This window comes from Staphylococcus sp. MB377, from assembly GCF_001922505.1.
Lineage (GTDB): Bacteria > Bacillota > Bacilli > Staphylococcales > Staphylococcaceae > Staphylococcus > Staphylococcus haemolyticus.
Window position 1 is genome coordinate 57,672 of record NZ_MAON01000060.1, and the last position, 50,664, is coordinate 108,335.

At 31.5% G+C, this 50,664-nt stretch carries 50 protein-coding genes, 1 rRNA gene and 2 pseudogenes (1 of these 53 cut by a window edge); 39 read left to right on the plus strand and 14 right to left on the minus strand.

What is annotated here, in order from left to right; genetic code table 11:
* From BB045_RS10135 to BB045_RS10170, 8 genes are all read left to right on the plus strand, one after another.
* Nucleotides 1–124 carry the final stretch of a DUF2179 domain-containing protein gene (locus BB045_RS10135; RefSeq protein ID WP_053025097.1) on the plus strand. 485 nt of this gene lie to the left of the window's left edge, so only the last 124 of its 609 coding nucleotides appear in the window; its start codon lies beyond the left edge, outside the window; it ends in the stop codon at nt 122–124.
* Nucleotides 105–275 (plus strand): NETI motif-containing protein, encoded by a 171-nt coding sequence (locus tag BB045_RS10140; protein WP_070861654.1) that lies wholly within the window; start codon nt 105–107, stop codon nt 273–275. The genes BB045_RS10135 and BB045_RS10140 overlap by 20 nt, the downstream gene beginning before the upstream one ends.
* Nucleotides 276–551: 276 nt before the next feature.
* Nucleotides 552–1,847 carry an adenylosuccinate lyase gene (purB, locus tag BB045_RS10145; protein WP_070441538.1) on the plus strand — a complete coding sequence of 432 codons (1,296 nt, stop codon included), beginning with the start codon at nt 552–554 and terminating at the stop codon, nt 1,845–1,847.
* A 94-nt stretch (nt 1,848–1,941) separates the two neighbouring features.
* Nucleotides 1,942–2,244 carry a YerC/YecD family TrpR-related protein gene (locus BB045_RS10150; RefSeq protein WP_011275350.1) on the plus strand — a complete coding sequence of 101 codons (303 nt, stop codon included), beginning with the start codon at nt 1,942–1,944 and terminating at the stop codon, nt 2,242–2,244.
* Between the two features lie 276 nt (nt 2,245–2,520).
* Nucleotides 2,521–3,216, plus strand: coding sequence for a heptaprenylglyceryl phosphate synthase (pcrB, locus tag BB045_RS10155; protein WP_037551162.1), 696 nt, complete (start codon nt 2,521–2,523; stop codon nt 3,214–3,216).
* Nucleotides 3,213–5,408 carry a DNA helicase PcrA gene (pcrA, locus tag BB045_RS10160; protein ID WP_053025094.1) on the plus strand — a complete coding sequence of 732 codons (2,196 nt, stop codon included), beginning with the start codon at nt 3,213–3,215 and terminating at the stop codon, nt 5,406–5,408. The genes pcrB and pcrA overlap by 4 nt, the downstream gene beginning before the upstream one ends.
* A gap of 3 nt (nt 5,409–5,411) precedes the next feature.
* Nucleotides 5,412–7,415, plus strand: a complete 2,004-nt coding sequence (gene ligA / locus BB045_RS10165; protein WP_070582078.1) for an NAD-dependent DNA ligase LigA — start codon at nt 5,412–5,414, stop codon at nt 7,413–7,415.
* Nucleotides 7,416–7,427: 12 nt separating this feature from the next.
* The gene (locus tag BB045_RS10170; protein WP_053025092.1) at nt 7,428–8,633 is read left to right on the plus strand and encodes a CamS family sex pheromone protein; all 1,206 of its coding nucleotides are present in this window, start codon (nt 7,428–7,430) and stop codon (nt 8,631–8,633) included.
* A 59-nt stretch (nt 8,634–8,692) separates the two neighbouring features.
* Here the strand turns inward: BB045_RS10170 and putP are convergent, their stop codons facing one another.
* Nucleotides 8,693–10,231 carry a sodium/proline symporter PutP gene (gene putP, locus BB045_RS10175; protein WP_053025091.1) on the minus strand — a complete coding sequence of 513 codons (1,539 nt, stop codon included), beginning with the start codon at nt 10,229–10,231 and terminating at the stop codon, nt 8,693–8,695.
* A 465-nt stretch (nt 10,232–10,696) separates the two neighbouring features.
* Between putP and gatC the strand changes: the two genes are divergently transcribed.
* From gatC to dinB, 7 genes are all read left to right on the plus strand, one after another.
* On the plus strand, nt 10,697–10,999 hold the full coding sequence (gene gatC, locus BB045_RS10180) for an Asp-tRNA(Asn)/Glu-tRNA(Gln) amidotransferase subunit GatC (protein ID WP_011275356.1): 303 nt from the start codon (nt 10,697–10,699) through the stop codon (nt 10,997–10,999).
* 1 nt (nt 11,000) lies between these two features.
* The gene (gatA, locus tag BB045_RS10185; RefSeq protein WP_070582079.1) at nt 11,001–12,458 is read left to right on the plus strand and encodes an Asp-tRNA(Asn)/Glu-tRNA(Gln) amidotransferase subunit GatA; all 1,458 of its coding nucleotides are present in this window, start codon (nt 11,001–11,003) and stop codon (nt 12,456–12,458) included.
* Nucleotides 12,459–12,470: 12 nt separating this feature from the next.
* A complete protein-coding gene (gene gatB, locus BB045_RS10190) occupies nt 12,471–13,898 on the plus strand; it encodes an Asp-tRNA(Asn)/Glu-tRNA(Gln) amidotransferase subunit GatB (RefSeq protein WP_053025090.1) in 1,428 nt (475 codons plus the stop codon).
* A gap of 248 nt (nt 13,899–14,146) precedes the next feature.
* Nucleotides 14,147–15,139 (plus strand): diacylglycerol kinase, encoded by a 993-nt coding sequence (locus tag BB045_RS10195; RefSeq protein ID WP_075140739.1) that lies wholly within the window; start codon nt 14,147–14,149, stop codon nt 15,137–15,139.
* A gap of 102 nt (nt 15,140–15,241) precedes the next feature.
* Nucleotides 15,242–16,606, plus strand: coding sequence for a 23S rRNA (uracil(1939)-C(5))-methyltransferase RlmD (gene rlmD / locus BB045_RS10200; RefSeq protein ID WP_053025089.1), 1,365 nt, complete (start codon nt 15,242–15,244; stop codon nt 16,604–16,606).
* Between the two features lie 127 nt (nt 16,607–16,733).
* The gene (locus BB045_RS10205) at nt 16,734–17,282 is read left to right on the plus strand and encodes a DUF3267 domain-containing protein (RefSeq protein ID WP_053025088.1); all 549 of its coding nucleotides are present in this window, start codon (nt 16,734–16,736) and stop codon (nt 17,280–17,282) included.
* A gap of 115 nt (nt 17,283–17,397) precedes the next feature.
* A complete protein-coding gene (gene dinB, locus BB045_RS10210; RefSeq protein ID WP_070441554.1) occupies nt 17,398–18,474 on the plus strand; it encodes a DNA polymerase IV in 1,077 nt (358 codons plus the stop codon).
* A gap of 55 nt (nt 18,475–18,529) precedes the next feature.
* Here dinB and BB045_RS10215 read toward each other — a convergent pair whose 3' ends face one another.
* Nucleotides 18,530–19,081 (minus strand): 3'-5' exonuclease, encoded by a 552-nt coding sequence (locus BB045_RS10215; protein WP_037551142.1) that lies wholly within the window; start codon nt 19,079–19,081, stop codon nt 18,530–18,532.
* A 255-nt stretch (nt 19,082–19,336) separates the two neighbouring features.
* A complete protein-coding gene (gene ftnA, locus BB045_RS10220; RefSeq protein ID WP_011275365.1) occupies nt 19,337–19,837 on the minus strand; it encodes an H-type ferritin FtnA in 501 nt (166 codons plus the stop codon).
* Between the two features lie 195 nt (nt 19,838–20,032).
* Between ftnA and murT the strand changes: the two genes are divergently transcribed.
* Nucleotides 20,033–21,343 (plus strand): lipid II isoglutaminyl synthase subunit MurT, encoded by a 1,311-nt coding sequence (gene murT / locus BB045_RS10225; protein ID WP_053025086.1) that lies wholly within the window; start codon nt 20,033–20,035, stop codon nt 21,341–21,343.
* A gap of 2 nt (nt 21,344–21,345) precedes the next feature.
* Nucleotides 21,346–22,065: a lipid II isoglutaminyl synthase subunit GatD gene (gene gatD / locus BB045_RS10230; protein WP_053025085.1), complete on the plus strand. Its 720-nt coding sequence runs from the start codon at nt 21,346–21,348 to the stop codon at nt 22,063–22,065.
* A gap of 64 nt (nt 22,066–22,129) precedes the next feature.
* Here the strand turns inward: gatD and BB045_RS10235 are convergent, their stop codons facing one another.
* Nucleotides 22,130–23,119: an FUSC family protein gene (locus tag BB045_RS10235; protein ID WP_070441561.1), complete on the minus strand. Its 990-nt coding sequence runs from the start codon at nt 23,117–23,119 to the stop codon at nt 22,130–22,132.
* Nucleotides 23,120–23,270: 151 nt separating this feature from the next.
* On the opposite strand from BB045_RS10235, the gene map reads away from it, so the two are divergent.
* Nucleotides 23,271–24,023 (plus strand): type I methionyl aminopeptidase, encoded by a 753-nt coding sequence (gene map / locus BB045_RS10240; protein ID WP_053025476.1) that lies wholly within the window; start codon nt 23,271–23,273, stop codon nt 24,021–24,023.
* Between the two features lie 251 nt (nt 24,024–24,274).
* On the opposite strand, the gene BB045_RS12460 is transcribed toward map, so the two are convergent.
* The 3 genes and pseudogenes from BB045_RS12460 to BB045_RS10250 form a co-directional block, all read right to left on the minus strand.
* Nucleotides 24,275–24,424, minus strand: coding sequence for a hypothetical protein (locus BB045_RS12460; RefSeq protein ID WP_245151289.1), 150 nt, complete (start codon nt 24,422–24,424; stop codon nt 24,275–24,277).
* A gap of 132 nt (nt 24,425–24,556) precedes the next feature.
* Nucleotides 24,557–24,994, minus strand: a pseudogene (locus tag BB045_RS12465) (SDR family NAD(P)-dependent oxidoreductase).
* A 71-nt stretch (nt 24,995–25,065) separates the two neighbouring features.
* A pseudogene (locus BB045_RS10250) lies at nt 25,066–26,070 on the minus strand (HoxN/HupN/NixA family nickel/cobalt transporter).
* 213 nt (nt 26,071–26,283) lie between these two features.
* Between BB045_RS10250 and BB045_RS10255 the strand changes: the two are divergent.
* The 4 genes from BB045_RS10255 to vraR are packed head-to-tail and all read left to right on the plus strand — an operon-like array spanning nt 26,284 to nt 29,058.
* Nucleotides 26,284–26,670 carry a hypothetical protein gene (locus BB045_RS10255; RefSeq protein ID WP_053025474.1) on the plus strand — a complete coding sequence of 129 codons (387 nt, stop codon included), beginning with the start codon at nt 26,284–26,286 and terminating at the stop codon, nt 26,668–26,670.
* A 24-nt stretch (nt 26,671–26,694) separates the two neighbouring features.
* Nucleotides 26,695–27,396 (plus strand): cell wall-active antibiotics response protein VraT, encoded by a 702-nt coding sequence (gene vraT / locus BB045_RS10260; RefSeq protein ID WP_053025472.1) that lies wholly within the window; start codon nt 26,695–26,697, stop codon nt 27,394–27,396.
* A complete protein-coding gene (gene vraS, locus BB045_RS10265; protein ID WP_053025471.1) occupies nt 27,393–28,439 on the plus strand; it encodes a sensor histidine kinase VraS in 1,047 nt (348 codons plus the stop codon). The genes vraT and vraS overlap by 4 nt, the downstream gene beginning before the upstream one ends.
* Nucleotides 28,429–29,058 (plus strand): response regulator transcription factor VraR, encoded by a 630-nt coding sequence (gene vraR / locus BB045_RS10270; protein ID WP_053025469.1) that lies wholly within the window; start codon nt 28,429–28,431, stop codon nt 29,056–29,058. Before vraS ends, vraR begins: the two co-directional genes overlap by 11 nt.
* A gap of 62 nt (nt 29,059–29,120) precedes the next feature.
* Here vraR and BB045_RS10275 read toward each other — a convergent pair whose 3' ends face one another.
* From BB045_RS10275 to BB045_RS10285, 3 genes are all read right to left on the minus strand, one after another.
* Entirely contained in the window at nt 29,121–30,332 is a 1,212-nt protein-coding gene (locus BB045_RS10275) for a YihY/virulence factor BrkB family protein (RefSeq protein ID WP_053025467.1), read from the minus strand.
* Between the two features lie 198 nt (nt 30,333–30,530).
* A complete protein-coding gene (locus BB045_RS10280) occupies nt 30,531–30,815 on the minus strand; it encodes a YtxH domain-containing protein (RefSeq protein ID WP_053025464.1) in 285 nt (94 codons plus the stop codon).
* A gap of 5 nt (nt 30,816–30,820) precedes the next feature.
* On the minus strand, nt 30,821–31,285 hold the full coding sequence (locus BB045_RS10285; protein WP_075140740.1) for a low molecular weight protein-tyrosine-phosphatase: 465 nt from the start codon (nt 31,283–31,285) through the stop codon (nt 30,821–30,823).
* Between the two features lie 141 nt (nt 31,286–31,426).
* On the opposite strand from BB045_RS10285, the gene BB045_RS10290 reads away from it, so the two are divergent.
* The 3 genes from BB045_RS10290 to BB045_RS10300 are packed head-to-tail and all read left to right on the plus strand — an operon-like array spanning nt 31,427 to nt 33,463.
* Nucleotides 31,427–31,636 carry a DUF1128 domain-containing protein gene (locus BB045_RS10290; RefSeq protein ID WP_011275380.1) on the plus strand — a complete coding sequence of 70 codons (210 nt, stop codon included), beginning with the start codon at nt 31,427–31,429 and terminating at the stop codon, nt 31,634–31,636.
* 13 nt (nt 31,637–31,649) lie between these two features.
* Entirely contained in the window at nt 31,650–32,897 is a 1,248-nt protein-coding gene (locus BB045_RS10295) for an aminopeptidase (protein WP_075140741.1), read from the plus strand.
* Between the two features lie 32 nt (nt 32,898–32,929).
* On the plus strand, nt 32,930–33,463 hold the full coding sequence (locus tag BB045_RS10300) for an acyl-CoA thioesterase (RefSeq protein WP_011275382.1): 534 nt from the start codon (nt 32,930–32,932) through the stop codon (nt 33,461–33,463).
* Nucleotides 33,464–33,595: 132 nt separating this feature from the next.
* On the opposite strand, the gene yfkAB is transcribed toward BB045_RS10300, so the two are convergent.
* Nucleotides 33,596–34,735 (minus strand): radical SAM/CxCxxxxC motif protein YfkAB, encoded by a 1,140-nt coding sequence (gene yfkAB / locus BB045_RS10305; protein WP_178377507.1) that lies wholly within the window; start codon nt 34,733–34,735, stop codon nt 33,596–33,598.
* 153 nt (nt 34,736–34,888) lie between these two features.
* Between yfkAB and BB045_RS12045 the strand changes: the two genes are divergently transcribed.
* From BB045_RS12045 to BB045_RS10335, 7 genes are all read left to right on the plus strand, one after another.
* A complete protein-coding gene (locus BB045_RS12045; protein WP_011275386.1) occupies nt 34,889–35,050 on the plus strand; it encodes an SE1561 family protein in 162 nt (53 codons plus the stop codon).
* An 89-nt stretch (nt 35,051–35,139) separates the two neighbouring features.
* The gene (locus BB045_RS10310; RefSeq protein ID WP_053025458.1) at nt 35,140–35,658 is read left to right on the plus strand and encodes a type 1 glutamine amidotransferase domain-containing protein; all 519 of its coding nucleotides are present in this window, start codon (nt 35,140–35,142) and stop codon (nt 35,656–35,658) included.
* A 288-nt stretch (nt 35,659–35,946) separates the two neighbouring features.
* Complete coding sequence (gene sgtB / locus BB045_RS10315; RefSeq protein ID WP_053025456.1) at nt 35,947–36,759, plus strand: monofunctional peptidoglycan glycosyltransferase SgtB; 813 nt, start codon at nt 35,947–35,949, stop codon at nt 36,757–36,759.
* Between the two features lie 206 nt (nt 36,760–36,965).
* Nucleotides 36,966–37,769, plus strand: coding sequence for a recombination regulator RecX (gene recX, locus BB045_RS10320; protein WP_053025454.1), 804 nt, complete (start codon nt 36,966–36,968; stop codon nt 37,767–37,769).
* Nucleotides 37,762–38,076, plus strand: a complete 315-nt coding sequence (locus tag BB045_RS10325) for a YfhH family protein (protein WP_053017412.1) — start codon at nt 37,762–37,764, stop codon at nt 38,074–38,076. The genes recX and BB045_RS10325 overlap by 8 nt, the downstream gene beginning before the upstream one ends.
* Nucleotides 38,077–38,091: 15 nt before the next feature.
* The gene (locus BB045_RS10330) at nt 38,092–39,603 is read left to right on the plus strand and encodes an ATP-binding cassette domain-containing protein (RefSeq protein WP_053025451.1); all 1,512 of its coding nucleotides are present in this window, start codon (nt 38,092–38,094) and stop codon (nt 39,601–39,603) included.
* Nucleotides 39,604–39,611: 8 nt separating this feature from the next.
* Nucleotides 39,612–40,403, plus strand: a complete 792-nt coding sequence (locus BB045_RS10335) for a hypothetical protein (protein ID WP_053025449.1) — start codon at nt 39,612–39,614, stop codon at nt 40,401–40,403.
* A gap of 56 nt (nt 40,404–40,459) precedes the next feature.
* Here BB045_RS10335 and BB045_RS10340 read toward each other — a convergent pair whose 3' ends face one another.
* Nucleotides 40,460–41,437, minus strand: coding sequence for a metal-dependent hydrolase (locus BB045_RS10340; RefSeq protein ID WP_053025447.1), 978 nt, complete (start codon nt 41,435–41,437; stop codon nt 40,460–40,462).
* Nucleotides 41,438–41,580: 143 nt separating this feature from the next.
* On the opposite strand from BB045_RS10340, the gene mutY reads away from it, so the two are divergent.
* From mutY to BB045_RS10355, 3 genes are all read left to right on the plus strand, one after another.
* Nucleotides 41,581–42,627 (plus strand): A/G-specific adenine glycosylase, encoded by a 1,047-nt coding sequence (mutY, locus tag BB045_RS10345; RefSeq protein WP_075140742.1) that lies wholly within the window; start codon nt 41,581–41,583, stop codon nt 42,625–42,627.
* Nucleotides 42,628–42,749: 122 nt separating this feature from the next.
* The gene (gene ntdP, locus BB045_RS10350) at nt 42,750–43,292 is read left to right on the plus strand and encodes a nucleoside tri-diphosphate phosphatase (RefSeq protein ID WP_075140743.1); all 543 of its coding nucleotides are present in this window, start codon (nt 42,750–42,752) and stop codon (nt 43,290–43,292) included.
* Nucleotides 43,293–43,456: 164 nt separating this feature from the next.
* The gene (locus tag BB045_RS10355) at nt 43,457–45,193 is read left to right on the plus strand and encodes an ABC transporter ATP-binding protein (protein ID WP_070485442.1); all 1,737 of its coding nucleotides are present in this window, start codon (nt 43,457–43,459) and stop codon (nt 45,191–45,193) included.
* A 186-nt stretch (nt 45,194–45,379) separates the two neighbouring features.
* On the opposite strand, the gene BB045_RS10360 is transcribed toward BB045_RS10355, so the two are convergent.
* Nucleotides 45,380–46,474 carry an FUSC family protein gene (locus BB045_RS10360; RefSeq protein ID WP_011275398.1) on the minus strand — a complete coding sequence of 365 codons (1,095 nt, stop codon included), beginning with the start codon at nt 46,472–46,474 and terminating at the stop codon, nt 45,380–45,382.
* A 155-nt stretch (nt 46,475–46,629) separates the two neighbouring features.
* A complete protein-coding gene (locus BB045_RS10365; RefSeq protein ID WP_053025441.1) occupies nt 46,630–47,919 on the minus strand; it encodes a glutamate-1-semialdehyde 2,1-aminomutase in 1,290 nt (429 codons plus the stop codon).
* An 81-nt stretch (nt 47,920–48,000) separates the two neighbouring features.
* Here BB045_RS10365 and bcp point away from each other — a divergent pair, with 81 nt between their 5' ends.
* The 4 genes from bcp to BB045_RS10385 all read left to right on the plus strand — a co-directional run.
* Nucleotides 48,001–48,456 carry a thioredoxin-dependent thiol peroxidase gene (gene bcp, locus BB045_RS10370; RefSeq protein WP_053025439.1) on the plus strand — a complete coding sequence of 152 codons (456 nt, stop codon included), beginning with the start codon at nt 48,001–48,003 and terminating at the stop codon, nt 48,454–48,456.
* Between the two features lie 5 nt (nt 48,457–48,461).
* Nucleotides 48,462–49,412 (plus strand): NAD(P)-dependent oxidoreductase, encoded by a 951-nt coding sequence (locus BB045_RS10375; RefSeq protein WP_053025436.1) that lies wholly within the window; start codon nt 48,462–48,464, stop codon nt 49,410–49,412.
* Between the two features lie 93 nt (nt 49,413–49,505).
* Complete coding sequence (gene perR, locus BB045_RS10380; RefSeq protein WP_053025435.1) at nt 49,506–49,958, plus strand: peroxide-responsive transcriptional repressor PerR; 453 nt, start codon at nt 49,506–49,508, stop codon at nt 49,956–49,958.
* Nucleotides 49,959–50,558: 600 nt separating this feature from the next.
* Nucleotides 50,559–50,664, plus strand: a 16S ribosomal RNA gene (locus BB045_RS10385); the annotation flags it as partial.

Here is a 50,664-nt window from a genome sequence, read left to right on the forward strand (position 1 = left end):
TGAGCCAAGAGCAATTCACGGCGGTTTCTGGACTAAAGGCGTTCGAACTCGAAAAGTAAAAGCATACGAAGTAGAAGAAATAGAAAGTGTTGTGGAGCATGATGATGAAGTTCAAAGTAAATGAAAATGAAACAATCTCAGAATGTTTATCACGTATGCGTGAAGAAGGCTATATGCCAGTTAAACGAATTGAAAAACCTATATACACTGAAGATGAAAAAGGTAATGTAGTAGTATTAAGACAGGATATTCAATTTGTTGGTAAAAAGCTTTGATTTAATAATGTGAATTACAACTTAAATTAATTTTATCAAGAGTGAAAAGAAGCTAAAGTACAACTTCTTTTTACTCTTTTTATTATCGGATTATTGTTAGATAAGTGTATTATTTAGATAAAATCCATTATACTAAGTTTGTAAAAAAAGATTTATACATTTGATTAATTATCTGTTAAAATAAAAATGAAGTTTTAAAAACGAACCTTTCTTGATAATTTACGTTTAATGTACAGTTTTGAATTATAAATTTATACATAGAATAGGAGTTTAGAAATGATTGATCGTTATTCAAGAGAAGAAATGGCAAATATTTGGACTGATCAAAATAGATATGAAGCTTGGTTAGAGGTTGAAATCTTGGCCTGTGAAGCTTGGAGTGAATTAGGCCACATTCCTAAAGAAGATGTAAAAAAAATTAGAAAGAATGCTAAAGTAGATGTGAAACGTGCGCAAGAAATAGAACAAGAAACAAGACACGATGTTGTGGCATTTACTAGACAAGTATCGGAAACGTTAGGTGACGAACGTAAATGGGTTCACTATGGTTTAACTTCTACAGATGTTGTTGATACAGCGCTAAGTTATGTTATAAAGCAGGCCAACGAAATTATTGAGAAAGATATTGAACGTTTCATAAAAGTTTTAGAAGAGAAAGCTAAAAATTATAAATACACATTGATGATGGGGCGTACACATGGTGTACATGCTGAACCGACTACATTTGGTGTTAAAATGGCATTATGGTATACAGAAATGAAACGTAATCTAAAGCGTTTCAAAGAGGTACGTAAAGAAATAGAAGTTGGTAAAATGAGTGGTGCAGTTGGTACATTTGCTAACATTCCTCCTGAAATAGAACAATATGTATGTGACCATTTAGGTATTGATACTGCACCCGTTTCTACTCAAACATTACAACGTGACCGTCATGCATACTATATCGCTACACTAGCCCTGGTAGCTACATCTCTTGAAAAATTTGCGGTAGAGATACGTAATTTACAAAAAACAGAAACACGTGAAGTTGAAGAAGCGTTTGCAAAAGGTCAAAAAGGGTCATCAGCTATGCCTCATAAAAGAAATCCTATTGGTTCAGAAAATATAACAGGTATTTCAAGAGTGATTCGAGGTTACATTACAACGGCTTATGAAAATGTGCCTTTATGGCACGAACGTGATATTTCTCACTCTTCAGCTGAACGTATCATGTTACCAGATGTTACAATTGCTTTAGATTATGCTTTAAATAGATTCACTAATATTGTTGATAGACTAACTGTTTTTGAAGACAACATGAGAAATAATATCGATAAAACATTTGGACTAATCTTCTCACAACGTGTATTACTAGCGTTAATTAATAAAGGCATGGTTCGTGAAGAAGCATATGATAGAGTGCAGCCTAAAGCAATGGAATCTTGGGAAACTAAAACACCATTCCGTCAATTAATAGAAAAGGATGAGTCTATCACTAATGTGCTTTCTAAAGAAGAATTAGATGAATGTTTCAACCCTGAACATCATTTAAATCAAGTTGATACAATCTTTAAACGTGCAGGTTTAGAGTAATAAGTTAACGGTTTTCAATAAAAATACTACACTTTAACTATTTAATGCGTTAAAATGAGATTATATTGAAAACGGATTATAGGGGTTGTTTGAGATGCAAATAGAGAAATTACGAGGACAAGCGTTAGATGAACTTTTTGATGCAATTCTTACACTTGAAAATAGAGAAGAATGTTATCAATTCTTTGATGATTTATGCACTGTCAATGAATTACAATCATTATCTCAAAGATTACAAGTTGCTAAGATGATTAAACAAGGGTATACTTACGCAACAATCGAAAAAGAATCTGGTGCTTCTACAGCAACAATATCTAGAGTAAAACGATCATTACAATGGGGTAATGACGCATATACAATGATATTAGAACGATTAAATATAGAAACAAAAAAATAATAATACGTTTAATATATATTTATAAATTGAAATGCTCCCTTCAAAATTGACAATAATTTGGATATTTTGATGGGAGCATTCTGTTTTATATTGAATTTATACAGGCTAATAGTAAGTAAACAACTTTTAATTTACTTAATTTTTAACAAATAAACTTATAAGATATTAGGTCTTTCGTTCTTTAAAAGACAGTATAGATTCTAATGATTCTGTTTAGAATTGGTACAACAAAAATGATATAATTTAGTGTATGTTAAAAAAAGGAGTTAAAGGAATATGTATGACATTAAAGCGTGGCAACATGTGTTTAAATTAGATCCCGCCAAAGAAATAAGTGATAATGATTTAGATTCACTATGTATGTCAGATACTGATGCTATCATGATTGGTGGCACAGATAATGTTACCGAAGATAATGTCATTCATTTGATGAGTAGAGTAAGAAGATATCCATTACCATTAGTCCTTGAAATATCTAATATTGAGAGTATTATTCCTGGTTTCGATTTTTATTTTGTACCAACAGTTCTAAATAGTAAGGATACTACATATCATAATGGAATGATGCATAAAGCTCTAAAGCAATTCGGATTCATGGTTAATTTTGATGAAGTCGTATTAGAAGGGTATTTGGTTTTAAATCCTGATAGTAAAGTAGCACAATTAACGCAATCAAATACTAATATAGATATTGAAGATGTAGAGGCATATGCGCAAATGGTTAATGAGATGTACAAACTACCGTTGATGTACATAGAATATAGTGGTCAGTATGGCGATATTGAAAAAGTGGAAGCCGCATCCAGATTATTAACGAATACACAATTGTTTTATGGCGGTGGCATTACATCTATAGAACAAGCCAGAGAGATGGCACAATATGCTGACACTATTATAGTAGGTAATATTATTTATGACGATATTAAAAAGGCTATTAAAACAGTAAAAATAAAAAAGGAGTCTAATAAATGAATTCATTAGTTAATAATATGAATAAAGAGCAAAGTGAAGCGGTAAGAACTACAGAAGGTCCATTACTAATTATGGCCGGCGCTGGTTCAGGTAAAACGAGAGTATTAACACATCGTATCGCCTATTTATTAGATGAAAAAGACGTTTCTCCTTACAATATATTAGCAATTACTTTTACAAATAAAGCAGCTAAAGAAATGAAAGAACGTGTTGAACAATTAGTAGGGGAAGAAGCACAAGTGATTTGGATGTCTACATTCCACTCTATGTGCGTAAGAATATTAAGACGTGATGCAGATAGAATAGGCATTGAACGTAATTTTACTATTATTGATCCTACTGACCAAAAATCCGTCATAAAAGACGTTCTAAAAAATGAAAATATTGACAGTAAACGCTTTGAACCAAGAATGTTTATTGGGGCGATTAGTAACTTAAAAAATGAACTTAAAACACCAGAAGATGCAATTAATGAGGCTAATGACTTCCATTCGCAAATGGTAGCTACTGTTTATAGTGGATACCAACGTCAATTGACTCGAAATGAAGCACTTGATTTTGACGATTTAATTATGAAAACAATTCAGTTGTTCGAACGCATTCCAGATGCACTTGAATATTATCAAAACAAATTCCAATATATTCACGTAGACGAATATCAAGATACAAATAAAGCACAATATACATTAGTAAAGTTGTTAGCTAGTAAATTTAAAAATCTTTGTGTAGTTGGTGACTCAGATCAGTCAATTTATGGTTGGAGGGGTGCAGACATTCAAAATATCCTATCTTTTGAAGAAGATTACCCTGATGCTAAAACGATATTTTTAGAACAAAATTATCGTTCTACAAAGACCATCCTGACTGCTGCAAATGAAGTCATTAAACATAACTCAGAAAGAAAGCCTAAAGGCCTGTGGACTGCAAATACAGGTGGCGAAAAAATTAAATATTATGAAGCAATGACTGAGCGTGATGAAGCTGAGTATGTGGTTAGAGAAATAATGAAACACCGTAAAGCTGGAAAAGATTATAGTGATATGGCAATACTTTATAGAACCAATGCACAATCACGTGTTTTAGAAGAAACATTTATGAAATCTAATCTTCCTTATACGATGGTTGGAGGCCAAAAATTCTATGACAGAAAAGAAATTAAAGACTTATTAAGTTATTTGAGAGTAGTAGCTAATAGTAATGATGAAATTAGTTTACAACGCATAATCAATGTTCCAAAACGAGGTATAGGACCTTCATCAGTTGAGAAAATTCAACGCTATGCGAATGATAACAATATAAGTATGTTTGACGCATTGGCAGAAGTAGATTTTATTGGTCTTTCAAAAAAAGTAACTCAAGAGTGCATTAAATTTTATGAACTAATTCAAAACTTAATTAAAGAACAGGAATTTTTAGAGGTAAGTGAAATTGTTGTTGAAATATTAGATAAATCTGGGTATAGAGATATGCTTGAACGCGAACAAACACTGGAATCACGTAGTAGACTTGAAAATATAGATGAATTTATGTCAGTACCTAAAGATTATGAAGAGAATACACCATTAGAAGAACAATCCTTGATTAACTTTTTAACGGATTTATCACTAGTAGCAGACATCGATGAAGCTCAAATTGAGAGTGGCGTAACCCTTATGACAATGCACTCGGCGAAAGGTTTAGAATTTCCAATTGTATTCCTTATGGGAATGGAAGAATCGCTATTTCCACATATTCGTGCAATTAAGAGTGATGATGACCACGAAATGGAAGAAGAACGTCGGATTTGTTATGTAGCAATAACAAGAGCTGAAGAAGTTCTATATATTACGCACGCGACGTCTAGAATGTTATATGGACGCTCACAATCTAATATGCCTTCAAGATTTTTACGTGAAATCCCGGAAGAGCTATTAGAGACACCATCTAAGCAACAGCGTCAAACGATTACCCCAAAAACATCATCCAAACAACCTAAGCGTGGATTTAGTAAACGTACAACGTCTTCTAAAAAACAAGTCTCTGCTTCTGATTGGAAAATAGGAGATAAAGTTACGCACAAATCATGGGGTGAAGGCATGGTAAGTAACGTTAATGAGAAAAATGGCTCAGTTGAATTAGATATTATATTTAAATCAGAAGGACCAAAGCGCCTATTAGCTCAATTTGCCCCAATCGAGAAAAAGGAGGATTAATTTATGGACAATATCCAAAGTCGTGTGAATGAATTACATGATTTATTAAATCAATATGGTTATGAATATTATGTGCAAGATAATCCTTCAGTGCCAGATAGTGAATACGATAAATTATTAAGAGAATTAATAGATATAGAAGAGGCACATCCTGAATTTAAGTCACCTGATTCTCCTACTGTACGTGTAGGAGGAGAGGTGCAATCATCTTTCGAAAAAGTCAATCATGATACACCAATGTTAAGTTTAGGTAATGCTTTCAATGAACACGAATTACGTCGTTTTGATCAACGTATTCGTGAACAAGTCGGTAGTGTTGAATATATGTGTGAATTGAAAATTGATGGATTAGCTGTGTCCCTTAAATATGTAGAAGGTCGCTTCGTTCAAGGTTTAACTCGAGGGGATGGTACTACAGGTGAAGATATCACTGAAAATTTACGCACCATTCATGCTATTCCATTAAAGATTAATGAACCATTAAGTTTTGAAGTTCGTGGCGAAGCTTACATGCCTCGTAGTTCTTTTATAAGACTAAATGAAGAAAAAGAAAAGAATGAAGAACAACCATTCGCTAATCCACGAAACGCAGCAGCGGGATCGTTAAGGCAACTTGATCCCAAATTGGCAGCTAAACGTAAATTAAGTGTATTCTTATATAGTGTTAATGATTTCACAGATTTTGATGCAACTACTCAGAGTGGTGCGTTGGATGAATTAGATCGTTTAGGATTTAAGACAAATCATGAACGTATGCGCGTGGGTGATATTGAAGGTGTATTAGAATATATTGAGAAATGGACAAAACAACGTGAACAATTATCCTATGATATTGATGGCATCGTTATAAAAGTGAATGACATTGAACAACAAGATGAAATGGGATACACTCAGAAATCTCCAAGATGGGCGATTGCATATAAATTTCCTGCCGAAGAAGTGGTAACAACATTACAAGATATTGAGTTAAGTATTGGTAGAACAGGTGTTGTAACACCAACTGCGATTCTTGATCCTGTAAGAGTTGCTGGGACAACTGTATCTAGAGCTTCTTTACATAATGAAGATTTAATACATGAGAGAGATATCAGAATTGGGGATAGTGTAGTAGTTAAAAAAGCTGGCGATATAATTCCAGAAGTAGTGAAAAGTATTATGGAACGCCGAACTGAAGGTACATTACCGTATTCAATGCCAACACATTGTCCGAGTTGTGACCATGAGTTGGTAAGAATTGAAGGGGAAGTTGCATTACGTTGTATAAATCCAAAGTGTCAAGCTCAACTTGTAGAGGGGCTGATTCACTTTGTATCACGTCAAGCCATGAATATTGATGGCTTAGGAACTAAAATCATACAACAACTCTATCATCACAATGTGATTAAAGATGTGGCCGACATCTTCTACCTAACGGAAGACGATTTATTACCTTTAGAGCGTATGGGTTCCAAAAAAGTTGAAAATTTACTAAAAGCGATTGAAAATGCTAAAACCAATTCACTAGAGCATCTATTATTTGGTTTAGGAATACGTCATCTAGGAGTTAAAGCAAGTCAAGTTCTAGCTGAAAAATACGAAACAATGGATAGATTACTTCAAGTAACCGAAGAAGAACTTATTAGTATTCATGATATTGGAGATAAGTTAGCTCAATCTGTAGTGACATATCTAGAAAATGAAGATATTAAAGCATTAATTGAAAAATTAAAATATAAAAATGTCAATATGGTTTATAATGGAATTAAAACTTCTGATATAGAAGGACACCCTGATTTTAAAGATAAAACAATTGTTTTAACAGGTAAATTACAACAACTGACACGAAAAGAAGCATCTGCCTGGTTAGAATTACAAGGCGCAAAAGTTACAAGTAGTGTAACTAAAAAAACAGATTTAGTAATTGCTGGTGAAGATGCAGGTTCTAAATTAACTAAGGCAGAAAAGTTTGGTACTGAAATTTGGACAGAAGAGCAATTCGTGGCTAAACAAAATGAAATATCAAGTTAGAGGAGAACGGCAATGAAGCGGACCCTATTCTTAATTATAACGTCGATTGTGTTGTTAACGGCATGTGGCAATAACAATGATAATAAAAATAACCAATCTGTGAATAAACAAGAAACTAAAACTGACTCAAATAGTGTGAAAACAATAGCAACAGATAAAAACGTACAAGGTGATAATTACCGCACGATTTTGCCATTTAAAGAAAGTAAGGCCCGTGGTGTATTACAAGATAACATGGCAAATAGTTACAATGGTGACGATTTCGAAAGTGGTTTATTGACACTAAGCAAAGATGTATTTCCAACTGATGATTACCTTTATCAAGACGGACAATATCTAGATAAAGATACTCTTAATAGTTATTTAAATCCCAAATACACTAAAAAAGAAATAGATAAAATGAGTGAAAAAGAGAAAGAATCCAATAAAGCGAGTGAGAATTTAGGATTAAATCCATCACACAAAGGTGAGGATGATCCAGAAAAAATCGCAGAACAATCTCCAGCTTATTTATCTAATATTCTTGAACAAGATTTTTACGATAGTGGGGATACAAAAGGAAAAAATATTAAAGGTATGACAATTGGTTTAGCCATGAATAGTGTTTATTATTATCAGAAAGAGAAAGATGGAGAAACTTATAGCAAAGAACTTGATGATAAGGAAATTAAAAAACAAGGTAAACAAATGGCTTCAGAAATCTTAACAAGATTGAGAGCCAATGATGCTTTAAAAGATATTCCTATTCATTTTGCGATTTATAAACAATCCGATCAAAATTCAATTACACCAGGAGAATTTATTGCTAATACTACAGTTGATGATGATCAAACTAAAATTAATAAATGGAAAAAAATTGATCAAGTGTCAGCATTATTGCCATCTTCAACAGCAAAAAAATACAATGAAAATTTGAATAATAATTTTAAACAATTCAACGACAACCTACAATCTTACTTTACTAACTTCACTCAAGCAGTAGGTAAAGTTAAATTTGACGGTAAAAAACCAACACAATTAACTATAGATTTACCTATTGATTATTATAGTCAAGCTGAAACGATTGGTATTACTCAATATGTTACAGAACAAGCTAGAAAATATTTTGACAACATCGATAGCTATGAAATTCGAATTAAAGACGGAAATACACCAAGAGCCTTAATTAGTAAATCTAAAGAAGATAAAGAGCCTCAAGTTCATATTTATAATAATTAACATAAAAACTACGGATAACGCCTACAAATTGGGTTATCCGTAGTTTTTGTTTAATATTATTATTTTTCACGAACAATAGATTTAACTTTTTCAATATCTCTTTCAACAAAGTCACCTGGATGTTGAGTCAATAAACTCACTACATATGTAAAGATGACACTAACGATGAATCCTGGAATAATTTCATACATTCCGAAAATTTCATTTATACTCGCTAAAGGTTTTATCCAAGCAATCCATATAATTACAACAAGGGCACCTGCTACCATACCGCTGATAGCACCAGCTCGTGTTAGCTTTTTCCAATAAAGTGAGAATAATACTAAGGGACTGAAAGAAGCTCCAAAGCCGGCCCATGCGTTGCCAACTAAGTTAAGAATTGTATCATTTGGAGACCAAGCAATTGCAATTGCTACAATTGCCACAACTAATACCGACAATCTACCAACTAACACGAATTCTTTTTGATGTGTTTTCGCACGCTCTTCACCACGTATTAATTTATAAAAGTCTTCAGTTAATGAACTTGATGTTACTAATAGTTGTGATGAGATTGTGCTCATGATAGCTGCAAGAATGGCAGCCAATAAGAACCCGCCTACTAAAGGATGAAATAAAATTTGACTCATAATGATGAATAGTGTCTCAGGATCATCCATCTTAATATGATTATCTGGAATGAATGCGATACCAGTTAATCCTACGCCTACAGCACCAAGTAAACCTACAGTCATCCAACTTATACCTAAACGGCGAGCTTTAGGTAGCATTTTATGTGACTTAATAGACATAAATCTAACGATGATATGAGGTTGTCCAAAATAACCTAGACCCCATGCAAATAATGAAACAATACCTAGGAAGGTTGTGCCTCTAAATAAATCCATATTTGTTGGCTTCATTTCAGCAACTCGAGAAAATGTATCCCAACCATTAAGTTGTAACATTGCAACAATAGGGACCATAACCATTGCAATTAACATGATTACACCTTGGAAGAAATCAGTTATAGATACAGCTAAATATCCTCCGAAGAAAGTATAAGCGATAACGATAACTGCAACTAAAATTAATCCAAAATGATAATTTAGTCCAAACGCGCTTTCAAATAGTTTACCACCTGATACAAACCCAGAGTGCGTATATAGAGTAAAGAATATAACTATTATTAAACCAGAAATAATTTTAATAATATTTTCTTTATCGTTAAGTCGATTTTTAAAGAAATCTGGAAGGGTGATTGCATCACCTGCCACTTCAGTATAAACTCTCAACCTTGGTGCAACGACTAGATAGTTAACATATGCACCTAATGTGAGACCAATTGTTATCCATATTGCTGATAAACCAGTACTATAGACTGAACCTGGTAGCCCCATTATCATCCAGCCACTCATATCTGATGCACCTGCAGATAAAGCTGTGATGTATGGGCCGATACTACGTCCACCAAGCATATAATCACTTAAATTACCTGTAGCTTGTTTGTAGCCATAATATCCAATAATAAGTAAAATAATAAAATAAATCGCAATCATTATGTATGTTTGCCAATTGGTATTAACTTGACTAGGCAAGCTTGCTCCTAAAATAAGCATAAAGAAATACCCCCTTTTTTTATATGATGTAAAGACTTAGATGACTTATAAACATTGGTAAATTTCAATTGCATGAGTATGTAACTTTTTTAAATAATTTAGTTACATGTAATATTATACAATGTAGTGAATGGTTTAGAGAAGTATAAATTTTAATTTTTAAAAATATAAACACTTTTAAAGTAAGGTAGTAAGCGTTTACAAAATGTAAAAATATTTATTGATTTTATTATACGTAACATGCAAATTAAAGATTATAAATATTTATGATATAAAATTTAGGTCATTATTATCGTTAAATTAATAATTGAGTTACATTATTTGTAAAGCATTTATTGATTACTTACCTATGAATTAATCATCAATAATGTCATGAAGTTATGTTGTCTCAATAAATATTTAGATTTTTAAGTGAAAATTTGATACAATTTTATGATGAATGAGTAATAAGGAGGCTTTTAATAAATGACTAAAGTTACACGTGAAGAGGTTGAACATATAGCACATTTAGCAAGACTTCAAATTTCTGAAGAAGAAACTGAAGAAATGGCTAATACACTTGAAAGTATCTTAGATTTTGCTAAACAAAATGACACAGCAGATACAGAAGGTATTGAACCAACTTATCATGTATTAGATTTACAAAATGTGTTACGTGATGATGAAGCAATCGAGGGCATTCCTCAAGAACTTGCATTAAAAAATGCTAAAGAGACAGAAAATGGTCAATTTAAAGTACCAGCTATCATGAATGAGGAGGAAGCTTAAGATGAGTATTCGTTATGAATCAGTTGAAAAATTATCAGAAATGATTAAAAACAATGAGATTAAGCCTTCAGAAGTTGTCAAAGACATCTATGATGCAATTGAAGAAACGGATTCTACTATTAAATCATTTTTAGCACTAGATAAAGATAATGCTATTAAAAAAGCAAAAGAATTAGATGAATTACAAGCAAAAGGCCAAATGGAAGGTAAATTGTTTGGTATTCCTATGGGAATTAAGGACAACATCATTACTAAAGATGTGGAAACAACATGTGCTAGTAAGATGTTAGAAGGTTTTGTTCCAATCTATGAATCTACTGTAATGAACAAACTACATGATGAAAATGCGATTCTAATCGGTAAACTAAACATGGATGAATTTGCTATGGGTGGTTCTACTGAAACATCATATTTCAAACAAACTGTTAACCCATTCGATCATACAGCTGTTCCAGGTGGTTCGTCAGGTGGTTCAGCAGCAGCAGTTGCTGCAGGTTTAGTACCATTCAGTCTAGGTTCAGATACTGGTGGTTCAATTCGACAACCAGCAGCATATTGTGGTGTAGTGGGTATGAAACCAACTTATGGGCGTGTATCACGTTTCGGTTTAGTTGCTTTTGCATCTTCATTAGACCAAATTGGTCCAATTACAAGAAATGTTAAAGATAACGCTATCGTTCTAGAGACAATTTCAGGCGTTGATAGAAATGATTCTACAAGTGCACCAGTTGAAGATGTTGACTTTACTTCAGAAATTGGTAAAGACATTAAAGGCTTAAAAGTTGCTTTACCAAAAGAATATTTAGGTGAAGGTATCAATGATGATGTTAAAGAAGCTGTTAAGAATGCAGTTGAAACACTTAAATCTCTAGGTGCAGAAGTTGATGAAGTATCACTTCCAAATACGAAATATGGTATACCATCATATTATGTTATCGCGTCATCAGAAGCATCAGCGAACTTAGCTCGCTTTGATGGTATACGTTATGGCTACCATTCAAAGGAAGCGCAATCATTAGAAGAATTATATAAAATGTCTAGATCAGAAGGATTTGGTGCTGAAGTTAAGCGTCGTATCTTCCTGGGTACATTTGCATTAAGTTCTGGTTATTATGATGCTTACTATAAAAAATCACAAAAAGTTAGAACATTAATCAAGAATGACTTTGATAAAGTTTTTGAAAACTATGATGTTGTTGTAGGTCCAACTGCACCAACTACTGCGTTTAACTTAGGTGATGAAATCGATGATCCTTTAACTATGTATGCTAATGACTTATTAACTACACCTGTTAACTTAGCTGGTTTACCAGGTATTTCTGTTCCTTGTGGGCAATCAAACGGTAGACCAATTGGCTTACAATTTATCGGTAAACCTTTTGATGAAAAGACGTTATATCGTGTGGCATATCAATATGAAACACAATTCAATTTACATGACGCATATGAAAAATTATAAGGAGTGGAAATAATGCATTTTGAAACAGTTATCGGACTTGAAGTTCACGTTGAGCTAAAAACAGACTCAAAAATGTTCTCTCCATCACCAGCACATTTTGGAGCTGAACCTAACTCAAATACAAATGTTATTGATTTAGCATATCCTGGTGTATTACCGGTTGTTAATAGACGTGCTGTAGACTGGGCTATGCGTGCATCAATGGCTTTAAATATGGATATCGCTACAAATTCTAAATTTGACCGTAAAAACTATTTCTATCCAGATAATCCTAAAGCTTATCAAATTTCTCAATTTGATCAACCAATTGGTGAAAATGGTTATATTGATATTGAAGTAGATGGTGAAACAAAACGTATTGGAATCACACGTCTTCACATGGAAGAAGATGCTGGTAAATCAACACATAAAGATGGATACTCTTTAGTAGACTTAAACCGTCAAGGTACACCATTAATTGAAATTGTATCTGAACCAGATATTAGATCTCCTAAAGAAGCTTATGCTTACTTAGAAAAATTACGTTCAATTATTCAATATACAGGTGTATCAGACTGTAAAATGGAAGAAGGCTCATTACGTTGTGATGCCAATATTTCATTACGTCCTTATGGACAAGAAGAATTTGGTACAAAAACTGAATTGAAAAACCTAAATTCATTTAACTATGTTAGAAAAGGTTTAGAGTACGAAGAAAAACGCCAAGAAGAAGAATTATTAAACGGTGGTACTATTGGACAAGAGACACGCCGTTTTGATGAATCAACTGGTAAAACAATTCTTATGCGTGTTAAAGAAGGCTCAGATGACTACCGTTACTTCCCTGAACCTGATATTGTACCTTTATACGTAGATGAAGAATGGAAAGAGCGTGTACGTCAAACAATCCCTGAATTACCAGATGAGCGTAAAGCTAAATATGTAAATGATTTAGGTTTACCTGAATACGATGCGCACGTATTAACACTTACTAAAGAGATGTCTGATTTCTTTGAAGGTGCTATTGAAAAAGGTGCAGACGTTAAGTTAACTTCAAACTGGTTAATGGGTGGCGTTAATGAATATTTAAATAAAAACCAAGTTGAGTTACAAGATACTAAATTAACACCAGAAAACCTTGCTGGTATGATTAAACTTATTGAAGATGGTACGATGAGTAGTAAAATCGCTAAAAAAGTTTTCCCAGAATTAGCTGAAAATGGTGGCGATGCTAAACAAATTATGGAAGATAAAGGTTTAGTTCAAATTTCTGATGAAGCTACTTTAACTAAATTCGTTACTGAAGCTTTAGATAATAACCCTCAATCTGTTGAAGATTATAAAAATGGTAAAGGGAAAGCAATGGGCTTCTTAGTTGGTCAAATTATGAAAGCATCTAAAGGCCAAGCTAATCCTCAAAAAGTAAACCAAATATTAAAACAAGAATTAAATAAACGTTAATTAAAGATTTAAACATAATGAATTAAAGCATCATTTAAGGTTTGTTTCCTATCATGGTTAGGGAACAAGCCTTTTAATTTTGGTGTGTGGTGTTTTTAGTTCAATTATTTTTAATGTTATAACTGCTATGATTATTTAATTGTAAATAGTGTAATAAATGTATTTTAAAGATTATTGATTTAAATACTTCCAACTCTCTTATAAATCATTTAATATAAGAATATGTATAAAAAGATGAGGGATAATTTATGAGAAAACGTGCAAGAATCATTTATAATCCAACTTCTGGAAAGGAACTTTTTAAAAGAACTTTACCAGATGTTTTAATTAAATTAGAACGTGCCGGGTATGAGACAAGTGCTTATGCAACTGAGCGTGAAGGCGATGCAACGCTTGAAGCTGAACGTGCACTTAAAAGAGATTATGATATTATTATAGCAGCTGGTGGAGATGGCACACTTAATGAAGTTGTTAATGGCATAGCTGAACAGCCCAATCGCCCTAAATTAGGTATCATCCCTATGGGGACAGTGAATGATTTCGGTAGAGCCTTGCACTTACCAAGTGATATTATGGGTGCTGTTGATGTTATTATTGATGATCACACGACTAAAGTGGATATAGGAAAAATGAATAATCGTTATTTCATCAATTTAGCAGCTGGTGGTCAATTAACTCAAGTTTCTTATGAGACGTCAAGTCGATTAAAGTCAATTGTAGGCCCCTTTGCGTATTATATTAAAGGATTTGAAATGTTACCTCAGATGAAAGCTGTAGATTTGCGTATAGAATATGATAATCAAGTTTTTCAAGGTGAGGCATTATTATTCTTATTAGGACTGACAAACTCAATGGCAGGATTTGAGAAATTAGTTCCAGATGCTAAGTTAGACGACGGGCATTTTACATTAATTATTGTAGAAAAGGCTAACCTTGCTGAACTAGGGCACATCATGACCTTAGCATCTCGCGGAGAACACATTAAGCATCCAAAGGTTATTTATGAGAAAGCTAAATCAATTAATATCTCATCCTTTACTGAAATGCAATTGAATGTAGATGGTGAATATGGTGGTAAATTACCAGCTAATTTCTTGAATTTAAAAAGACATATCGAAGTATGTACGCCAAAAGATATATATAATGAGGAATTAACTGAAGATCAACAAGTCGAAGATGGTATTATTGAAGAGAAGCCATCGAATGAAGAAATTATTAAAAACAATGAAATATCAGAGTAAATTATACAGTTGAAGAGGTTGAGCAATAGTTTTGATGTCTTAGGTATGAAAAACAAAACCAAGATTAAACTACTCTAACCTCTTTTTATGTGGGGTGAAATAATGGAAACCATAATTAAAAATGAAATAAAACAAGGTAACATTGTTGATTTAACACATGAAGGGCATGGCGTCATTAAAATCGACCGTTATCCGATATTTGTGCCAAATGCGTTAATTGGTGAAGTGATTAAATATAAAATTATAAAAGTAAAGAAAAATTTTGCTATTGGTAAACTACTTCAAGTTATTAAACCAAGTGAACAACGCGTGGAACCGCCATGTAAATACTATTGGAAGTGTGGTGGTTGTCAATTGCAACACATGACATATGATGCCCAATTAGCTATGAAGCAGTCACAAGTTACCAACTTATTCCATAGAAAAGCACAATTTAGTAATACAATCATTAACAAAACTATCGGTATGAATCATCCTTGGCATTACAGAAATAAATCACAGTTGCCAATTGGTAAAGATAGAGATGGAAAAGCAATTATAGGATATTATCGACAAAGAAGTCACGATATTATCGATATGGATAGTTGCTTAATTCAAGATGATATACACCAAGATATTATGAATCACGTCAAACAATGGATTATTGATTACGATATTAGTGTTTATAATGAGTGTACAAAAAAAGGACTTTTAAGACATTTAGTTATTCGCACAGGCTATTATTCTGATGATAAGATGGTCGTTTTTGTAACAAATGGTAAAAATTTCCAGCAAGCTTCAATTTTAGTTGAAAAATTAAAAGAAACTTTTCCTAACATAGCTAGCATTAAACAAAATATTAATAATAGTCATTCCAATGTAATTATGGGGCAACAGTCTGTAACGTTATACGGCAAAGATAAGATTGCTGATCAACTTAGTGATACTACATTTAAGATAAGTGACCAATCATTCTATCAAATAAATTCTTCTCAAACTGAAAAATTATATCAAAAAGCAATAGAGTATGCGCAATTGACAGGTGAAGAAACAGTTCTTGATACATATTGCGGTATTGGTACGATAGGTTTATATATGGCGTCAGTAGCGAAACATGTTTATGGTGTTGAGGTCGTGCCGTCAGCGATTAAAGATGCACAACAAAATGCGACTTTAAATGGATTTGAAAATACAACTTTTGTCTGTGGAAAAGCAGAAGAAGTCATTATAAAATGGAAACAACAAGGTATCAAACCAGATGTTGTTATGGTAGATCCCCCGAGAAAAGGGTGCGATGAAACTTTCTTACAAACACTGCTTAAACTAAATCCTAAGCGTATTGTCTACATTTCTTGTAATCCATCTACGCAACAAAGAGATGCTCAAATATTAGATTCACAATATGAATTGCAAGAAATTACACCAGTCGATATGTTTCCTCAAACAACACATGTAGAGACAGTTGCATTATTTGAAAGAAAATCTTAAACGTAAAATTTTAATACAAATATTAAGAAATGGTTACAGAGCATTAAATCTTATAAAAAAGATTTTTTTCTTAACATCGACTGTGTATACTATGGTTGAAAATTAACAGAGATTGGAGGTCATTATTGTGCAGAAAATTGATTTTTCTCCAAATAGAATCAACTTACCTAAATTTATGGTAACTCAATTAGTAGTGATTTTATTTATGATAGTGTTTACTTATAAATGGGCATTCATGTTTACAACCATTCATGAACAAACATTTTTAGCTAACTTATTATATGGTATTTTAGGTTTTATAGTTATTTTAGGACTTCATGAACTGATTCATAGAATTTCATTTTTTATCTGTTCAAAAGGAGAACAGCCTCATTTTAAATATAAAAAAGGTTTTTTATTAGTACATATTTCTAAAAAATATTTTAATAAATGGCAATTTTGCACAATAATGCTAGCTCCAATGTTTATATTAACAGGAGTATTAATGTTTATATTCAGTATTTACGCATACTCCTCAATTATTATTATGTTAAGTATACATATTGGATATTGCTTAATTGATTTATATTTAGTAGGTATTACATTTACTAATAAATTTGAATATATACATCCATCAGATGAAGGTTTAATTATGTATCATCAAAGACCAATACAAGCTAATGACGAATTTGAATAAATTGTGAGTCTCAATATAATTATTTATGTGCACATTTCATGAGTTTTGTTGCTAGTCACATTATAATTATATTGAGGCTTATTTTATTTTGGTTTATTTTAAAAGAGGTGAGACGATGGCTGAAAGAAGGATTATTCATATAGATATGGATTACTTTTTTGCACAAGTAGAAATGCGAGATAACCCTAAATTAAAAGGTAAACCTGTAATTGTAGGTGGTAAGGCAAGTACTCGTGGTGTGGTTTCTACTGCTTCTTACGAGGCTAGAAAATATGGGGTTCATTCTGCAATGCCAATGTCTCAAGCCCATAAATTATGTCCTAATGGATATTATGTAAGAGCAAGATTTGACGCTTATAGAGAAGCCTCTGCCGTGATAATGTCTATATTTAAAAGTTATACAGATATTGTAGAACCTATGTCATTGGATGAAGCGTATTTAGATATTACTCACCTTGTTAGACCTGACTTGTCTGCATCTAAAATCGCAACGTTTATTCGACGCGACATATTTGAACAAACTGGATTAACTTCTTCTGCAGGTGTATCGTATAATAAATTTTTAGCAAAATTAGCAAGTGGTATGAATAAGCCTAATGGCATGAAGGTTATCGATTATAATAATGTAAACGATATTTTAATGAATCTTGATATTGGTGACTTTCCAGGTGTGGGTAAAGCATCGAAAAAAGTCATGCATAACCATGATATATATACAGGTAAAGATTTGTATGATAAAACTGAATTTGAATTAATACATTGGTTCGGAAAAAGAGGTCGTGGCTTATATCTTAAAGCTCGAGGAATTGATCATAGTGAAGTAAAAGCAACGAGAGTGCGTAAATCCGTGGGTACTGAACGAACATTTTCAACTGATGTGAATGATGATGAAGAAATTTTACAAAAAATATGGGAACTATCTGGCAAGACTGCAGAACGTCTATCTAAGTTACAAAAATCAGGTAGCACCGTAACAGTTAAATTAAAAACGTATCAATATGAAACATTTTCCAAACAAAGAAGTTTGAGAGAGGCAGTAAGTAGAGATATTGATATATATAACGTAGCTTATGATTTGTATAACGATTTGAAGGATCCTGATGTTCCAATAAGGTTAATCGGTGTAACGGTTGGCAATTTAGAACAGTCAACATATGAGAATATGACGATTTATGATTTTATAGAAAGATAAAGGTTCATGATGACATTAGTAATTAAACTAAACCAGTAATTGCGATTCATATGGGTTAACCTTTATCTTTTAAATTTTTGCCATAAATTTGTAGCATACTTTGTAAATTGTCATAGTGTTTTAATAATCTAAACGTAATCATTGCACAAGCTTTAGCATCGTTGAGTGCATCATGATGACCGTGAAAATCTAATTTATAATGTTTCATTAAATGTTTTAGTCCGTAGCGATATGCATCAATTGTACGTTTAGCAAGTTGATATGAACAGAAGTAAATCATGGAGGGTGTTTCTATATTTAACTGTTTTAAACTTTGATGAAGTACATTCATATCAAAAGCAGCATTGTGAGCAACAACAGGTAATTTACCAATAAATTGCATCATATAAGGGAATACATATTCAAAACTGGGAGCATCATTCACGTCTTCAGGTGTAATACCGTGAACCTCAATATTCGTCTGAGAGAAATAATCAAAAGGGTTAACTAAAGTATAAAAAGATTCCACAATCTCATTGTTAACTACTTTGACCATACCAACTGAACAGATACTTGTACGTTTACCATTTGCAGTTTCGAAGTCTAATGCTATAAAGGCATTTTCCATTCCTAACACTGTCCTTTCAAGTATTGATTCTTTTATTTTAGCTAAAAATATAAATTTATTTCCAGAATGTTGCATTCATAAAATAAAAAAAGAGTAGAAATGAATTCATTTCGAATTCATTTCTACTCTTTTTTTATTTATGAGTCTTGAGAATAACTAGCATTATACCTTTTTGTGTATGTTAGTTACTTACAATGTACTAGGCAAGCAATAAAAATAGTTTGTCTCAATCATAATTAAACCTTGAGATAAAAGTTATTCTTCATCAAATGAACGAGCTGCTAATTCTTTTTCATATAAATATAAAGTATTGCAGTCATCACCAATACGATTTAAATAATCAATATGTGTTTCAAATGTTGATTCTTCTTCAACTTGCTCATCTAAGAACCAGTTTAAGAAAGAAATCGTAGCATAGTCTTTATCTTTTTGAGCTATTTCAGATAAATTGTAAAAACGACGAGTAACATCTTGTTCCTGTGCTAATCCATCTTTAAATGTTTCAAGGATAGATTTAAATTCAGTTTTAGGCGCTGGTATTGATTTAAATTCAGCATGTTCACCACGATCATTGATATAATCATAGATTTTTTTACCGTGGAAACGTTCTTCTTTAGCTTGTTGGATATAGAAGTTTGCGAAACCTTCATATGAAGCATCATCGCAATAAGCTGCCATTGCCATATAAGCATGAGCTGCGAAATATTCATGGTTCATTTGATCATTAAGTGCTTCTAACAAGTCTTTACTTAGCATAATTAAGTCACCTCTATTTAAGATTTTATAATTGATTTTGTCTTTGTTCATTAAAAGTATAACAAATCTATTCTCATTAGTAAATAATAATTATTATAATCTAGAATGTGACTTGTTATTTTTAATTGAGAATGTTTTTTGTTATACCCTTTACGTGTTATAATTATTCAAGTGATTTATATGAGGAGGAAGCACATGAGACAATGGACTGCAACGTACTTAGCGAAATTGGCTCGTAAGGCTAGTATCGCTGCCGGGAAAAAAGGTACAGATTTACCTGGACAAGTTGCCCGCAAAGTGGATCAAAATATATTAAGAAAATTAGCTGCACAAGTAGATGACATCGTTTTTATTAGTGGGACTAATGGTAAAACGACGACATCTAATCTTATAGGACATACATTAAAAGCAAATCGTATTGATATTATACATAATAATGAAGGTGCTAATATGGCAGCAGGTATCACATCTGCCTTTATCATGCAAAGCACTAAAAATACTAAAGTAGCGGTTATTGAAATCGATGAAGGATCTATTCCTCGAGTTTTAAAAGAAGTCACTCCATCAATGATGATATTTACTAACTTCTTCCGTGATCAAATGGATCGCTTTGGCGAAATAGATATAATGGTAAATAACATAGCTAAGTCAATTAGTAATAAAGGAATTAAATTGTTACTCAATGCAGATGATCCTTTTGTAAGTCGACTTAAAATAGCTAGTGACTCTATCGTTTATTATGGTATGAAAGCACACGCACATGAGTTTGAGCAAAGTACTATGAACGAGAGTAAGTATTGCCCAAATTGTGGCAAATTATTAGCATACGATTACATTCATTATAATCAAATCGGTCATTACCATTGTTCATGTGGATTCAAACGTGAATTACCTAAATATGAAGTTTCATCATTCACAGTATCTCCGTTCTTAGTATTAAATATAAATGAAACAACATTTAACATGAAAATTGCCGGAGACTTCAACGCTTATAATGCATTAGCTGCCTATACTGTGTTGAGAGAATTAGGGCTCAATGATGAGTCTATTCGAATTGGTTTCGAATCATATACTTCAGATAATGGTCGTATGCAATATTTTAAACTTAATCATAAAGAGGCTATGATTAATTTAGCTAAGAATCCTGCAGGTATGAATGCTAGTTTATCCGTAGGAGAACAGTTAGAAGGTAAAAAAGTATATGTCATTAGTCTAAATGATAATGCTGCTGATGGTCGTGATACTTCTTGGATTTATGATGCCGATTTCGAGAAATTAAGCGAACAAAATATTGAAACGATCATTGTTACTGGGACTCGAGCTGAAGAATTACAATTACGTCTGAAATTAGCCGAAATAAATGTTCCAATTATACTTGAAAAAGATATTTATAAAGCAACTGCAATGACAATGAATTATGAAGGTTTCACTGTAGCTATTCCTAACTACACATCTTTATCTCCAATGTTAGAACAACTTAATCGTTCATTTAAAGGAGGGCAATAAATATGAATGAATTAACCGTTTATCATTTTATGTCAGATAAATTAAATTTATATAGTGATATAGGAAATATTATTGCACTCAAACAAAGAGCAAAGAAACGTGGTATTCAATTAAATGTAGTAGAAGTTAACCAAACTGAAGGTGTGACGCTTGATAATTGTGATATCTTCTTTATTGGCGGTGGCAGCGATAGAGAACAAAGTATTGCTACTAAGGAATTAAGCAAGATAAAGACTACACTTAAAGATGCTATTGAAGATGGTATGCCAGGATTAACGATTTGTGGTGGTTATCAATTTTTAGGAACAAAATATATTACGCCTGATGGAACTGAACTTGAAGGTTTAGGTATCTTAGATTTCTATACTGAATCACGAACTGAACGATTAACTGGTGATATAGTAATCGAGAGTGATACATTTGGAACGATAGTTGGCTTCGAGAATCACGGTGGTCGAACACATCATAATTTTGGTACGTTAGGACATGTTACGGTTGGTTACGGTAATAATGATGATGATAAACAAGAAGGTATTCACTATAAAAATTTATTAGGAACATATTTACATGGACCTATCCTTCCAAAGAATCATGAACTGACTGATTATTTATTAGAAAAAGCCTGCGAACGTAAAGGTATGCCTTTTGAACCTAAACAATTAGATAACACTGAAGAAGAAGCGGCTAAAAGAGTTATTATAGAAAGATCATCAAAAAAATAACAAATATAATAAGCAATTAAAAATGACGTACCGGATCTATAGAAATTTTCCAGTACGTCACTTTTTATTTGTCATTATATCTACTATCTAATAATTTATAGATTAGAAGTATTTCATAAATGACATGACTTTTGATTTGATTCTGATCAAATTCTTCTAAGAGTTTGACAGAAGATTTAAGTGTTGATGCAGATGAGAGGTGAGGCTCAAAATGATTGCTTTTGATAATATTATTGACACTATTACTAATTTTAATAATAGCTATTTTTTCCTCAGGTGTAAAAACTAAATGTATGTGCTTAGGTAAATATATAATATTTGATAGGTGAGTAGCCAGTAATCTATCGATATAGGAACGGTTCGAAATATTTTTTAATCGTTTCCATTCATCTTCTTTGTTTTTATGATAATGTAATTCGTCTTTTTGATAGCCAGTTAAAGTTTCAGTCTTGTTTATAACACCCATCAACTTATTTAAAAGATCGTTACTATGATCAGAATCAAATTTTCCTAATAATAATTCGTTACATCTTGAAGAGAACAACTCATACATTTTATATTCGGATTGCGTTAAATTATCTTCAATTTGCTGATAATATTTAGGAGGCAGAACTATAAAATTGACCAATCCTGCTGTAACCAAACCGATTAATGCAGTTAATAATCTTGAAAAAAAGTTGAATAAATAGGCGTCGTGTATGCCAGGTATCATGGCAACCGATGTTAACACCGCAACAGTAGTACCAACTTGCAGGTTTAATTTAGTACAAACTAAGATAGTAAAAAGTGCACTAAACGTATACGTTAAAGCCGATTGGTCACCAAAAATAAAAGTAAAAAGTACAGCAAATAATGCACCAATTACCGTTGCGGGCAATCTTCTATAACCTTTTTTTAATGATGCCTTTGCAGTAGGTTCGATAGTTACAATAGCAGTTAATATAGCGAAGATTGGAGTGAGATCAAGCATCAAACAAAATAGCGATGTTAAAAAGGTCGCTAGGCCAGTTTTGATTGTTCTCGCTCCTATAATTTTCTTGTACCATTTATCCATATGATAAATCCTCTCGTTGTACGAAAATAACAATTATAATTTTATCTTTTAAACAGAAATTATTTTGCGCTTCATTTTTTGTATGTTTAGTATATCAAAATTTTTTTGGTATAATAAGATGTAATCACAATTTAAAAAGGAACGGGATATTATGATTGTAAAAACAGAAGAAGAATTACAAGCCTTAAAAGAGATAGGTTACATTTGTGCTAAGGTTAGAGATACTATGCAAGAAGCTACTAAACCTGGTATTACAACTAAAGAATTAGACAATATAGCTAAAGATTTGTTTGAAGAACATGGTGCTATTTCAGCACCTATTCATGATGAGAATTTCCCTGGGCAAACATGTATAAGTGTTAATGAAGAAGTAGCGCATGGCATTCCTGGCAAACGAATCATTCGTGAAGGAGATTTAGTTAATATAGATGTATCAGCTCTAAAAAATGGTTATTACGCTGATACAGGTATTTCTTTTGTTGTGGGTAAAGCAAGTGACCCACTTAAACAAAAAGTATGTGATGTTGCACTAATGGCATTTGAAAATGCAATGGCAAAAGTTAAACCTGGAACTAAATTAAGTAATATCGGTAAAGCAGTACATGCAACAGCACGTCAAAATGATTTAACTGTCATTAAAAATCTAACTGGGCATGGAGTAGGTCAATCACTACATGAGGCCCCTAACCATGTTATGAACTATTATGATCCTAAAGATAAAACTTTACTTAAAGAAGGGGTTGTAATTGCAGTAGAGCCATTTATTTCTTCTAAAGCAACTTTTGTAACAGAAGGTAAAAATGAATGGGCCTTCGAAACTAGAGATAAGAGTTTTGTCGCTCAAATTGAACATACGGTTATCGTTACTAAAGATGGACCATTATTAACTACAAAAATTGATTGATTTCATATTTAATTACTATTAATTAAAAATTCGATATATATAAATTAACCAGTAAATGAGATGACAACGCTCATTTACTGGTTTTTTAGTTTATACTAGTTAGTTTTATAAAGTTATTTACCTAATAATTTATAGACTTGTTTCTGCTGTTGTTTGCCATCTGGGTCTAGTTTGGTTTTAATTTTTGTGAAAGTTTCAGACCAATCAGACGTACGCGTTCTGATAGGTGGCTCTTTCATTTCAATTGTTTTTTAAATGACTTGCGCAACTTCATGTGAACTTTGAGAAACATCATGCCCATAATTTTCTTTAATACCACTTATATATGAATTGTATAAGTGCGTATATTCATCTTCTTGTATGCCACCAGTTTGAGTTAAGTGGTTCATAATGTTGGGCATAAATTCAGATTGGATGCCTCAGGGTTCAATAATAGTAAATTTAATATTGAATTCAGGTTGAATATAACTTGCTAAAGATTCTGTATAACCTTCAACACCAAACTTAGCGGCACAATATATTTCGTTGAAAGGTTATCCAACTAGGCCTCCAACTGACGAAATATTGATAACACGACCTTCTCTTTGTGATCTCATGATTGGTAATACAGCTTTGGTCATTCGAATAACACCCATTAAATTTAAATTAAGTTGCCAATTTATTTCTTCATCGGTTGTTTGTTCTGTAGTTTTATTAAAGCCGGCGCCAGCATTGTTAATCAAAATGTCTATGCGACCTTCTTCTTGTATAATGAATTCAACAGCAGATTTAATACTATCTAATTTTGTTACATCCAATTCTAAAATGATTAGGTCTACATTTCTTTTAGTCGTTTCATTTTTTTAATTTATTTATTTTTCTAAATTACGCATCGTGGCATATACTTGAAATCCTTTTTCAGCAAGCATGAGCGATGTTTCAAATCCTAGTCCTGATGAAGCGCCAGTAACTAGAGCAATAGTTTTATTCATAACATAATTTCCTTTGTGAAAGTCACTAAAGTATTAACTATTCTACGAATAATGTCAAAGAAATGAATCTATTAAGACCATCGTTGTTCAACTTTGCCAAATTTCCAAATTAAAATAGAAATGAGCCAACTGATAATAAATAAAATCACTAAAATATAACCTATATTATCAAATTGTATGTTTTCAATAAATTCCCAGAAAGAACCTTTTAATTGAAGCTTATCAACTAGTATTTGTAGTAATTCAACAGTGCCAATTAATAGCGTAGCGATAACAGATATAGCAGTAATTGTAATATTGTAATAAATTTTTCGAATAGGATTGAAGAATGCCCAATTATAAGCAGAAATCATAAGTATACCATCTAATGTATATAGCAAACTCATTCCGGAAGCAAACAATATAGATAAAGATATTATACCTACGAATGAAATTGCTTGCTGTGATGCACCTGAAGATAAAGCTAGCAATGATATTTCACTAGCAGTATCAAATCCTAAAACAAATAGAAAGCCTGGTGGCAAGACATGCCAACTATGACTAATAAATTTAAAGTATGGTCCGACCATACGAGAAACAAAGCCACGTGTATCTAATAAATCATTTAACTTTTCATCATTAATTTTGTCTTTGCGAAACTTTAAAAATAAAGTTATTAAAGAAATTAATATCATTAGATTTAATATACCTATGATAAATAAAAATGTTCCTGAAACGAGAGTGCCAATAATTCCACCAATTTCTTGAAAGTGGGGTAATGCATTTTTAGCCCATTAATTGAAATGCCTAAAAAAACAGCCAAAAAAAAGACTACTGTAGAATGTCCAATTGAGAAGTAGGAACCTACACCTACTGGATTACGTTATTGTTGGATTAATTTACGCACTGTATTATCAATAGCATCTATATGGTCTGCATCAAAAGCGTATCGAAGTCCTAATGATGTATAAGCAAGTAATCTCATACCAAGTAGTAAATGATTAGTATTTGCTAAATAGAGGAGGCCAAACCCAGAATGTGAAGTGAATCACAATAAGTACATAAGGAAGCCAATTAAGACGATGTGTGTTAATCATTGATGTTACTTTCGTTCAAAAATAAATATAATTAATCATACACCTGTTTAAGTTGAAAATAAAATTTGAGGTATAACTTACATGAATTTTATATAAATTCTATAGAAATAATAAACATCGTACTAAAGTATGAGAGTAAGATGGTCCTAGAGCCTATATGAGTTTGAGTCACTCTAAACTATAATTGAGCTTAATCAAGGACGAGGTGGTTCTATGAATTATATGGACTTATATTTACAACACTTTCTTAAAGTAGTTATTAAACGAAACATTAATGATTACAAAATCAGTTTAGATCAAAAATTAAAGAGTATTGAAAATTACATTGAATATTTAAAAGAAAAGAAAGCGCAAATGAATAAGTTAATTGACAGTTTAACTGCAACATTAGAAAATAAATATATTGATATTACTAATACGTATAATATTAAACATGCACAAGAAATTAATAATTATGAAATTGAAGGTCTTAAAAGACAGCTTGATCTATTTGAAGCCTATTGTGCAAAAATTGAAGCGGATATTCATCGTTGCTCTAAAGAAAAGATCACAACACAAGGCCAATGTGACATAATTGAACAAATGAGTGTAGTAGCTTAATTGAAAGGAATAGGAGGCGACACATTGACTCGAAAATATATATCGACAGAGTTATTAATCGTATTTACGGCATTAATGATTATTGCCAATTTTTATTACATCTTTTTTGAGAAAATAGGCTATCTATTTGTATTACTTTTAGGATGTATATTAGTTTATGTAGGCTACCTTTACTTTCATAAAGTAAGGGGTCTCTTAGCGTTTTGGATAGGTGCATTGCTTATTGCATTTACTTTATTGTCGAATAAATATACCATCATAATATTATTTGTCTTTCTAGTTATCGTAATCATTAGATATCTCATTTTTAAGTTTAAACCTTTAAAAGTGATTGCTTCAGAAGATGAAGTTACATCCCCTCAATTTATTAAACAAAAGTGGTTTGGAGAGCAACGCACACCAGTATATGTTTATAAATGGGAAGATGTACAAATCCAACATGGTGTTGGTGATATACACGTTGATATGACAAAAGCTGCAAATATTAAAGAGAATAATACAATAGTAGTAAGACATATTTTAGGGAAAATTCAGTTAGTGGTACCATTGAATTATAATATTAATTTACACATGGCTGCTCTATATGGAAATGCTTATTTAAATGGCCAATCGTATAAAGTTGAAAATAATCATATCCAAGTTGAAGAGAAGCCTAAAGAAGAGAATTATAATGTCAATGTTTATGTTTCAACATTCATAGGAGATGTTGAGGTGATTTATCGATGAACCACTACTTAAGAGCTATCGGTTCAATGCTTATACTAGTTTATAGCATGTTAACCGCGTTCTTATTTATAGATAAAGTATTTGTTAATATTATCTATTTCCAAGGTATGTTTTATACTCAAATTTTTGGGATACCTGTTTTTCTATTTTTAAATTTAGTCATCATTTTACTTTGTATTATTGTAGGTTCAATTCTCGCATATAAAATTAATCAACAAAATCAGTGGATTAAGTCACAAATTGAACATGCCATTGAAGGAGAAACAGTAGGTATTAATGATCAAAATATTGAGCTTTATAACGAAACCATAGACCTTTATCAAACATTAGTTCCGCTAAATCAAGAGTTGCACCGTTTACGAATGAAAACGCAAAACTTAACTAATGAAAATTACAATATGAATGATGTCAAAGTTAAGAAAATCATTGAGGATGAACGACAGAGATTAGCTCGCGAGTTACACGACTCTGTAAGTCAACAACTTTTTGCAGCAAGTATGATGTTATCTGCAATAAAAGAAACAAAGTTAGAGGCACCGCTTGATCAACAAATACCAGTTTTAGAGAAAATGGTTCAGGAGTCTCAACTTGAAATGCGCGCATTATTACTTCATTTAAGACCTTTAGGTCTAAAAGATAAATCACTAGGTGAAGGTATCAAAGATTTAGTTATTGATTTGCAAAAGAAAGTGCCTATGAAAGTCATACACGATATTCAAGATTTCAAGGTGCCTAAAGGTATAGAAGATCATTTATTTAGAATTACACAAGAGGCTATATCAAATACGTTAAGACATTCAAATGGAACTAAAGTCACAGTGGAATTATTTAACCAACAAGATTATCTATTACTTCGAATTCAAGACAATGGTAAAGGATTCAATGTTGACGAGAAATTAGAGCAAAGTTATGGATTAAAAAATATGAGAGAACGCGCATTAGAAATTGGTGCGACATTCCATATTGTATCGTTACCGGATTCTGGAACGAGAATAGAAGTTAAAGCACCGTTAAATAGGGAGGATGATAATAATGACGATTAAAGTTTTGTTCGTTGATGACCATGAAATGGTTAGAATTGGGATATCAAGTTATCTATCAACACAATCTGACATTGAGATAGTTGGAGAAGGGGAATCTGGTAAAGATGCCATTGCAAAAGCTCATGAATTAAAACCTGATTTAATTCTTATGGATTTATTAATGGATGACATGGATGGCGTTGAAGCAACTACTCAAATCAAAAAAGGTTTGCCACATATTAAAGTTGTAATGTTAACTAGTTTTATTGAAGATAAAGAGGTATATAGAGCATTAGATGCTGGTGTAGATAGCTATATTTTAAAAACGACTAGTGCTAGTGATATAGCCGACGCAGTACGCAAAACTTATAATGGTGAATCTGTATTTGAACCTGAAGTTTTAGTTAAGATGCGTAACAGAATGAAGAAACGTGCAGAATTATATGAAATGCTGACTGAGCGTGAAATGGAAATTTTATTATTAATTGCAAAAGGGTATTCAAATCAAGAAATAGCGAGTGCTTCTCATATTACAATTAAAACCGTTAAAACTCATGTAAGTAATATATTGAGTAAATTAGAAGTACAAGATAGAACACAAGCCGTAATTTATGCATTCCAACATAATTTGATTCAATAAAAAAGGTTGAGGCGATAAACCGTTGCCTCAACCTTTTATTAATTTAATTAGTAATTAAACACTTATTTTTTATTATCATCGTCATTATTAGTAAATTTATCTTTAATTTTCTCAGTTAATGAAGCATCTTCTTCTTGTTTATCTTTTGGATCTTTATCGACTTTATAGTCTTCATCTTTGCCAGTAGCTGTATGTTTATATTCATAAGTAGTATCTTCATTAAAGTGATTCTGGTTATTATCATCATGGTCGAGCGCTGCTTCTTCAGGAGTTTGTCCTTTAATAACATGTTTCTGATGGATGATTGCATTAATTTCAGCACCAATAATAATGATAAAACTTGTTAAATATAACCAAATTAATAAGATAATAATACCTGCGATACTGCCATAAGTCTTAGAGTAGTTTCCAAAATTTGAAATGTAGAAACCAAATGCGAAAGACCCAAGTAACCAGATAACTGATGTAAATATAGCTCCTGGTAATACTGATTTTAGTTTAGTTTTAACGTTTGGAGCTACTGAGTATAGAATTGTAAATAGAATCAAAATAATAATTAATGGTAATACAACTCTAATTAAACTAAAGATCCATTTAACTTGACTATCTAATCCAAGAGGACCGAATAAGAAATGAGCAATAACTGACCCCATAGTAGGTAATGCCATGGCAAGTAAAAATACGACGCCTAACACAATTGTGAAAATAACACTTAGTATCTTTAAAAGAATACCATTTCTATTATCTTCAACATCATAAGCTACATTGAATGAATTCATAATTGCAGTCATACCATTTGAAGCTGACCAAATTGCTAAGATTAACCCGATAGAAAGTAAACCGCCACTAGAATTTTTAGTGACATCGCTAATTACATCTTTAATAAGACTTGATGTGTCAGCAGGTGCATTACTTAATAAACCGGTGATTTGGCTTTGATCTAAGTTAAATAATGGTAACAATGTTAATAGGAAAATTAACATTGGGAACATAGCTAATACAAAATGATAAGTCATTTGTGCTGCTAAGCCTGAAGCGTCATCTTTGCCTATTCGATAAATTAAATAAGAAAGAAAATTAGAATTTTTTGTATACTTAGCTGGTTTGTTTAACCGTGAAACGAAAAAGACTTGATTCTCTTTTTTTGGTTCTTTAGATTGAAATTCTTGAGGCTCTACATATGTACGATCAACATTAATTTTATCTTGATTCTTCTCTTGCTCGTCTTTAATAGAGTTAAGATACTTCGAGTTTGATTTATTTTCTTTTGACATAACAATCTCCTTTGCTTTAACCACATACATTAATTTAAATAGTAAAATAAGCGGGACAGAAACCTGTTATATAATAAAGATTTCATTGTCCCGCCTTACTATGAGTGAAAAACAAAAATAATATTTTACTTATCACTTTCAGTTAGTTTTTATTTTAACTAAAGTTATAAAAGAGATTTAGCTAAAATAAACAATCAATTATTGACCAATGCGGTTATTCTTACGTTCAACGAAAGTATCTTTAGCATCTTTAATTGATTTTTCTAATTCTGGGTTATTGCGACGAATTTCTTCAATTGTATCTTTCCAATATAAAACTTCGTCTTTAATAGAATTGAATTTAGAAGGTTTGCGTGTACGATTACCTTCTTTAACATCTTTTACAGATTGAATTAAAGCGTTACGTGTTGATTTGTCAGCTAAAGTAGCAGCACCACCAACAATAGCGCCAATTAAAATACCAGGAATTAATTTGTTTTCCATTTTATTTACCCCTCTTTCAAATTTGCATCTTTGACGATGAAATCAATTAGATTGTCACAAGATGATTGTACCATTTCATATACACCTTCAAAATTATTAGTGTAATAAGGATCTGGCACATCACTCTCTTCCATGTTACTAAATTCGAGCAATTTGAACAATTTTCCTTTTATATTAAGATTGATGTATTGGATATTATCAACATTGCTCTGATCCATAGCAATAATATAATCAAAATCATCACTTGATTCAAATAACTCACTAATCATACCATCAAAAGGTATATTATGGCGATTAAGAATATCTTGAGTACCTTCATGAGGAGGTTCTCCAAGGTTCCATTTACCTGTTCCTCTTGAGTAAACGTTAACGCCTGAAATGTTTCTATCTATCAAACGTTGACGCATGATTGCTTCAGCCATAGGAGAGCGACATATATTTCCTAGACATACAAATGCTACATCTACCATACTCTATTCCCCCTAATTAATCCTATATAAACCATTTTATAGTTATTTTAAAATTTTATAAAGACATAATAATACTATATCCAATAAAAGTTTGTTAAATTATCATACTTTGATAGAATATTGTATTAAAGAGGTGATAACGTGAGTCAAAATAATAATGAAACAATGATTGCAGATATTAGAAAAAAATTAAATATTGTTAATCAAGGTTTGTTAAATCCGGATAAATTTAAAAATGCCAATCAGCAAGATATAGAAGAAATTCATAATTTTGTTATGTCTAAAGATTCTTTTTCGCCAAGCGAAGTTACAGCAATTGCTGATGAGTTGGGGAACTTACGTCAAGATTAGGGAGGATGATGATATGACTTCATTAAGTTATAACGAGAAATTACAACAGTATGCAGAATTATTAGTTAAAATAGGTATGAATGTACAACCTAAACAACCTGTTTTTATTAGATCTTCAGTTGATGCCGTCGATTTAACACGTTTAATTGTTGAAGAATCATATAAAGCTGGAGCTTCAGACGTAAAAGTAAATTATTCAGATTCTAAATTAAATAGACTTAAATTTGAGTATGAATCAGTAAATTACTTTGAAAATCATGCAGTTAAATCGTATGAAGTAGATGAACGAATGGATTATGCTAATCGTGGCGCTGCAAATTTAGCTTTACTTAGTGGTGATCCAAACTTGCTAAATGGTATAGACCCTGAAAAACTCAAAGCCAATCAAATGAGTTATAGTCAAGCATTCAAAGGATATATGGAAGGAAGTCAAAAGAATAAGTTTCCATGGGTTGTTGCTGCTTTTCCTTCTAAAGATTGGGCTAGACGTGTTTATCCAGATTTAGATGAAGAAATTGCATTAGAGAAGTTTATTGATGAAGTGTTTGATATCGTAAGAATTGACGGTAACGATCCTATTGAAAATTGGAAAAAACATATAGAAAACTTAAGTGTACATGCTAAATTGATGCAAGAAAAAAATTATAAAGCGTTACATTATCAATCCGAAGGGACAGACTTAGTTGTAGGACTTCTTAAAGGACATATTTGGGAAGATGCTACGAGCTATGTTAATGGCAATCAACAAGCTTTTATAGCTAATTTACCAACTGAAGAAGTTTTTACAGCACCTGATCGTAACAACGTTAATGGATATGTAACAAACAAACTACCATTAAGTTATAATGGTACAATTATCGATGGCTTTACATTAACGTTTAAAGATGGACAAATCGTAGATTTCAAAGCGGATAAAGGTGAAGATGTGCTTAGAGATTTGATCAATACTGATGAGGGTTCTAAGCGACTAGGAGAAGTCGCTTTAGTACCTGATGATTCTCCAATTTCAAATCGTAATACTATTTTCTACAACACGTTATTTGATGAAAACGCATCATGTCATTTAGCCATTGGTTCGGCATATGGCTTTAATGTTGAAGGTGGTACTGAAATGACGACTGAAGAAAAAATTGCTAGTGGTCTTAATGATTCAAATGTCCATGTTGACTTCATGATAGGAAGTGCAGATTTAACGATTTATGGAATTAAACAGGATGACACTAAAGAATTAGTGTTTAAAAACGGCAATTGGGCTCAATAAAAATAGAAATTAAAATAAAAGGGGTATAACGCATGTCAAATTCTCAAGGTATTCGTAAATCAATGTCTGAATCAAAAAGTTATAAAGCTAAACAAGTATTTCCTCAAGACACCAATCATCACCATACAATGTTTGGTGGTTCATTGATGGCTAACATAGATGAAATTGCAGCCATTACTGCAATGAAACATGCTAATGCCCAAGTAGTTACAGCATCAACTGATTCTGTAGATTTTTTAAGACCAATCAAAACAGGAGATATTACTTCTTATGAAGCGATGGTTAGTTATGCAGGTACAAGTTCAATGGAAGTTTGTGTTCAAATAATTATTGAAGATGTATTAAATAAAGAAAGACATTTAGCAGCCTTAAGTTTCTTAACTTTTGTTGCATTAGATGATAATGGTAAGCCAGTCCAAGTACCAGATGTCTATCCAGAATCAAAAGTTGAAAAATGGTTCTATGAAAGTGCGCCTAAGCGTGTACAACGTAGAAAAGATAGAAGAGAAGAAAGTAAAAATACTATTGAATTTTTATCAAATGCACAACATATTGAAGAATTATAAATCACGGACAAGTTAAACGTTGTAACTAGTATATTATAATTCTCATAAAACAGAACTAAGCACCACATAAAATTATTCTAAAACTCACTTTATGAGGTGCTTATTTTATAGATATATGTGAATTATTGATGCTTAACTAAAAATATTTTCTGTGTGCATTTCTATTTCTTTCTGTTTGAAATCAGTGTTTGGATAATACATGTTTTTCACTAATACATTAGGGCCTAAACAATGAAATGCCTCACAATGACAATTTAAAGATTTTGCTAAATCTGAAGTGAGCCATTTATTAAATACATCAGTCAATTTGTCTGTTTTTATATTTGAGATGGTACCATTTTCATCTCCAAAGTCTGTTACAATGACATCTCCGCTAAACACATTTACATTTAAGCGACTTCGTCCATCTGGATCATTTCGTGTTGTCACATTTTTTGCATCTCTTAAGCGTTGTAATAGTGCTTGATCATTTTCGTCATTAATACATGGATAGATAGGTAACGTACCAAACAGCATCCATACATTCTCATCTCGAATATCTAATAAATGATGAATTGCTTGTTTCATTTCTTTTAGAGAAAGAACATTTAATTGACTTGCGAAATCTGCTGGGTACATAGGATGAACTTCATGACGACTGCATTTCATATCATTAACGATTTCTTTATGAATTTTATCTAAGTAAGGTAAAGTACTCTGATTTAACATCGTTTCAGCTGAAACAAACATACCTTGACTTGATAGGGTACTCGCATTATCTAACATCTGTTCATATAATTTTAATTTTGCTTTTAAAGGTGGTTGTTTTTTCATGGCGCCAAAGCCAACATCAGTAAATTCTTGTATAGTTCCCCAATTATGTGAAATGTGCATAACATCTATGTATTCCGCGATATCTAAATAACGATCTTGAGGCAACGTTAAATTAGAATTCATTTGAACATAAATACCTCGATCTTTCGCGTATTTTAATAAGGGTTTAACGATATTTTTAATTGATTTCTTTGAGAACATTGGTTCGCCACCCGTGATTGACATTGTTCTTAATTGAGGTATTTCATCTAAACGACGATAAATAATATCCATAGGTAATGCATCAGGATCTTTTGTTTGTAATGTATAACCAACTGCACAATGGCTACATCTCATATTACATAGCGTTGTGGTTGTAAATTCTATATTACTCAACGTCAACTGTCCGTAATCTTCAATATCGTTATAAGCTTCCCAAGGATCATTTGAAATTGAAATGGATTTTTTCTGATTTGTCATCCACATATTTATTACTCCTAAACTAAAAAAATTCCTCTATTCGTTGCAAAAGTACAGTAAACATTATTAAGATTATATCCCTTTTTGTCAAATTCTGTTAGGATAAAATTAACGTATTGTTAAATAAAATCATATAAAAAAGGAGAAACATTTATGAATGAACAACAAACAATGGAACAAATTAAAACGAGATTATCAAAATTCTTAGAAGATATTGATCATGTTAATCCTGATGAAGTAAGTGTTGAAGACATTGATGAATGGATTGGGTTACTAGATCAATTAGAAGAAAAAGTAAAGCAAGTGTCTAACTAAATAATAACCGGTTAAGTTCAACTATGTTTAATATCCTTCTATTTCGTCTATATAATAAATATAATTCGAACAAGAAAGGTGATTAGTACATGACTAAAAAAGTAGCAATTATCTTATCAAATGAATTTGAAGATATTGAATTAACTAGCCCTAAAGAAGCAATTGAAGAAGCTGGTTTTGAAACAGAAATCATTGGTGATACTGCAAATGCTGAAGTAGTAGGTAAGCATGGTGAAAAATTTACAGTAGACGTAAGTATTGCTGATGCTAAACCAGAAGATTATGATGGACTTCTAATACCAGGTGGATTCTCACCAGACCATCTTCGCGGAGATGCAGAAGGTCGATATGGTACGTTTGCTAAATACTTCACTAAAAATGATGTTCCAGCATTTGCAATTTGTCATGGACCTCAAATTTTAATTGATACTGATGATTTAAATGGACGTACGCTAACAGCTGTACTTAATGTACGTAAAGATTTATCAAATGCTGGTGCAAACGTAGTAGATGAATCAGTTGTAGTTGATAAAAATATCGTAACTAGTCGTACACCAGATGACTTAGACGATTTTAATAGAGAAATTGTTAAACAACTTCAAGCATAAATCTTGTTGATGTAAAGCTTGAATATTATTCGATATAATCTAATACGTCAATTTTACAAATTCGCAATATTTAATGAACTGAGAAGAGACTTTAATATGTCTCTTCTCAGTTCTTTTTTTATTCAAAATTTAGTTATAGTAATTTAATGACTTAACTTCAGATATTGGTCTCATAGTCATATATTCTCATACACCTTGGGACCGATTTTTCGCTTTAAGTATGGCTTATTATAAGAACTACTGTTAAACTCTCAAATATAGAGTGAGTTTAAGTAAAGGAGCTACCGCATGAAAAGAAGCCAAAGAATGAACAACTCGCCTGAGAGACATTCACAATACCGTAATGAACCACATTACAATACGTATTATCAACCTATAGGTAAACCACCTAAAAAGAAAAAGAGTAAACGCATATTTTTACGTCTGTTTATTATATTTATCATCATATTTGCATTGTTTATCGGATTAATGTATTACTTATCTTCTAGAGCAAATGTTGATGACCTTAAAACTATTGAAAATAAAAGCAGTTATGTATCTGCAGACAATATGCCTGATTATGTAAAAGGTGCATTTATTTCAATGGAAGATGAACGTTTTTATAAACACCACGGTTTTGATGTAAAAGGTACAACACGAGCATTGTTTTCAACGATAGGGGATAGAGATGTTCAAGGTGGAAGTACAATTACGCAACAAACTGTGAAAAATTATTATTATGATAATGAACGTTCTTTCACTAGAAAATTAAAAGAATTGTTTGTAGCACATAAAGTAGAACAACAATATAGTAAAAATGAAATATTGAGCTTCTATTTAAATAACATTTATTACGGTAGCGATCAATATACAATCGAAAGTGCCGCCAATTACTATTTTGGTACGACAGTAAATAAAAATAGTGATAGTATGTCTCAAATTACAGTATTACAAAGTGCGATATTAGCTAGTAAGGTCAATGCACCTAGTGTTTATGATATAAGTAATATGTCTGATAACTTTAAAAATAGAATTAAAACAAACCTTGAAAAAATGAAACAACAAGAATATATATCTGATAGCCAATATCAAGAGGCATTAAGTCAACTAAATAACTATTGAATTGTTTTGCATGCGTATATACAAAATTCGTAATTATAATTTAGTCTTCATAAAGTAGTCATAATATAAATGAACTTTATGAGGACTTTTTATATAGGTAAAACATTTTGTGTAACGCGATAAGTGATATAAAATAATGGTTGTTAGAATATTTTAAACTGAATGAGTTAATAGAGAACATATTTAGAAGTTAAGGTGGTGGGTATATGACTAAAATAACGAAAATAGAAGTACAAAAGAATAACAAAGAGCGATTTAATTTATTCTTGGATGAAGCATTTGAAATGGGAATAGATATCGATACACTTGTAAAGTTTAATTTAAAAAAAGGTCAAATTCTTGAGCCATCAGATATGGAGAATATTCAAAAGTATGAGCATTATCGTTTAGGTATTAATATGGCAATTCAATACTTATCATATAAAAAAAGAACTGAAAAAGAAGTGAGACAACACTTGCAACAAAATGAAATAAGTGACATAGCAATCCAACAAGTTATAGATTATTGTTACAAAGAATCGTATATTAACCATGAAGATTATGCTGAAAGCTTAAAGAATACCATGATAAACACTACTGACAAAGGTCCTGAAATTTATAGACAGAAATTATATCAAGTTGGAATTGAACCTAATATTATAAATACATATGTTCCGATTTACGAAGAAGAGCAATCATTTGAAGCGGTAATTGAAGTTGCCAAAAAAGTTATGAAAACTAAAAAAGGCCCTGAAATTAAAATACGTCAAAAGGTACTTCAAAGTCTGATTCAAAAAGGATATTCTATGGATGTTGCACAACAGGCAATAGCTGAATTAAATTTTGAACAAGATGAAAATATATTAGATGATTTATTGCAAAAAGATCTTGAAAAAGTATATACAAAACAAAGGCGTAAGTACGACGGACAACAATTAGTAATGAAGACGATAGAGTCACTTATGAGAAAAGGATATAAATATGATAAAATTAAATTAAAATTAGAAGAAAGTGGTATTTCTGATGAATGATAAAAAGCTAAGTGAAATGTCTGAGCAAGAATTAAGACATGAAATACAAACATATAAAGAAAAAATGCGTAAAGCTGAAATGAATGGCATCATGAATGAGTACGATGTATATCAAAGTAAAGTCATCATTGCTGAAAGTTACTTAGTCGATCGTACTAAGGTAGTGCTTGGTAGAATGTATAAACTTAATGATGGAAGCGACCAATACTTCAAAGTCGAACGATTAAAAGGTGTATTTGCATGGGGATATAGAATTAATAGTAAGACCCCTGAAGAAGGATTGCCACTCGCTTTATTAAAAATTTAGAAGGATGTAACATGAATGGGAAGTTCAATAGTCTTAAAAATGCTCAATGTCACGCATTATTATAGAAGTAAGAAAAATAGAAAGTGGTATTTACCATTTGGTTATGCCGCAGAAGACATAGAATTAAACAATATTTCACTACATATATATCAAGGTGAGGCTTTAGCTATTATTGGCGAGCCAGGGGCTTCTAAAACTTTATTAGGTAGGATAATGGCTGGTGACATTAAACCTGATAGAGGTAAAATTAATAAATCGGTCTCTACTTATTATGGTGATATAAAAGACAAACATTTAATACATATAACAGTGCGACAATATGTAAAAGAAATTCAAAGATTATTTTCTTACGAAACAACATCGCACAGTGTTGATCAAATTATCAAATTTGCACATTTAGATGATAAGTCTACGTTTAATATAAATATGCTTAGTCACTCTGATTTTGCACAATTAATCTTAAGCATTGCACGTGTATGTCGAAAAGAATTGATTATTTTAAACCATATCATTGAACATCTTGATGAAGACTTTTTAGAGAAAGCAAAACAATTATCGAAAGACTATGTTAACGATAATAATTCGTTAGTATTCATCGATAATGATCTTGAAAAAGTTGAAAAAGTAAGTAATTATGTAGCATGGATTTCACATGGGCAAGTGAGGATGGAAGGTTCACTAAATCAAGTTTTACCTGTGTTTAAAGAACATGAGCAAGATCGAATGAGTATAGGAAATGATGAAGAACAGCAAAATTTTGATTTAGATTGGAAAGAAAGTCGTAGCCGACTCCCTGAAATGAGCTATAACTTTAAAAGAGTAGAAAGATATAGACATGCGAAAGTTCCTGATTTTGTCGTGAGGTTTTGGACAATTTTGATTGCAAGCTTGATTTGTTTGGCCATCGTTGGAGCATTAGTCATTAACAACATTGGGCGCTTTGATGTTCCTATAATTGAAGCTCAAAAGAAAGTTGAAAATAAAGACCCATTTGAGGAAAAATTGGCATATGGAATCGTATTAGACGACTCGATAACGTTAAATGGTGATTCTAATACAAAAGTTCCTAAATACGCATTTTTAACAATAACAGGTGAAAATTCAAAAAAATATCGTGTTAATATCGATAATCAAGATTATGTTGTAGAAAAACATAAACTACAATATTTTAACCCAGCAGCTTTATATGAGTCGCATTCATTTAAAAAATTATCTCCATATATGAAATCAAATTATAGTAATTTTGTAGATTATTATAATAGCCATTTACATAAAAAACATGATCAAGTTAAAAAATCACTTGTTCCCGATAAGGATTCTAGATATGTTGTAGGCGTAACGCAACAACCAGTAGAATTGTTATTTAATGATCAAGACAAATTAACAGGATTTGTTTTTCCAATAATTAATAAAGATGAACTTAAAGATAAATATCATATTAATCAAGATATATGGATTGTTAAGTCAGGTGATGGATATTTTATCGCAGATATGAAAAATAGTAAGTGGATATACATTGAATTGTAGGTGTAAAAATGATAGATAACATTTTATTATATATAAAACTTTTCCCATCACTAATAAAGTTTACTAAGCAACGTATAATAGATACTTGGAAATGGTTTGCAATTCTCTTAATTGTTGAACTTGTCTTAGTATTAATAGCACTAATTATGCTGTCGTTTATCGAGATTGAAGATCTTAGTAAAGCTAGGTGGTTATATAGAATTTTTGCTATGATTACATTTGCTACAATGTTTGCGACAATTTTTAAATCTTTTAAAGAGTATAGTCAAGATTATTTAATAACTAAGTCGTTCCAATCAACACCATTGATAACTACAGTTGCGAACACACTTATCGGAAGTTCTGTTTGTTGTATATTATCAATTATTACTTTATTGTTTAAACCAGTGAATTTCGATGCATCTTTCATTGCATTTATTGTATTTTATATAATGATGATTCTATTTATAATATTCATATCTGTTACTTTAGGATTGTTAGATATTATATATAAAAATATGACTATGATATTCTTGTTAGCTGTAGTTATAAACTTTTTTATAGTGCCTATTATTTTTATTCCTTCTGCAAATGAGAATTTAATGATTCAATTGTTAAAGTTAAATCCTCTGTTTTATTTAATTGATGGATTAGCGACTTCTACGATTTATGGCGAAGTGAATATGTATAATATTTCATATCATATCTATTTCATTTTAATAATAGTAACGATTGGAGCAATTAATTTTATGCTTATGAGATATGTAGCACATTCAAAATATAAATACTCCTCTAATATAATTTCGACAAAAAATAAATAAAAGAGTGAATCAGAATCATAGTGTCGTTTATGGTTCTGCTTCACTCTTTTTAAAATTTAATTAGAATATAATTTTTTTTGTAATTTTTCTTCAGTGAAAACCCATCCTATATATGAGTGATCTATATTGTTATCATTATCGACATGTGCTATTGCTGCAAAACTATAGTGACCTTTATTTAAATAGCGTAAATCTATTAGACGAACTTCTGTGGTGTCGTCATCCAGCTTACGAGTTTGCCATCGATAAATTGATGAGAAGTTCAGAAATGTTCTAATGTCTTTATTACTTTTAATCTGCCAGAGTAAAGTGTCTGGAGAAAATTTTTGTCGTTTAACTTTATCACTAAAGACAACATATCGACCAAATGCTCTTCCAACATAATCATGTTCTTCAGTTTGAATAGCAACGCGCCACTCCATGAATTTCATCGTAGGTGCCACAAATATTTTAACAGGATTATGTTGTGCTTTTATCTGGCTTAATGCTTGCTTTTTAATGATATTCTGCATTTTGAAACGAATAATATAATAAATGATGAGTATACCAATAATTGGAAAGAATACTATGAATGGATGTACACCGAATAACCAAACGACAATCCCTACACAAAGTATAATAAATATGATTGGATCGAATGTATTAATAACACTTAATTGAATCCACTTGTTTGTGAGTGGACGCAAAGCTTGAGTACCATAAGAATTAAATATATCAACAAACACATGTAAAAATACTGCTAACTGTGCCCATAACCATATATGCGTTGTATCTACTCCTGGGAATAAAACATAAATAATAAATGTGATCAGTATAGGCCACAAAATTGTAAATGGTATAGAATGAGTGATACCACGATGGTGAGAAATATATGTGGCGTTATTTTTCAATTTTAAAACGGTGTCACCATCTGGAATTAACGATCCGGCAATTAAGGTTGTAGCAGTAGCTGCCATAGTATTTGCCATAGCTGGATCTTGACTAGCTAGAGCAGTTAATCCAACACCTATTGCTATATGCGTGGCTGTATCCATAACGTTCACTCTTTTCATGTTAATTTAATATATATTATAATCTAAAAATTGAAATAACGAAATTAAGAAACTTATTAAAATACTATTAGTTTGCTATAAACCGATTAGATGAAATAAATAATGAGATTGGAAAGGATGTAAATATGTTAAATGTATCTACATTTAAAAAGAATTTAATACAGTGGTTTAATGAAAATCAAAGAGAAATGCCTTGGCGTGAGACTTCTAATCCATATTATATTTGGTTGAGTGAGGTTATGCTTCAACAAACGCAAGTTAAAACCGTTATTGACTACTATCATAAGTTTATTAGCCGTTTTCCAACCATAGAAGACTTGAGTCAGGCAAATGAAGATGAAGTGCTTAAATATTGGGAAGGTTTAGGTTATTATAGCCGTGCACGTAACTTTCATACTGCTGTAAAAGAAGTGGTATATGAATACAATGGCGTTGTTCCTTCAACACCAGATCAATTTGGAAAACTTAAAGGCGTTGGTCCATATACACAAGCAGCTGTATTGAGTATAGCGTTTAATAAACCTTTAGCAACCGTTGATGGTAATGTCTTTCGAGTATGGTCTAGATTAAATAATGATCAAAGAGATATTAAATTGCAATCAACACGAAAGGCATATGAAACAGAATTACAGCCCTATGTTTATCATCATTCTGGTACTTTCAATCAAGCAATGATGGAATTAGGCGCATTAGTTTGCACACCTAAGAATCCGTTGTGCTTATTCTGTCCTGTTCAAGACAATTGCAGTGCATTCAAAGAAGGGACTGTGTTAAATCTACCAGTAAAAACTAAAAACATAAAGAAGAAAACGATTCAGCAACATGTGTTTTTAGTTAGAAATGCAAAAGGGGAATATTTAATTGAGCAACGACAAGAGCGATTGTTAAATGGTATGTGGCAATTTCCCATGTTTGAAGCACCAAATGCATTGGAACAATTAGAGAATAAATTAGGAATGTCACTATCGATAGCTGGGGAAATAGTATTTAAACTTAAACATCAATTCACTCATATGACTTGGGATATTAGTGTATATAGTGTAATTGAGACAGTATCTATTTCTAAAAAAATGATGGAAGACTATAAACTTGAGTGGATGAATTTAAATCGCCGTGATGAATATACATTACCTGTATCAATGGATAAAATATATAATTATATAAATGGTTGAAAACATAAATTTATAGGTGATTTTTGGAGGCTATATTAAAAATAGTAACGCATTTTTAAAGAGTTAATTAAAATTATGATATAATCTAAAGTGCGAAAATTACTAAAAGGGTGGTGTGGAGTATGGTAAAAGAATCCATACCTAAAGAAGGCGAAAATATAAAAATTCAAAGTTACAAACACGATGGTAATATTCATCGAGTATGGTCTGAAACGACGATTTTAAAAGGAACAGATCATGTTATTATCGGTGGAAATGATCATACTTTAGTTACTGAAAGTGATGGTCGCACGTGGATTACTCGAGAACCGGCAATCGTTTATTTTCACTCAGAATTCTGGTTTAACGTTATTTGTATGTTTAGAGAAGATGGCATTTATTACTATTGTAATCTTTCATCACCATTCGTTTGTGATGAAGAAGCTTTGAAATATATTGATTATGATTTAGACATTAAAGTTTATCCTAATGGTAAATATCATCTGCTAGATGAAGATGAGTATGAACAACACATGAATCAGATGAATTATCCACACGATATCGATGTTATTTTACGCCGTAATGTAGATATTTTACAGCAGTGGATAGAACAAAAGAAAGGTCCGTTCGCCCATGATTTTATAAAAGTTTGGAAAGAGCGTTACAAAAAAATTCGAAATTACTAAGCATAAAAGATGTAATTGCTACATATATGTTTTATAGTACTTGAGTAATAATAAGCAGAGGTTGAATTTACTTTAAAGTTGCAAAAGGAGATGCTTGCAATTGAAAGTTTCAACCTCTATTAATTTTCTAAAAAATTAAATTGAAAATTATAGGGGGGACTAGTATGATACGACGCTATTTAGAATTTGTTAAACCTTACAAATATCGTATAATAGCGACGATAATTATCGGGATTATAAAATTCGGCATTCCTATGTTAATTCCTTTACTTATCAAATATGCAATTGATGGCGTAATTAATAATAGTGCACTTTCTACGAATGAAAAATTTCAACATCTAAGTGTAGCTATCGGTATAGCTTTATTTATATTCTTAATTGTGAGACCACCAATCGAATACTTACGTCAATATCTTGCGCAATGGACAAGTAACAAGATTTTATATGATATTCGAAAACAATTATATAATCATTTGCAAGCTTTAAGTGCTAGATTTTATGCGAACAATCAGGTAGGGCAAGTTATTTCAAGAGTGATAAATGATGTAGAACAAACTAAAGATTTTATTTTAACCGGTTTAATGAACATATGGTTAGATTGTATAACAATTGTCATTGCACTATCCATTATGTTTTTCCTAGATGTTAAGTTAACTTTCGCAGCTATATTCATCTTCCCATTCTATATTTTGACAGTGTATTTCTTCTTCGGTCGTTTAAGAAAATTGACTCGTAAACGTTCGCAAGCTTTAGCTGAAGTACAGGGCTTTTTACATGAACGTGTACAAGGTATGTCTGTCATTAAAAGTTTTGCGATAGAAGATAATGAAGCTAAAAACTTTGATCATAAAAACCAACACTTCTTAAATCGAGCATTTCAACATACGTCATGGAATGCCTACTCATTTGCAGCAATTAATACTGTGACAGATTTAGGACCAATTATCGTCATTGGATTCGGTGCCTATTTAGCCATAAATGGTTCAATTACTGTTGGTACACTTGCTGCATTTGTAGGATACTTGGAACAATTATTCGGACCACTGAGAAGATTGGTTTCTTCTTTTACGACACTAACTCAAAGTTTTGCATCAATGGATAGGGTATTCCAATTGATGGATGAAGATTACGATATAAAAAATGGTATTGGCGCTCAACCTATTGAAATTAAACAAGGGCATATTGAGTTGAAGAATGTAAGTTTTAAATACAATGAAGATGAATCGACTATACTAAAAGATATAAATCTTAATATTAATAAAGGTGAAACAGTAGCTTTTGTAGGTATGAGTGGTGGTGGTAAGTCAACCTTAATTAACTTGATACCTCGCTTCTATGATGTATCTGAAGGTGAAATATTAATAGATGATCATAATGTTAAAGACTTTCTTACTGGTAGTTTAAGAAATCAAATTGGTCTAGTCCAACAAGATAATATTCTTTTCTCAGATACAGTGAGAGAAAATATCTTACTAGGTCGCCCAGATGCTACTGAGGAAGAAGTTATTGAAGCGGCTAAAATGGCAAATGCGCATGAATTTATAATGAATCTTCATGATGGCTATGATACTGAAGTAGGGGAGCGAGGCGTTAAATTATCTGGTGGTCAAAAACAACGTCTTTCAATTGCAAGAATCTTTTTAAATAATCCACCAATTTTAATTTTAGATGAAGCCACATCAGCATTAGATTTAGAAAGTGAAGCAATTATACAAGAAGCATTAGATGTATTAAGTAAAGACAGAACTACACTCATTGTTGCACATAGACTATCAACAATTACACATGCAGATAAAATAATTGTAATGCAAAATGGTGAAATAGTAGAAACAGGAACGCACAAAGAGTTGATTGAAAAACAAGGTGCTTATGAGCATTTATATAGCATACAAAATTTATAGTAAAAAATGAGCCTGTGGCATAATTCAATGCCTCAGGCTTCAAATATATATTGGCAGTAGTTGACTGGTTAAAATGCACTTGTAACAATCTATTTTAATTCTACTCAACCTTGCCGGAGTGGTCGGAGGTCAGCAAAGAGAATTTCATAAAGAAAATTTTACAAGCTTCGTAACCCCATTTTTTTGTTATAAATCAAAATCCTCATCAGCAATATCTATATCAGTGTCATTGCGGTGATAAGTGAAGAAACTTAATCTTAATCGATCTAAATGTTCTAAATAATAACGATATTCTTCTATTGTAGCAATAATTTGCATGATATTTGAATATGAATATTCTACTTGATAAGGGTTTTGAATTAACTGTTGTTGAAAAGCATCCATTAGGTCTTTCTTTTGAGGATTCATGATTTGATTATCAAAATGTTCCACATTGTAACGAGCTTTTTTCGACAAGCTTTTTAAAATTTGTTCGTGGTAGGCTGTTAATGAATCTAATTCTAATTTTATCTGGAAAATTAAATTGTAATTTAGATTGTGAAGATCATTCTGATATCTAGCCATACGATTTAGTACTTCATAAGCTTGTCTTGTAGTGCCTACAACTTCTTTAAATAAAATTTTCTTTCTATTTTGTTGGAAGGCAGCCTTTCTAGTTAATGCTTTTTCTTCATTATAGTAATTAAAAATCTGTTCAAGTTTTGATATACGTGATTCAATTTGTTCTCCATCTTCTTTAATCTGATGATAGTCAGATGCGTCATTTAATACGAGTTTAAACCAAATGAAAATATCAGAAGCAATATTCACTGAGTTGTGATATATCTTAGTTTCAAATTTGGGTGGTAAAAATATTAAGTTAACTACAGAAGCGCTGACAACACCAATCATTACTAGTATAAATCTAAAAGCTGCAGTGACATAGAATGACCCAGTATGTTGTCCCATTATAATAAGCGCTGTTACGCCAGCTAATGTAGCAACATGAGCTAAATTTAATTTATATAATATAGCAATTAATAAAATGACAGTAACACCCATAATAACGATATTTTTTCCAAATATTGTTACCATTATGACTGCTAATAAAGCACCAATGACATTACCTGTAGCTTGTTCTGAAATAGTTTTAATAGAACGGTAGATATTAGGTTGCATAGCAACAATTGCACTAATTCCTGCTACAGATTTTAAACCGACATTATCAGGTAAGAAAGACGCTATAAACAAAGCAAGAATAATTGCAATACCAGTCTTTAGTATACGAGCTCCTAGCCTCAACTATAACGCTCCTTTAAATATATTTTTATAATAATATTTTAAACTAGTATACACTTGAAGACTGAATAGATACAAGTTTTTGTTTTGATTAATTAAAAACCTACAATAAAGGCAACGTTATAATTCACGCTCCTTTATTGTAGGTTAAAAATTTGCTATTTCATTTGACTAAACGCATAATCAGCAGCTTTAAGTGTCTCATCAATGTCTTCTTCAGTATGCTCTGTAGTTAAGAACCATGCTTCAAATTTTGATGGAGCTAAATTAATACCTTGGTTCAACATTAATTTAAAGAACTTAGCAAATGCTTCTCCATCTGAATTCTCAACTTGCTCATAATGTGTGATTTTTTCATCTGTGAAGTAAAGTGTTAAAGAGCCATATACTCTATTAATAGTTGCTGTAATATTATATTTATCAATTAGCTCTAATAGACCATCTTCAAGTCGTTTTCCTAATTGATCTAATCTTTCATAAACACCTTTTTGTTCTAGTACTTCTAGTAATGCGATACCTGCTCTCATAGAAAGTGGATTACCTGCCATCGTTCCAGCTTGGTAAGCCGGACCTAATGGGGCAACGTGTTCCATGATATCTTGTCGGCCACCATAGCCACCAATTGGAAGGCCACCCCCAATTATTTTTCCGAATGCAGTTAAGTCTGGATATACATTTAATAGATCTTGGGCTGCACCATAGTGGAAGCGGAATGCAGTAATAACTTCATCATAAATCACCAATGCACCATAATCGTGAGTAATTTCATTAACTTTTTCCAAGAAACCTGGTTGTGGTTCAACCATACCAAAATTACCAACAATTGGCTCAACTAGCACAGCAGCTACTTCTTCTCCCCAATGTTTCATAGCTTCTTTATATGATTCAATATCATTAAACGGTACTGTAATTACTTCTTTAGCGACACTTTCTGGAACACCTGCAGAGTCAGGAGATCCTAATTGTGATGGACCACTACCAGCAGCTACTAATACTAAATCGGAATGACCGTGATAGGAACCTGAAAATTTAATAATTTTATTTCTCTTGGTATAAGCTCTAGCAACACGAATCGTTGTCATAACTGCTTCAGTTCCAGAGTTTACGAACCGTATTTTTTCAAGTGACGGAATAGCTTCTCGCAATTTTTTACTAAATTCAATTTCTAATTCTGTTGGCGTGCCATAAAGTACACCTTTAGCTGCTTGATCTTGAATAGCTTTAGTTATATGAGGATGAGCATGACCTGTGATAATAGGACCATATGCTTGTAAATAATCAATAAATTTATTGCCATCAACATCATACAAGTATGCGCCGTGTCCTTCGCGCATTACAACAGGAGCACCTCCACCAACCGCTTTATAAGAGCGTGATGGTGAATTAACGCCACCCAAAATATATTCATTTGACAATTGTTGTAGACGTTCACTCTCAGTGAATTTCATCTTATTTCAACCTCTCTTATTTTAATTTTATTCCTTATTATCGTATCATATAATTAATATAATTAAGAAATAGGTGATATGGTGCTCAAAAAAGGTCAAAAATTTCCAGAATTTAAATTAGAAAATCAGAATGGTGAATGGATTACTAATGAGACAATAAAAGGAAGTAAAACAATTATTTATTTTTATCCACGTGATAATACTCCAACTTGTACAACAGAAGCATGTGACTTTAGAGACAACTTAGAACAATTTAATGACTTGAATGTTCAAATATATGGAGTTAGTGGTGATACTAAGAAAAAACATCAAAATTTTATTGCAAAACATAATCTTAATTTTGATTTATTAGTTGATGAGGATTTTCAATTATCTAAAGCAACAGGTGTCTATCAATTGAAAAAATCATTTGGTAAAGAATCAATGGGTATTGTTCGCACAACATTTATTATTGATGAGGATGGCGTTATTATCGATGTCATTGAAAAGGTTAAAGTAAAAACACAAATTGAAGAACTAAATCAAATTTTGGGGTGAAATCAATGAAAATAGTTAGTTTAAAGCGATTAGGAGAAATAGAAGCTTCACTTATAAACAACTATCCAGATTTAGAATTTTACTTTTTCAAGAATGCAATGGATATACCGACAGAACTTAAAAATGAATTAGAGATATTGATTGGCTATGATAGTGGCGTTGATAAGAACTTTATTAATGCTTGTCCAAACTTAAAATGGATCTCCTGGTATGCTACCGGTGTTAATAATCTACCATTAGAAGTTATTAAAGAAAAAAATATTATTTTAACTAATACTAGGGGAATACAGGCTAAACAAGTTTCAGAATTTGTTTTATCCTTCATACTTGATGACTATAAGAAAATGCGCACATCATATGTTAATCAAGTAAATAAAGTGTATGATTCTAAACTAACCGGTAAACGATTGAGCGATGAAAAAGTATTAATACTAGGAACAGGATCGTTAGCTCAACAAACCGTCAAATTACTCAAACCGTTTGAATTGGAAATAATCGGTATAAGTAAATCCGGTCATCATAAAGATGGTTTCGATAATATTTATACAATAGAAGATTTAGAATCACATTTAAATAAAGCTGATATTATTATTAATACATTACCTGAAACTCAAGAAACATATCATTTATTGTCAGAGAGACACTTCGAAATTATGAATGATACATGTTTATTTATTAATGTAGGTAGAGGAACAATTGTTGAGGAAAAAATACTCATAAAAGTTTTAAGCCATAACTTAATTCGCCATGCATATTTAGATGTATTTGAAAATGAACCATTAGATGAAAATAATGAATTATATAAATTAGATAATGTGACTATTACAGCGCATATAACAGGAAATGACAAAAATATAAAAAGTGATGCTACAAAACTATTTGAGAGGAATTTGGAAGATTTTCTCAATAAAAATGATGTAATTGAGAATAGAGTCGATTTATATAAAGGTTATTAACGGAAATCGTTCGTACTTATTGACATCACACTTTGGAAACAGTTATATTAATATCAAGTAATAATTATTATTAAGTAGAAAGTGGTGAATCATATGAGTGCAGAATTAGAGTCTATTAATCATGAGTTAGAAGAGTCAATTGCAGCCCTAAGAAGAGCTGGTGTAAGAATCACACCACAACGTCAAGCCATCATTCGTTATCTCATTGCATCTCATTCACATCCAACTGCGGATGAAATTTATCAAGCACTTTCACCTGATTTTCCAAATATTAGTGTTGCGACTATATATAATAATTTAAGAGTGTTTAAAAGTATTGGCATAGTTAAAGAGTTAACATATGGAGATGCATCAAGTCGATTTGATTTTAATACTCATAATCATTATCACGTTATCTGTGAGAAATGTGGCAAGATTGTAGACTTTCATTATCCTCAACTTGATGAAGTTGAACAACTTGCACAGCACATCACAGAGTTCGACGTAACACATCACCGTATGGAAATATATGGTATTTGTAAAGAATGCAAAGATAAAGAAGAATAGAAGTAATAGAAGCAATGGTACTAAACCATTGCTTTTTTTATTAAACTAGCTATAAGTGAAAAATAGACACACCTTAAATGTTTTATTAAGCACGAAAATCATATACATTAGTATTTATAATAGATCCATCGACAAAATAATGCTAAAAATTATATAAATTATACTCTTAATTCAAAACAATACATTAGAGGTGAAAATTTAGCCATTATTATCTTGCAAAAATGATTGACGTTCCTTTGCAAACTTGCTATTATATAAAAGTCGTCAAAAACGAATGTAAACTTTCTTGTTTCAGAAATTAATTTCATTAAATTAATGTTAAGAAAGTGTAATTTTGACTATTGAAAAACTTCGCAAGACAATATAAGATATTATTTGTTGAAATAATCAATTAAGTTTTGAACAGAAGAATTTTTAAATAAAATAAAATTTAAAAAAGTTCTTGACATGATATAAAGATTATTGATATAATTAATAAATGTAATTGCTTTAAATGAACATTGAAAACTGAATGACAATATGTCAACGTTAATTCCAAAACAGTAACATAAATGTTACAAACATTATTTAGTATTATGAGCTAATCAAACATCATAAATTTTTATGGAGAGTTTGATCCTGGCTCAGGATGAACGCTGGCGGCGTGCCTAATACATGCAAGTCGAGCGAACAGATAAGGAGCTTGCTCCTTTGACGTTAGCGGCGG

Bases quoted from the DNA above. Each gene is read 5' to 3' on its own strand.
- dinB (WP_070441554.1), top strand. From the start codon at position 17,398: ATGGCTGAAAGAAGGATTATTCATATAGATATGGATTACTTTTTTGCA.
- BB045_RS10330 (WP_053025451.1), top strand. From the start codon at position 38,092: ATGGGAAGTTCAATAGTCTTAAAAATGCTCAATGTCACGCATTATTAT.
- BB045_RS10355 (WP_070485442.1), top strand. From the start codon at position 43,457: ATGATACGACGCTATTTAGAATTTGTTAAACCTTACAAATATCGTATA.
- BB045_RS10140 (WP_070861654.1), top strand. From the start codon at position 105: ATGAAGTTCAAAGTAAATGAAAATGAAACAATCTCAGAATGTTTATCA.
- putP (WP_053025091.1), bottom strand. From the start codon at position 10,231: ATGCTTATTTTAGGAGCAAGCTTGCCTAGTCAAGTTAATACCAATTGG.
- mutY (WP_075140742.1), top strand. From the start codon at position 41,581: ATGTTAAATGTATCTACATTTAAAAAGAATTTAATACAGTGGTTTAAT.
- BB045_RS10310 (WP_053025458.1), top strand. From the start codon at position 35,140: ATGACTAAAAAAGTAGCAATTATCTTATCAAATGAATTTGAAGATATT.
- BB045_RS12045 (WP_011275386.1), top strand. From the start codon at position 34,889: ATGAATGAACAACAAACAATGGAACAAATTAAAACGAGATTATCAAAA.
- BB045_RS10255 (WP_053025474.1), top strand. From the start codon at position 26,284: ATGAATTATATGGACTTATATTTACAACACTTTCTTAAAGTAGTTATT.
- BB045_RS10300 (WP_011275382.1), top strand. From the start codon at position 32,930: ATGTCAAATTCTCAAGGTATTCGTAAATCAATGTCTGAATCAAAAAGT.
- BB045_RS10340 (WP_053025447.1), bottom strand. From the start codon at position 41,437: ATGGATACAGCCACGCATATAGCAATAGGTGTTGGATTAACTGCTCTA.
- BB045_RS10170 (WP_053025092.1), top strand. From the start codon at position 7,428: ATGAAGCGGACCCTATTCTTAATTATAACGTCGATTGTGTTGTTAACG.
- BB045_RS10150 (WP_011275350.1), top strand. From the start codon at position 1,942: ATGCAAATAGAGAAATTACGAGGACAAGCGTTAGATGAACTTTTTGAT.
- perR (WP_053025435.1), top strand. From the start codon at position 49,506: ATGAGTGCAGAATTAGAGTCTATTAATCATGAGTTAGAAGAGTCAATT.
- gatB (WP_053025090.1), top strand. From the start codon at position 12,471: ATGCATTTTGAAACAGTTATCGGACTTGAAGTTCACGTTGAGCTAAAA.
- murT (WP_053025086.1), top strand. From the start codon at position 20,033: ATGAGACAATGGACTGCAACGTACTTAGCGAAATTGGCTCGTAAGGCT.
- yfkAB (WP_178377507.1), bottom strand. From the start codon at position 34,735: ATGACAAATCAGAAAAAATCCATTTCAATTTCAAATGATCCTTGGGAA.
- ntdP (WP_075140743.1), top strand. From the start codon at position 42,750: ATGGTAAAAGAATCCATACCTAAAGAAGGCGAAAATATAAAAATTCAA.
- BB045_RS10375 (WP_053025436.1), top strand. From the start codon at position 48,462: ATGAAAATAGTTAGTTTAAAGCGATTAGGAGAAATAGAAGCTTCACTT.
- BB045_RS10295 (WP_075140741.1), top strand. From the start codon at position 31,650: ATGACTTCATTAAGTTATAACGAGAAATTACAACAGTATGCAGAATTA.
- BB045_RS12460 (WP_245151289.1), bottom strand. From the start codon at position 24,424: ATGCCCAACATTATGAACCACTTAACTCAAACTGGTGGCATACAAGAA.
- gatC (WP_011275356.1), top strand. From the start codon at position 10,697: ATGACTAAAGTTACACGTGAAGAGGTTGAACATATAGCACATTTAGCA.
- rlmD (WP_053025089.1), top strand. From the start codon at position 15,242: ATGGAAACCATAATTAAAAATGAAATAAAACAAGGTAACATTGTTGAT.
- BB045_RS10335 (WP_053025449.1), top strand. From the start codon at position 39,612: ATGATAGATAACATTTTATTATATATAAAACTTTTCCCATCACTAATA.
- BB045_RS10275 (WP_053025467.1), bottom strand. From the start codon at position 30,332: ATGTCAAAAGAAAATAAATCAAACTCGAAGTATCTTAACTCTATTAAA.
- ligA (WP_070582078.1), top strand. From the start codon at position 5,412: ATGGACAATATCCAAAGTCGTGTGAATGAATTACATGATTTATTAAAT.
- vraR (WP_053025469.1), top strand. From the start codon at position 28,429: ATGACGATTAAAGTTTTGTTCGTTGATGACCATGAAATGGTTAGAATT.
- BB045_RS10285 (WP_075140740.1), bottom strand. From the start codon at position 31,285: ATGGTAGATGTAGCATTTGTATGTCTAGGAAATATATGTCGCTCTCCT.
- BB045_RS10235 (WP_070441561.1), bottom strand. From the start codon at position 23,119: ATGGATAAATGGTACAAGAAAATTATAGGAGCGAGAACAATCAAAACT.
- map (WP_053025476.1), top strand. From the start codon at position 23,271: ATGATTGTAAAAACAGAAGAAGAATTACAAGCCTTAAAAGAGATAGGT.
- recX (WP_053025454.1), top strand. From the start codon at position 36,966: ATGACTAAAATAACGAAAATAGAAGTACAAAAGAATAACAAAGAGCGA.
- sgtB (WP_053025456.1), top strand. From the start codon at position 35,947: ATGAAAAGAAGCCAAAGAATGAACAACTCGCCTGAGAGACATTCACAA.
- gatD (WP_053025085.1), top strand. From the start codon at position 21,346: ATGAATGAATTAACCGTTTATCATTTTATGTCAGATAAATTAAATTTA.
- BB045_RS10365 (WP_053025441.1), bottom strand. From the start codon at position 47,919: ATGAAATTCACTGAGAGTGAACGTCTACAACAATTGTCAAATGAATAT.
- purB (WP_070441538.1), top strand. From the start codon at position 552: ATGATTGATCGTTATTCAAGAGAAGAAATGGCAAATATTTGGACTGAT.
- vraS (WP_053025471.1), top strand. From the start codon at position 27,393: ATGAACCACTACTTAAGAGCTATCGGTTCAATGCTTATACTAGTTTAT.
- gatA (WP_070582079.1), top strand. From the start codon at position 11,001: ATGAGTATTCGTTATGAATCAGTTGAAAAATTATCAGAAATGATTAAA.
- BB045_RS10195 (WP_075140739.1), top strand. From the start codon at position 14,147: ATGAGAAAACGTGCAAGAATCATTTATAATCCAACTTCTGGAAAGGAA.
- BB045_RS10280 (WP_053025464.1), bottom strand. From the start codon at position 30,815: ATGGAAAACAAATTAATTCCTGGTATTTTAATTGGCGCTATTGTTGGT.
- ftnA (WP_011275365.1), bottom strand. From the start codon at position 19,837: ATGCTAAGTAAAGACTTGTTAGAAGCACTTAATGATCAAATGAACCAT.
- BB045_RS10215 (WP_037551142.1), bottom strand. From the start codon at position 19,081: ATGGAAAATGCCTTTATAGCATTAGACTTCGAAACTGCAAATGGTAAA.
- BB045_RS10325 (WP_053017412.1), top strand. From the start codon at position 37,762: ATGAATGATAAAAAGCTAAGTGAAATGTCTGAGCAAGAATTAAGACAT.
- pcrA (WP_053025094.1), top strand. From the start codon at position 3,213: ATGAATTCATTAGTTAATAATATGAATAAAGAGCAAAGTGAAGCGGTA.
- pcrB (WP_037551162.1), top strand. From the start codon at position 2,521: ATGTATGACATTAAAGCGTGGCAACATGTGTTTAAATTAGATCCCGCC.